This window comes from Bacillus sp. OK048, from assembly GCF_900103525.1.
GTDB lineage: Bacteria > Bacillota > Bacilli > Bacillales > Cytobacillaceae > Neobacillus.
In genome coordinates, this window is record NZ_FNHN01000009.1 from 173,015 (window position 1) to 230,685 (window position 57,671).

49 protein-coding genes and 1 pseudogene (1 of these 50 cut by a window edge) are annotated in these 57,671 nt (G+C 38.6%); 35 read left to right on the forward strand and 15 right to left on the reverse strand.

Going from position 1 to position 57,671, the window contains the following annotated elements:
- Positions 1–1,743 (reverse strand): ABC transporter ATP-binding protein, encoded by a 1,743-nt coding sequence (locus tag BLR86_RS17400; RefSeq protein ID WP_090764180.1) that lies wholly within the window; start codon positions 1,741–1,743, stop codon positions 1–3.
- An 85-nt stretch (positions 1,744–1,828) separates the two neighbouring features.
- Between BLR86_RS17400 and BLR86_RS17405 the strand changes: the two genes are divergently transcribed.
- The 7 genes from BLR86_RS17405 to BLR86_RS17435 all read left to right on the forward strand — a co-directional run bounded on the left by BLR86_RS17405 (position 1,829) and on the right by BLR86_RS17435 (position 8,901).
- A complete protein-coding gene (locus BLR86_RS17405; RefSeq protein WP_254782363.1) occupies positions 1,829–2,230 on the forward strand; it encodes a DMT family transporter in 402 nt (133 codons plus the stop codon).
- Positions 2,230–2,544: a DMT family transporter gene (locus BLR86_RS17410; protein WP_090764183.1), complete on the forward strand. Its 315-nt coding sequence runs from the start codon at positions 2,230–2,232 to the stop codon at positions 2,542–2,544. Before BLR86_RS17405 ends, BLR86_RS17410 begins: the two co-directional genes overlap by 1 nt.
- A 607-nt stretch (positions 2,545–3,151) precedes the next feature.
- On the forward strand, positions 3,152–4,102 hold the full coding sequence (locus BLR86_RS17415) for an ABC transporter permease (RefSeq protein ID WP_090764185.1): 951 nt from the start codon (positions 3,152–3,154) through the stop codon (positions 4,100–4,102).
- Positions 4,095–5,045 (forward strand): iron chelate uptake ABC transporter family permease subunit, encoded by a 951-nt coding sequence (locus BLR86_RS17420; protein ID WP_090764188.1) that lies wholly within the window; start codon positions 4,095–4,097, stop codon positions 5,043–5,045. The genes BLR86_RS17415 and BLR86_RS17420 overlap by 8 nt, the downstream gene beginning before the upstream one ends.
- Positions 5,042–5,803: an iron ABC transporter ATP-binding protein gene (locus BLR86_RS17425; RefSeq protein WP_090764191.1), complete on the forward strand. Its 762-nt coding sequence runs from the start codon at positions 5,042–5,044 to the stop codon at positions 5,801–5,803. Before BLR86_RS17420 ends, BLR86_RS17425 begins: the two co-directional genes overlap by 4 nt.
- A gap of 19 nt (positions 5,804–5,822) precedes the next feature.
- Entirely contained in the window at positions 5,823–6,773 is a 951-nt protein-coding gene (locus tag BLR86_RS17430) for a siderophore ABC transporter substrate-binding protein (RefSeq protein ID WP_090764195.1), read from the forward strand.
- Between the two features lie 796 nt (positions 6,774–7,569).
- Positions 7,570–8,901: an alkaline phosphatase gene (locus tag BLR86_RS17435; RefSeq protein ID WP_090764198.1), complete on the forward strand. Its 1,332-nt coding sequence runs from the start codon at positions 7,570–7,572 to the stop codon at positions 8,899–8,901.
- 314 nt (positions 8,902–9,215) lie between these two features.
- Here BLR86_RS17435 and BLR86_RS17440 read toward each other — a convergent pair whose 3' ends face one another.
- From BLR86_RS17440 to BLR86_RS17455, 4 genes are all read right to left on the reverse strand, one after another.
- Positions 9,216–10,358 (reverse strand): glycosyltransferase family 4 protein, encoded by a 1,143-nt coding sequence (locus tag BLR86_RS17440; RefSeq protein ID WP_090764203.1) that lies wholly within the window; start codon positions 10,356–10,358, stop codon positions 9,216–9,218.
- 34 nt (positions 10,359–10,392) lie between these two features.
- A complete protein-coding gene (locus BLR86_RS17445; protein ID WP_090764206.1) occupies positions 10,393–10,920 on the reverse strand; it encodes a phosphatase PAP2 family protein in 528 nt (175 codons plus the stop codon).
- 18 nt (positions 10,921–10,938) lie between these two features.
- Entirely contained in the window at positions 10,939–12,267 is a 1,329-nt protein-coding gene (locus BLR86_RS17450) for a UDP-glucose dehydrogenase family protein (RefSeq protein WP_090764209.1), read from the reverse strand.
- 164 nt (positions 12,268–12,431) lie between these two features.
- A complete protein-coding gene (locus BLR86_RS17455) occupies positions 12,432–12,968 on the reverse strand; it encodes a ribonuclease H-like YkuK family protein (protein WP_090764212.1) in 537 nt (178 codons plus the stop codon).
- Between the two features lie 313 nt (positions 12,969–13,281).
- On the opposite strand from BLR86_RS17455, the gene BLR86_RS17460 reads away from it, so the two are divergent.
- The gene (locus BLR86_RS17460) at positions 13,282–14,376 is read left to right on the forward strand and encodes an amidohydrolase (protein WP_090764215.1); all 1,095 of its coding nucleotides are present in this window, start codon (positions 13,282–13,284) and stop codon (positions 14,374–14,376) included.
- 97 nt (positions 14,377–14,473) lie between these two features.
- Here BLR86_RS17460 and BLR86_RS17465 read toward each other — a convergent pair whose 3' ends face one another.
- The 5 genes from BLR86_RS17465 to BLR86_RS17485 all read right to left on the reverse strand — a co-directional run bounded on the left by BLR86_RS17465 (position 14,474) and on the right by BLR86_RS17485 (position 18,990).
- Complete coding sequence (locus tag BLR86_RS17465; RefSeq protein ID WP_090764221.1) at positions 14,474–14,974, reverse strand: DinB family protein; 501 nt, start codon at positions 14,972–14,974, stop codon at positions 14,474–14,476.
- A 135-nt stretch (positions 14,975–15,109) separates the two neighbouring features.
- Positions 15,110–15,979, reverse strand: coding sequence for a hypothetical protein (locus BLR86_RS17470; RefSeq protein ID WP_090764225.1), 870 nt, complete (start codon positions 15,977–15,979; stop codon positions 15,110–15,112).
- Positions 15,980–16,387: 408 nt separating this feature from the next.
- Positions 16,388–17,035: a TetR/AcrR family transcriptional regulator gene (locus BLR86_RS17475; RefSeq protein ID WP_090764228.1), complete on the reverse strand. Its 648-nt coding sequence runs from the start codon at positions 17,033–17,035 to the stop codon at positions 16,388–16,390.
- 135 nt (positions 17,036–17,170) lie between these two features.
- Positions 17,171–18,271 (reverse strand): ABC transporter permease, encoded by a 1,101-nt coding sequence (locus BLR86_RS17480; RefSeq protein ID WP_090764231.1) that lies wholly within the window; start codon positions 18,269–18,271, stop codon positions 17,171–17,173.
- Complete coding sequence (locus tag BLR86_RS17485) at positions 18,268–18,990, reverse strand: ABC transporter ATP-binding protein (protein WP_090764234.1); 723 nt, start codon at positions 18,988–18,990, stop codon at positions 18,268–18,270. Before BLR86_RS17485 ends, BLR86_RS17480 begins: the two co-directional genes overlap by 4 nt.
- A 141-nt stretch (positions 18,991–19,131) precedes the next feature.
- Between BLR86_RS17485 and BLR86_RS17490 the strand changes: the two genes are divergently transcribed.
- From BLR86_RS17490 to BLR86_RS17585, 20 genes are all read left to right on the forward strand, one after another.
- A complete protein-coding gene (locus BLR86_RS17490; protein WP_090764238.1) occupies positions 19,132–19,704 on the forward strand; it encodes a TetR/AcrR family transcriptional regulator in 573 nt (190 codons plus the stop codon).
- Positions 19,705–19,814: 110 nt separating this feature from the next.
- Complete coding sequence (locus BLR86_RS17495; RefSeq protein WP_090764241.1) at positions 19,815–21,923, forward strand: MMPL family transporter; 2,109 nt, start codon at positions 19,815–19,817, stop codon at positions 21,921–21,923.
- Between the two features lie 142 nt (positions 21,924–22,065).
- On the forward strand, positions 22,066–23,691 hold the full coding sequence (locus BLR86_RS17500; protein ID WP_090764244.1) for an ATP-binding protein: 1,626 nt from the start codon (positions 22,066–22,068) through the stop codon (positions 23,689–23,691).
- 421 nt (positions 23,692–24,112) lie between these two features.
- Positions 24,113–24,772 (forward strand): acetate CoA-transferase subunit alpha, encoded by a 660-nt coding sequence (gene atoD / locus BLR86_RS17505; protein WP_090764247.1) that lies wholly within the window; start codon positions 24,113–24,115, stop codon positions 24,770–24,772.
- A complete protein-coding gene (locus BLR86_RS17510; RefSeq protein ID WP_302847230.1) occupies positions 24,772–25,419 on the forward strand; it encodes a 3-oxoacid CoA-transferase subunit B in 648 nt (215 codons plus the stop codon). Before atoD ends, BLR86_RS17510 begins: the two co-directional genes overlap by 1 nt.
- A 60-nt stretch (positions 25,420–25,479) precedes the next feature.
- A complete protein-coding gene (locus tag BLR86_RS17515; RefSeq protein WP_090764250.1) occupies positions 25,480–26,667 on the forward strand; it encodes an acetyl-CoA C-acetyltransferase in 1,188 nt (395 codons plus the stop codon).
- A gap of 313 nt (positions 26,668–26,980) precedes the next feature.
- Entirely contained in the window at positions 26,981–28,417 is a 1,437-nt protein-coding gene (locus BLR86_RS17520; RefSeq protein WP_090764252.1) for a GntP family permease, read from the forward strand.
- A gap of 55 nt (positions 28,418–28,472) precedes the next feature.
- Positions 28,473–29,249, forward strand: a complete 777-nt coding sequence (locus tag BLR86_RS17525) for a 3-hydroxybutyrate dehydrogenase (protein WP_090764255.1) — start codon at positions 28,473–28,475, stop codon at positions 29,247–29,249.
- A 107-nt stretch (positions 29,250–29,356) separates the two neighbouring features.
- Complete coding sequence (locus BLR86_RS17530) at positions 29,357–30,775, forward strand: sigma-54 interaction domain-containing protein (RefSeq protein ID WP_090764258.1); 1,419 nt, start codon at positions 29,357–29,359, stop codon at positions 30,773–30,775.
- 167 nt (positions 30,776–30,942) lie between these two features.
- Positions 30,943–31,575, forward strand: coding sequence for a YesL family protein (locus BLR86_RS17535; protein WP_090764261.1), 633 nt, complete (start codon positions 30,943–30,945; stop codon positions 31,573–31,575).
- 141 nt (positions 31,576–31,716) lie between these two features.
- Complete coding sequence (locus BLR86_RS17540; protein ID WP_090764263.1) at positions 31,717–33,069, forward strand: ABC transporter substrate-binding protein; 1,353 nt, start codon at positions 31,717–31,719, stop codon at positions 33,067–33,069.
- 94 nt (positions 33,070–33,163) lie between these two features.
- On the forward strand, positions 33,164–34,993 hold the full coding sequence (locus tag BLR86_RS17545) for a sensor histidine kinase (RefSeq protein ID WP_139185638.1): 1,830 nt from the start codon (positions 33,164–33,166) through the stop codon (positions 34,991–34,993).
- The gene (locus BLR86_RS17550; RefSeq protein ID WP_090764268.1) at positions 34,971–36,584 is read left to right on the forward strand and encodes a response regulator transcription factor; all 1,614 of its coding nucleotides are present in this window, start codon (positions 34,971–34,973) and stop codon (positions 36,582–36,584) included. The genes BLR86_RS17545 and BLR86_RS17550 overlap by 23 nt, the downstream gene beginning before the upstream one ends.
- Before the next feature lie 169 nt (positions 36,585–36,753).
- Positions 36,754–37,698: a carbohydrate ABC transporter permease gene (locus BLR86_RS17555; RefSeq protein WP_090764271.1), complete on the forward strand. Its 945-nt coding sequence runs from the start codon at positions 36,754–36,756 to the stop codon at positions 37,696–37,698.
- A 57-nt stretch (positions 37,699–37,755) separates the two neighbouring features.
- The gene (locus tag BLR86_RS17560) at positions 37,756–38,544 is read left to right on the forward strand and encodes a carbohydrate ABC transporter permease (RefSeq protein WP_175492943.1); all 789 of its coding nucleotides are present in this window, start codon (positions 37,756–37,758) and stop codon (positions 38,542–38,544) included.
- 14 nt (positions 38,545–38,558) lie between these two features.
- Positions 38,559–40,385 carry a heparinase II/III family protein gene (locus tag BLR86_RS17565; protein WP_090764277.1) on the forward strand — a complete coding sequence of 609 codons (1,827 nt, stop codon included), beginning with the start codon at positions 38,559–38,561 and terminating at the stop codon, positions 40,383–40,385.
- Between the two features lie 15 nt (positions 40,386–40,400).
- Positions 40,401–41,525 (forward strand): glycoside hydrolase family 88 protein, encoded by a 1,125-nt coding sequence (locus BLR86_RS17570; RefSeq protein ID WP_090764280.1) that lies wholly within the window; start codon positions 40,401–40,403, stop codon positions 41,523–41,525.
- 16 nt (positions 41,526–41,541) lie between these two features.
- On the forward strand, positions 41,542–43,407 hold the full coding sequence (locus tag BLR86_RS17575) for a DUF2264 domain-containing protein (RefSeq protein ID WP_090764282.1): 1,866 nt from the start codon (positions 41,542–41,544) through the stop codon (positions 43,405–43,407).
- A 157-nt stretch (positions 43,408–43,564) separates the two neighbouring features.
- Positions 43,565–46,591 carry a beta-galactosidase, LacZ type gene (locus BLR86_RS17580; protein ID WP_090764285.1) on the forward strand — a complete coding sequence of 1,009 codons (3,027 nt, stop codon included), beginning with the start codon at positions 43,565–43,567 and terminating at the stop codon, positions 46,589–46,591.
- 182 nt (positions 46,592–46,773) lie between these two features.
- On the forward strand, positions 46,774–47,532 hold the full coding sequence (locus BLR86_RS17585; protein ID WP_090764288.1) for an NRDE family protein: 759 nt from the start codon (positions 46,774–46,776) through the stop codon (positions 47,530–47,532).
- A gap of 75 nt (positions 47,533–47,607) precedes the next feature.
- Here the strand turns inward: BLR86_RS17585 and BLR86_RS17590 are convergent, their stop codons facing one another.
- Entirely contained in the window at positions 47,608–47,784 is a 177-nt protein-coding gene (locus tag BLR86_RS17590; RefSeq protein ID WP_090764291.1) for a DUF3934 domain-containing protein, read from the reverse strand.
- Between the two features lie 55 nt (positions 47,785–47,839).
- Positions 47,840–48,082: a hypothetical protein gene (locus tag BLR86_RS17595; RefSeq protein WP_090764296.1), complete on the reverse strand. Its 243-nt coding sequence runs from the start codon at positions 48,080–48,082 to the stop codon at positions 47,840–47,842.
- A gap of 177 nt (positions 48,083–48,259) precedes the next feature.
- Here BLR86_RS17595 and BLR86_RS17600 point away from each other — a divergent pair, with 177 nt between their 5' ends.
- The gene (locus BLR86_RS17600) at positions 48,260–49,492 is read left to right on the forward strand and encodes a Zn-dependent hydrolase (RefSeq protein WP_090764299.1); all 1,233 of its coding nucleotides are present in this window, start codon (positions 48,260–48,262) and stop codon (positions 49,490–49,492) included.
- A 35-nt stretch (positions 49,493–49,527) separates the two neighbouring features.
- Here BLR86_RS17600 and BLR86_RS25725 read toward each other — a convergent pair whose 3' ends face one another.
- Positions 49,528–49,830: a hypothetical protein gene (locus tag BLR86_RS25725; protein WP_139185640.1), complete on the reverse strand. Its 303-nt coding sequence runs from the start codon at positions 49,828–49,830 to the stop codon at positions 49,528–49,530.
- Positions 49,831–49,955: 125 nt separating this feature from the next.
- Between BLR86_RS25725 and BLR86_RS17605 the strand changes: the two genes are divergently transcribed.
- The 3 genes from BLR86_RS17605 (at position 49,956) to BLR86_RS17615 (ending at position 51,333) form a co-directional block, all read left to right on the forward strand.
- Entirely contained in the window at positions 49,956–50,165 is a 210-nt protein-coding gene (locus BLR86_RS17605; protein WP_090764302.1) for a DUF1657 domain-containing protein, read from the forward strand.
- Positions 50,166–50,332: 167 nt separating this feature from the next.
- Positions 50,333–51,040, forward strand: coding sequence for a DUF421 domain-containing protein (locus tag BLR86_RS17610; protein ID WP_090764305.1), 708 nt, complete (start codon positions 50,333–50,335; stop codon positions 51,038–51,040).
- Positions 51,041–51,126: 86 nt separating this feature from the next.
- Positions 51,127–51,333 (forward strand): DUF1657 domain-containing protein, encoded by a 207-nt coding sequence (locus BLR86_RS17615; RefSeq protein WP_090764308.1) that lies wholly within the window; start codon positions 51,127–51,129, stop codon positions 51,331–51,333.
- A 95-nt stretch (positions 51,334–51,428) separates the two neighbouring features.
- Here the strand turns inward: BLR86_RS17615 and BLR86_RS17620 are convergent.
- Positions 51,429–51,554 (reverse strand): annotated as a pseudogene (locus tag BLR86_RS17620) (helix-turn-helix domain-containing protein); the annotation flags it as partial.
- Positions 51,555–51,726: 172 nt separating this feature from the next.
- On the opposite strand from BLR86_RS17620, the gene BLR86_RS17625 reads away from it, so the two are divergent.
- Entirely contained in the window at positions 51,727–52,935 is a 1,209-nt protein-coding gene (locus tag BLR86_RS17625; protein ID WP_090764311.1) for a helix-turn-helix transcriptional regulator, read from the forward strand.
- Positions 52,936–53,126: 191 nt separating this feature from the next.
- Positions 53,127–55,244: a glycoside hydrolase family 3 protein gene (locus tag BLR86_RS17630; protein ID WP_254782364.1), complete on the forward strand. Its 2,118-nt coding sequence runs from the start codon at positions 53,127–53,129 to the stop codon at positions 55,242–55,244.
- Between the two features lie 176 nt (positions 55,245–55,420).
- Here the strand turns inward: BLR86_RS17630 and BLR86_RS17635 are convergent, their stop codons facing one another.
- Complete coding sequence (locus tag BLR86_RS17635) at positions 55,421–55,729, reverse strand: YciI family protein (protein ID WP_090764314.1); 309 nt, start codon at positions 55,727–55,729, stop codon at positions 55,421–55,423.
- A gap of 534 nt (positions 55,730–56,263) precedes the next feature.
- On the opposite strand from BLR86_RS17635, the gene BLR86_RS17640 reads away from it, so the two are divergent.
- Positions 56,264–57,671 carry the 5' portion of a PstS family phosphate ABC transporter substrate-binding protein gene (locus BLR86_RS17640; RefSeq protein ID WP_090764317.1) on the forward strand. 35 nt of this gene lie beyond the right edge of the window, so only the first 1,408 of its 1,443 coding nucleotides appear in the window; it begins with the start codon at positions 56,264–56,266; the stop codon falls past the right edge of the window.

The window sequence follows — 57,671 nt, forward strand, 5'->3', positions numbered from 1 at the left end:
TTACTCACCGCTCGTTAATTGCTGCTCTGCGAATTCACGGTATAGGTCATGTGAGTGCGTTAATTCGTGATGGGTTCCGATTCCAGTGACTTTCCCTTTTTCGATAAAAATGATTCTGTCTGCATCGACAATGGTAGATAAGCGGTGGGCGATCACAAAGGTTGTTCTGCCTTCCATTAATCGGGACAATGCTTGCTGGACAATCCCTTCTGATTGGCTATCCAAGCTCGCGGTTGCTTCATCCATCATTAAAATTTTTGGATCCCGTAAAAAAGCCCGTGCAATCGCAATCCGCTGTCTTTGCCCGCCAGAAAGTTTTACCCCGCGCTCACCGACCTCGGTATCCAATCCATCCGAAAAGGAACGAATAAATTCATCTGCATAGGCCATTTCCGCTACTTTCCAAAGACGTTCGTCGGAAATTGCTTCTCTATTTGGTAAACCATAGCATAAATTTTCACGAATCGTCCCCGCCATCATCGCACTTTCCTGTGAAACATAACCAATTTGATTACGCCACGTTTGAATGGATAAATCAGTAATTGGAGTATCACCAACGATAATTTGGCCTGTGGTGGGCTCGTAAAAGCGTTCAAGTAATCCGAACATTGTTGTTTTCCCGCCACCGCTAGGACCGGCAAAAGCAATCATTTCACCAGGCTGTGCTTCAAATGAGACATTTTCAAGGACAGGTTCATCCTCACTATAGGCAAAGGAAACGTTCTGTACATAAATCGGTTTGTTGGTAATATCCACTTCCAGCCCTTCCTGACCCTCTTCCAGAGGTAGTTCTAAAATATCAATAATCCTCTCGGTTGCACCTTTTGCCTTTTGTAGCTGAGTAAAAAACATCGCAAAGGAAGTGATTGGAAAAATAATTTGGAAAAGGTAAAGCAAAAAGGCAACAAGTGAACCAGTGGACATCGTTCCGTTAGCGACGCGCATTCCACCGTAACCGATAATCATCACAATCACAATCATGACGACCAGGTACATGGTTGGAGCAATTAAAGCCGTTATTCGTGCCTCTTTTAATCCGAAGCCTAGCAATTTGCTGATACCTGCTAACCCTTTGGTTTCTTCATACTGTTCAGCTGTGGATGCCTTCATTAAGCGAATTTCACTAAGTGTTTGTTGGATGTGCCCAGTAAAAGTGGCAGTCTCATCTTGTAAGCCACGCGAGATTTTCGCCATCTTTCTTCCAAGCGGCATCATAATAATTAAGGTAAGTGGAACAGATATTAACATTAATAAAGTCATTTTCCAATCCATGATCAGGAGAATGATCACGGCACCAATGATGGAAATAATCCCCGAAATGAATTGCGGAAAGTGGTTTGAGATTAAATCGCGGACCACACTAGTATCATTAACGATTCGACTGACTGTTTCGCCACTTGATTGTTTATCAAAATAGCTTACTGGCAAACGGAGCAATTTTACCCACATGCGTTCCCGAAGCCGAGCGACAATTTTTTGACCAACAAAACTTAGCAGATAAATAGAAACACCGCTAATGATCGCTTGAAAAATAAAGGCCACCCCAATGCCAATGATAAGGGGGACGCTTAAGGAGGACACTGAGAATCCATCCACTAAGTTTTTCGTTAGCACTGGAACTAGGAGACCAGCGAGTGTTGTAATTAAACTTGCTGCTAATCCAATACTTAATGCAAGCTTAGGAATTTTAGTTGATAATATCAGGGTGACAAAAGGTTTGAGACCATCTTGATTATTGTTCACTATATGTACTCCGATCGTAGAAATTAGAAAGGTTTTCAATAAGCATGATACGTTCAAATGGAAGTATATGCAAATGTTTTGTAAGATGGAAAAAGGTAAAGAAAGAGAGGGATTATTTTGTATGATGAATGAATCAAAAGTAATACCTAAATCAAAAGCGACGAGTGAATCACGTGCGTGGCTGTACGTTATACTTTCAGGATTTTTTGAAATCGTCTGGGCAAGTGGATTTAAATATGAAGAAGTCCCTAGAATCGTTGTTCTAGTAGCCATTTTACTAAGTTTTGATTTAATTATTAGGGCAACTAAAATGATTCCAGTTGGAACAGTTTACGCAGTATTTGCGGGAATTGGTACGATAGGAACCGTTATTGTTGAAGTTATTTTTGAAAATGGATCTGTCAGTTTGGTAAGGATTGCTCTTATTTTATTACTATTGGCATGCATCATTGGCCTGAAATTAACAAATAAGGATGGTGAGAGTTAATGGATTGGCTGTTGCTTGTATTTGGTGGATTTTTTGAAGTCGTAGGAGTTATTGGCATTAAAAGAACCGCAGAAAAAAATAATGTAGTAAATAATTTAATTTTAATTGGTGGCTTTATTATGAGCTTTCTGTTGCTCGTTCGGGCAATGGAAACGATTCCGCTCTCAACTGCCTATGCGGTTTGGACAGGGATTGGAACCGTTGGAGCGGCAGTTGTCGGGATGGTATTCTTTAAGGAATCAAAGAGCTGGGTTAGGATTGCCTGTATACTGGGGATTATTTTTTCAGTGGTTGGTTTAAAGCTTGTTCATTAAAAAAACATCTCTCGAACCTTTGAGAGATGTTTTTCTTTTATAAAGTAGAGAGCTTTTCAAGCTCAGCAAATACAGCTTCATAATCTTCTATTTTATCTGCTTTAAAGGTGGTGCACATCATTTTACTTAATAGAAATAGCCTGGCTGTCAAATTGGGTCCAGCTGGCTACAAATTTTTCAAAATTGGCTGATCTATTTTGGTCACGATAAAAGGGGGCGTTGAAATAAACGTTGTTTTCAGCCGCGGGGAAGTTCAGGAAATTGTTGGATAGCTGGCTTTCAACAAGGGACAAAAAATTATTTACCAGGTTAACACCATCTTTATGTCACAAAATCGTCGGTTATTAGTGAAAATAATTCTCAATTAACTGTTGACTTGAATTTTAGCACTGTTTATAATCAGGTGTATAGACGTTGATAATGATTTTCAGTGTCATTTATTTTTGATTTTGAGTGAAAACGATTCTCAATGATATTTTTGTTAAAAAAGATAATCATGATCAATGAGATTTCCTTTTACTTTTAAGTGATATTTTTTTGGTCTGTTGTGATAATGATTATCATTTACATAAAGAATAATAGAAAAATTGAAATGTTGGGGACAGTGATGAAGAAAAGATATTTACTACTAGCATTAATAGTTTTATCTGCCGGCTCTTTGTTTGTTGGAGTGAGTAGTATATCACCAATGGACTTGCTGGATGTTCAATCAGAGGAAACACAAATTTTCCTTATTAGCAGACTTCCAAGATTGGTTGCTATTTTACTAGCAGGAGCAGGGATGAGTATTGCGGGGTTGATTATGCAGCAGCTTAGCAGGAACAAATTTGTATCACCGACCACTGCTGGAACGCTGGATGCAACTCGGCTAGGTATCCTTGTCTCGATGCTTTTGTTTGCAAATGCCACCATGCTTGAAAAAATGGCAGTTGCCTTTGCTTTCGCGCTTGCTGGTACATTTGTATTTATGAAAATTCTTGACCGAATTAAGTTTAAGGACGCCATTTTCATTCCGCTGGTTGGTTTGATGTTCGGTAATATTTTATCCTCGGTGACGACTTTTTTCGCATACCGAGCCGACGTCATCCAAAATATGTCTGCTTGGCTTCAGGGTGATTTTTCGATGATTATGAAGGGGAGATATGAACTTCTTTACATTAGCCTTCCCATCTTAATCATAGCCTACTTTTACGCGAACCGTTTTACGGTAGCTGGTATGGGCGAGGATTTTTCAAAAAACCTCGGGCTTGCTTATCGACGTGTTGTCAATATTGGTCTTATCCTGGTAGCTTTGGTAACGACCACTGTAGTCCTAACCGTTGGGATTATCCCGTTTCTAGGGTTGATTATTCCTAATATTATATCGATTTTTAAAGGTGATCATTTGCAAAAAACATTGCCGCATACGGCCCTTCTTGGAGCCATCTTTCTTCTGATTTGTGACATTTTGGGCCGTGTGCTCATTTATCCCTATGAGATTTCGATCAGTCTCATGGTTGGCGTAATCGGAAGCGGAATTTTCTTATACTTATTGTTCCGGAGGAAAGCTTATGCGTAACTCAGTGAAATTGGTTATCCTCGCATTGATCGCTGCGGGTGTTTGTGCCATCTATTTATTTCATGAATTAAACGGAAGCTTTGGGTATGCACTTCCAAAAAGAACGATTAAAGTGTTAGCGATGGTGTTAACTGGTGTGACGATTGCCTACGCGACCGTTGTTTTTCAGACCATTACTCATAATAAAATTTTAACGCCAAGCATTATGGGGTTGGATTCACTTTATCTGCTCATGCAGACATTGATTATCTTCTTTTTAGGTTCCGGCCACATGATTATGGTCAATAAACAGGTGAATTTTATACTGTCCGTTGTGGTCATGATCATATTTGCCCTTCTTTTATACCAGTTTTTATTTAAAAAGGGCAATCAGCCTATCTACTTTTTACTACTTGTCGGAATCATTGTTGGAACATTTTTCTCAAGTATTTCAACGTTTTTCCAAGTATTGATTGACCCGAATGAATTTCAGATTGTTCAAGACAAAATGTTTGCGAGCTTCAATAATATCAATTCAGACTTAGTCTGGCTGGCGATTATCATCGTGGCACTTGTGATGATTTATGCATGGCGTTTTTTACCGTATTTGGATGTCTTGTCCTTAGGTCGTGATACAGCGATTAATTTAGGGGTTCCGTATGATTCGATCGTAAAAAAAATGCTTGTGATTGTGGCAGTCTTTATATCCATTTCGACTGCTTTAGTAGGACCGATTACCTTTTTTGGCTTAATTGTTGCCAATTTATCCTATCAATTTTTCAAAACATATAAACATACTACACTGATAACAGGCGCCATCTTCATGAGTATCATCGCACTTGTTGGCGGGCAATGGGTAGTCGAACGGGTCTTTACTTTTTCAACAACATTAAGTGTCATTATTAACTTTATTGGTGGAGTGTACTTCATCTACTTACTGCTAAAGGAGAGGAAAGCTGCATGATAAGTGTAAGGGCTTTGTCAAAGTATTATGGGAAAAAGTCCGTGGTTGAGGATGTAACCGTTGATATCCAGCCTCGGAAAATAACAAGTTTTATCGGACCAAATGGTGCAGGTAAATCAACCTTGCTTTCCATGGTAAGCCGACTGCTTGATTCAGATACTGGTGAAGTGCTGATTGACAAATCTGATGTGAAAAAGATGAAGTCTAATGACTTTGCTAAAAAGGTGTCGATTTTAAAACAGTCTAACTACATGAATGTTCGTCTTTCGATTCGCGAACTTGTTTCCTTTGGAAGGTTTCCCTATTCAAAGGGCAGGCTGACCGAGGAAGATGAGCGGATTGTCAACCAATCACTTGAATATATGCACCTGACCGATATGCAGGATCGCTTTTTAGATGAATTATCTGGTGGTCAAAGACAGCGTGCCTTTATCGCGATGGTCATTGCACAGGATACCGAATACATTTTGCTTGATGAACCATTGAACAATTTAGATATGAAGCATTCTGTTCAAATAATGAAAATTCTGCGCCGTCTTGTGGATGAGCTTGGAAAAACGGTGGTCATCGTGCTCCATGATATTAACTTTGCGTCCGTTTATTCCGACCGAATTGTCGCGATGAAGGACGGCAAGGTCGTGAAAGATGGACGTACCGATGAGATTATCCAATCAGCTGCATTAAAAGAGATTTACGATATGGATATTCCCATTCAGCAAATGGGTGGCTGCCGAATTTGTGTATATTTTAGTTCATAATAAAGGGAGAGATACGTGTATGAAAAAGTGGAGTTTTTTAGTTGTTATGGTTGCAATGATTTTAATGTTAGCAGCTTGTGGCGTGGCAAAGGAAGAAAGTAAGCCAGAATCAACGGGTTCAAAAACAGCAGCAGAAGAGAAATTGACGATTGAACACAAGTATGGAGAGGCAGTAATCGATAAAAATCCAGAAAAAGTGGTTGTATTTGATTTTGGAATTCTAGATACATTAGATGAATTAGGTGTGGAAGTAACAGGTGTTCCACAAACAACTGTACCAGCCTATTTAGAAAAATATGCTGATAAAAAGTATACAAATGTCGGCAGCTTGAAAGAGCCAGATTTTGAAGCGATTCATGCTATGCAGCCAGATGTTATTTTTATTTCGACTCGCCAAGCTGAATTATATGAGCAATTCGCAGAAATTGCTCCAACTGTGTATGTGGAATTAGATTACACCAAGTACATGGGATCCTTTGAAAAAAATATGAACCTTGTCGGTGAAATTTTTGATAAGAAAGCTGAAGTAGCAAGTGCTGTAGATGAGATCAAGGCAAGCGTGGCGGAGTTAAATAAAAAAGCTTCTGCACTTGATAAAAAAGCGTTAATCGTCTTAGCAAATGAAGGAAAAGTGAGTGCATATGGGCCAAGCTCTCGTTTTGGCGTGATTCATGATGTGTTTGGTTTCGGAGCAGCGGATGAGAAAATTGAAGTATCAACGCATGGCCAAAGTATTACCATGGAATACATCATGGAAACAAATCCAGACGTATTGTTCGTCATCGATCGTAACAAAGCGGTAGGCGGCGAAGCGGGTGCAGAAAAAGTAATCGAAAATGAACTTGTTAAAAAGACTACAGCTTTTAAAGATAATAAAATTATCTATCTTGATCCAGACGCTTGGTACTTAAGCGGCGGCGGATTACAATCTGTAAAAATGATGGCTGAAGAAATCAAAGCCGCATTATAAGTTGTTGAAATCTGGGGGAAATTTTTAGAGTTGTAATTGAAAGAGAAGGCTGACACCGAGGGGGCATTTGGAATGACCTTTGGCGTCAGCCTTTTTATGGTATGTTTTTTAATTCCACATTATTTTTTTCAGCGAGCTCGTTTAGTTTATTATTGTATTCTTCGAATTGGCTGCGACCATTTATCGAATTTGTTTCAAAAACAATTAAATGCCTAACAATCTTCATGCCAGTCCATCATTAGATATAGAGACAAGATTAATATGGATAGGGATGGGTTGAATTGGCAAAGAGGAACAGAGGGAAAACGGTAAACTACCTGCCATCAAGAGGCCGCGGGACATGTCCATTATGTAGTAGAACAAGAATAAAGTTGTTATATCCATATAAGACAGAAACCACCCAAACGGTTAAGGTCTGTAAAAACTGCCGGATAAAGAAGTACTAAATTAAAGTTCCTAGGGATGTTTTTTTCCATAGGGACTTTTATTTGGTTTCTTTAGAGGGATTTTTAATTATGGAAAAAAACTGAACAAGCCTGTTCCGCTATGGACCAGGCTTTGTTTATAGTTAATTTCGTTCCATTTTTTGAAGACTGTCTTTAAGTACCTGTTCATCAATCCCATTGACCAAATAATATTTCTCTTTATAAATAGCATGGATGATTTTTTTAATCGTCTCTATGCCATATTCATTCCCTTGTAGACTTTTTGGATGTGGTAGGAATGGATAATTTCACCTTCTTATATTCATAATAAATACATTTGATTCAGAAAAATTGAGGGGGTCACTTTGTTCATGAAACGGCATGGTAAGTGGATTTTTCCAGTTGTTATCGGTTTTTTATTAATAGGAACAACCTTTACGAGTAGAAATGAAGCAAACGCTAAAAGCGGAGTTATTAGAAATATTATTTTTCTAATAGGTGATGGTATGGGTGTTTCCTTCACATCAGGCTATCGCTACTATAAAAATGATCCAGCGACTATTGAACTTGAACCAACAGAATTTGGACCATACCTTGTTGGGCAGCAGACCACATTTCCGAACGATCCGAAATATAACGTCACGGATTCTGCGGCTGCAGCCACAGCCATGGCAACGGGTGTGAAAACCTATAATGGGGCAATTGGCGTTGACAAAGACCACTCTAAATTGAAATCAGTCCTCGAAACAGCGAAGGATAAAGGGAAAGGAACTGGGCTTGTTGCAACAGCACCAATTACACATGGTACACCTGCGGCGTTTGGTGCCCATGTTACCCAGCGGGAAAGCATGGCTGCGATTGCTGATGAGTATTATCAGGATTTAGTAAGCGGCGAGCATAAAATTGATGTAATGCTTGGCGGAGGGTCAGACTGGTTTATCCGCAAAGATAGGAACTTAGTGGAAGAGTTTGTTAAAGACGGATTCAGCTATGTAACCAACCTTGAAGAGTTGAAAAATGACCGAGATCCCCAGGTATTAGGGCTATTTGCGAAAGATGGTCTGCCGAAAATGATTGATCGTACAAAGAACGTTCCTTCCTTGGCAGACATGACCACTTCTGCAATAGAGCGTTTAAATATGAATGATAAAGGGTTCTTTCTAATGGTGGAGGGAAGTCAAATTGATTGGGAAGCACATGACAACGATATTGTCGGTGCTATGAGTGAGATGGAAGACTTTGAGAAGGCGTTTAAAGTGGCCATTGACTTTGCAAAAAAGGACGGCCATACATTAGTGATCGCAACGGCTGATCATTCAACAGGTGGATTCACAATAGGGGCTGGAGGACAATATAATTGGTTTAGCTCTGTAATCAAAGCAGTAAAACGTTCACCTGATTATATGGCAATGGAAATCGTTAAGGGGGCAGATGTCAAAGAAACCTTAACAAAATACATCGACCTTTCTTTAACACAAGATGAAATTAAATCAGTAGAAATAGCGGCAAGAACAAAAAAGGCAAAAAACATTGACACGGCCATCGAAGAAATCATTAACCGCCGTTCCTTCACAGGCTGGACAACGGATGGACACACAGGCGAAGACGTAAACGTCTATGCCTATGGTCCAGGAAGCGCGCGCTTCAAAGGACAAATCGACAACACCGACCATGCGAAAATCATCTTTGATATCCTGCGATAATGAGGTGATGATGTGGTGTCTGATGCGGTGCCTGTCACCGCTCGTGGACACTGTCTTTCTGTGGTGACAGGCACCGCCCGTGGACAGTGTCCACCCCAGGCGGACAGTTATTTGTAATTCTCTTTTAAGGTTTGCTTATTTCTTCACATTCGAGTGCTCTTTTTTATTAAAACCAATTTTATAATGGTCTCGACTTTCCGGAAATAACGAGGTTAGTCGCCAGTTTTTACAAAACCAGAACTTCCTTAGTATAAGAAGAGACCAGAGCCCCTGTGTATTAGAAGTAAACACACAAGGGCTCTGGTCATATTTTTTTAAGCATAAACTTTTTTTGTAGGTTCTTCGATAACAGTAAAATATTGATCAAGTAAATGTTCGAATATCTGATCCCACTTTTGTGTAAGGGCATACTTCCTAGCATTTAACGCCATCTGTTCCCGTTTTGGGTCATTATTTAACAACTGAACAATACGTTGGGCGAAATCGTCTGCATTTCCTGGCTCGCACAAATATCCGGTATTGCCAGTAGAAATAATATTTTTTACACCGCCAGAGTTTGCCCCTATAACCGGTGTTCCGCTTGCTAGAGCTTCAAGCACTACATTTCCAAAGGTTTCAGTTGGCGATGGAAAAACAAATATGTCTGTAGCAGAATAAACTTCAGCTAAACCTGCCCCTTTCAAATAGCCTGTAAAGGTCATATTTGGCTTAGCGTCCCTTTTGAGCTCATCAAGCAAAGGGCCATCTCCAGCAATTAACCAATGAATATGTTTATTTATTTCAGGCGGTAACGAGTCAGTAATTGTCATGAGCGTTTTTAGATCCTTTTCGGGTGCCAGCCTGCCGACGTAGGTAAGGATAAACTTATTAGAAATTCCATATCGACTGCTTACGATTGTTTTCTCATAATTTGGATGATAAAGCTGGCAATCTACTCCTCTTGGCCAAATCTCCAGATTAGAAAAACCGCGGCTGTTCAGTTTTTCAAATGTGTCAATTGAAGGAACGAAGAGTTTTTGAAATGGACGATGAAACCATTTCATGTATTTCCATATCGGTTTAGACAGGAATTGCAGGTCATAATAATGTAAATAGTCATTGAAATCGGTATGATAGGAACCGACCATTGGAATATTATACTTTTTTGCATAATAAACACCAGAAAGGCCAACGGTAAACGGTGTTGCGACATGAATCAAATCTGGAGAGAATTGCTCTATTTCTGACTTGATTTGTAGTAAATTTGGGATAGCAAATCGGCATTCAGGGTAAAGGAAAAATGATAGACTTTTAAACCTGTGAATATGATTTGAAACATAGTCATTCGATACAGAATGAGGAGCAAAAACTTTATAGGAAATACATTGTTTATCAAGATAATCTGTAAATCTTTTTAGAGTTTGAGCCACCCCATTTACATCCGGATAAAAGGTATCGGTGAAAATAGCAATTTTCATATAAACCCCTCCTGAATCTGATTCTGAATCATTTTTAAGATATCAAATAAAAACAGAGACTGCCGAACCACGCGCCGAGTATTCCTCCTGCGATGACGTCAGAAGGATAATGAAGCCCTAAATAGATTCTCGATATTCCTACACATAATCCTATAGGTAATAGAATAATTGCCAGGAAGGGTTTAAGAATGATAAATGGAACTATGACTGAGAAAACGGCTGTGGTATGGCCTGATGGAAAAGAATGATCTTGCAATGGATTAGGTAAAATTTTAGTTGCTTTAAATAGCAGATAAGGCCTTTTTCGCGGAAAAAGCTTCTTTACCAGCTGAACGGGTATATGACTTAGACCTAAGGCAGCAGCACTTGAAATGGCAGCCAGTCTTGTTTGATTTGAAGACAAAATCATGAGTAATAGAGCCGTTACACTTATATTTATGGCTCCACCGATATGAGTAATAGTACGAAAAAAGAGATTCATAAACTTTTTATCAAAATGGCTATTAATCTCTTGAAATACTTTGCATTCAAGGTGATAAAAGGATTGGATTAATCTCATCATGATGGTGTCTCCTTCTTTTTAAAGGCGTTGAGCAGTCTTAAGATTTAAACTGGCGGGTCTTCCAATCGATACATAGTTTATCGGATGCTGCTGAATTTCTTTAAGGGAATAGCAATTTCGTCCATCTAGGACGACGGCTTCCTTCATGCAGGTAGTATACGTTTCCAATGGTAGATGCTTAATTTGTTCCCACTCTGTTGCGATAACTGCAAAGTCTGCGTCCTTTAGCGCTTGGCGAATGTCCGTAGTGTATTCAATGGAATTTCCTAACAGTTTATGTGTATTTGGAATGGCAATCGGATCATATGCTGTGACGATTGCCCCTTCTTCAAGTAATTCCTTAATAATTGTTATGGAAGCAGCTTCACGAATATCATCGGTTTCTGGTTTAAAAGCGAGTCCAAGTAATGCCGCTTTTTTTCCTTTTAATGAACCGATGGTCTCCTTCGCCTTTTTAACTAAAAGGGAGTGCTGGTGTTGATTTACCCTAATCACGGACTCTAGCAATTCAAAGGGATGTTTAACATTGCCTGCAAGCTGAACCAAAGCTATTGTGTCTTTCGGAAAACATGAACCGCCATAGCCAATCCCTGCATGGAGAAAGGACTGCCCAATTCGTTTATCCTTGCCAATTCCGAATGCGACCTCATCAATGTTAGCGCCAACCTTTTCACAGAGGATGGCAATTTCATTGATAAAACTTATTTTCGTAGCAAGAAACGCATTGGATGCATATTTAATCATTTCTGCACTTCGAATATCCGTTATAATGATTGGAATTTTTAACGGCTGATAGAGCTGTTCTATTTTCAAAGCTGCATCAGGATTATCAGTGCCAATTATGATACGATCTCCTAAATAGTAATCCATAATGGCCGATCCTTCGCGGAGAAATTCAGGGTTGGACACTACATCAACCTTAAGGTGACGAGGCTTACTGTGTTGGAAAATCTGCTTGATTACATTGTTGGTGCCAACAGGGACAGTACTTTTTGTACAGACGATTACGTTATTTTCGATATTGTCGGCAATGGTGTAGGTCACAGCATAAATATATGATAAGTCCACAGAACCATCTTTTTTTGCAGGTGTTCCAACGGCTATAAAAACTATCTCAGCATCTGAATAGGCAAGCTTCGGATTAGTCGTAAAGTGGAGTTGTCCGTTGGAGAGTGTTTTTTCTAATAAAGGTTCCAATCCAGGTTCAAAGAATGGGGAATGTCCCTTTTCGAGCATTTCTATTTTCTCTTTTTGTGTGTCAATACAGGTTACTTGATGACCTGCATCGGCCAGACAAACGGCTGTTATTAGCCCGACATTTCCTGCACCTGCAACTGTAATCTTCATCGTATCCCTCCAAATTCATTGTGTTACCTTTATCTTATCTGAAATATTCGAATTCTTTCTAAACCGGGTGTTAAAAGAATGTAAAGACTTTGTATAGTTTGAAGAAAAAAATAAAGACCTGAGCCCTGACGCGTATTTTGGTGAACGCAGCATGGCTCAGGTCCCTATTTTGTATACCGATTGGCATAGCTTGAAGCAACAAAGGCATTTGGTTTAATTTTAGGTTCAACCCCCATAGATTCCATGCGGGCTACCATTTCATTAACAAACTCGCTGGTTTTATTACGTTTCCCAGCCCCGATGTCAATATGTCCTTCCATAATGAAAGTGGCTCCTTGATAGACAAAAGGAAGCACAATATTGATTAACCGACTCTTTCTATCCTCTGTAAATAATGAAACAATGTCCTCTGTTAGGGATAACTCAAAAGAAATCCGCTCATGAAGCTGTGTCATTTTTCTTGGGATTACGATTTTCCTAATACAAGCCCAAACACCTTTCCCTTTATTTTGAATGACAATTCCAGTAATAAATACAGTTTGACTTTTATGAACCTGCGAATCTGTTCCAACCATCAGGCGGTAATTACCGCTTGGTGCTAAGTTCATGAATTTTACAATGTGTTCAAATACCTGCTCAAATGACATACTTTTTTCGCGGAGATTTTGAAAAGAATAATCAAAGACCTGATAATTCTTCATTTTCAACACCACATCTTTTCTTTCGTAATTTTAATTACCCTTACAACTCTTAATATTATTTTATGGAATAGAAATTATTCTTGTGCACCTTAAAGAGTCAACAAGGAAACAAAGTTGTCCAACACGAGTTGAACTAAGTCAAATACGACCTTTTGCCTAACATCACAATAAAAGGTAAATTTTTCGTAAATGCATAAAAACAGCACTGACTGTCCACCTGGGGTGGAAAGTGTCTTTTTGTGGTGACAGGCACCACCATATGATGTACTATTTGTATATTAATTTTTTTGAGGGATAGGGGGCTTTTGTGTTGATGGAGGTTTTTGAGAAGGAGATTTTGGCATGGTTTGATCATTTTCATGCGATTCCGGAGGTTAGTTGGAAAGAGTTTACTACTACGCAGTCTATCGCAAGTATATTAGATGATTTAGGTGTTACTTACCGTACTTTTTCAGATGTTACTGGCGTTATCGCAGAAATAGGCGAAGGTGATGAAGTGATTGCGGTACGAGCAGAAATCGATGCATTATGGCAGGAAGTTGATGGAGTTTGGCAGGGAAACCACTCCTGTGGTCACGATGCCATTATTTCGATGGTACTTGGAGCGCTCCTATATTTGAAAGATAAACCACTCACAAAGAAAATACGCTTTATATTTCAACCGGCTGAGGAAAAGGGGAACGGATCCTTAGCCATGATTGAGCGCGGAGCGATTGAAAACGTGAGCCATCTTTTCGGAATTCATCTTCGTCCGATAGAGGAGCTTCCCATGGGTAAAGTGTCAGCTTCTATTCATCACGGAGCGGCAATCTTCTTAGAAGGAAAAGTCCTCGGTGAGGACGCTCACGGGGCTAGACCCCATCAAGGGAAAAACGCAATCGATGTGATTTTCGGGATCCAGCAATTCATTAAATCTATTTACCTATCGCCATTTGAAGTCTATTCTGCGAAACTTACTAAAATAAACGCTGGAGGCGAAAGCTTAAACATCATTCCAGGCTCAGCAGAATTTGCTATCGATGTCCGTGCTCAAAAAAATGAAGTGCTGGAAAAGCTTAAAGACAAAATCGATACCGGCTTAACAGGTTTAAGTAATCTATATGGTGTAGATATTGAATGGAAATGGAGTGATTTTACTCCTGGAGCAGAGGTGTCTGCAGAGGCTGAAGCCATTGCGGAGGAAGCTATTCGGACTATTGTCGGTGATGAGGGGCTCGCATTGCCAGTAATCACTTCTGGCAGTGATGATTTCCATTTTTATACGATTAAAAATCCAAACTTAAAAGCATCGATGATTGGGGTAGGAGCAGATCTTCAACCAGGCTTACATCACCCCAAAATGACCTTTAATAAATCTGCACTAGATGTAGGTGCCCAAATCCTTGCGGAAACATTGTTAAGAGCTTAAAAGAAGGAGCACAGCAGCAGCAGCTGTAAGCTCCTTCTTTTTTTAATGTTAAAATATGGATATACATCAATGTATAAATGGTGACAGGCACCGCTTTTTATAATGAAGATTTTAGCTCTTTAATTTGCTCGATATGCCGCTCTTCATGAAGATAGATCAAGTCCACCCATTGATTTAAGGGCAAATAACCAAAAAGAGGATGTTTGGTAGATTTTTCTGCTAGGACCGACTTGTCTTCAATTTGATTATAAAATTCCAAAAATATGTTTCTTGAATGATTTAATCGTTCTTTAATCTGTTGTAACTCCCATGGGCCATCTTCAGGAACAACGATATCGGGTGCTTTTATCTTCTGTGTGCGGACAGCTGTAACCTGAATTGGTTTCGGATCAGCCTTTTTTCCATTCACTTTATTATGTCCGTAAATGATTGCCTGCGTGAAGACACTCTCTGTTAAATACAAATGGTGGCAAACCTGACCAATACTCCAGGTATCGGAATCAGGCTTTTTGTTTAGAATCTCATAGCTAATTGACCCAATTTCCTTTAATAACCGATCTCTAGTCGTTACTAAATTTTCCATCACAGAAGTGCTCATTTTTACATCCCCCTTTAAAAACATTCCATATAGCTTATATTCTCGGTGATGAAAAAATATTCCAAGAATAGGTGCCTGTCACCGCTCGTGGACACTGTCCACCCCAGGCGGACAATATCCGCAAAAACGCCTGACTCAATTTAATGGGTCAGGCGTTTTTTGTGGGCCGGTTGTTAAGTGTTTGCTAATGGTTACAGTACATTTTAATACGAAAACAGATAGTATGACATAATACCACGGGTCCCACCAGACTTGGATGTGGAGGATTCCTGTTTTTTGTAATAGAAGGTTAACGGCGTAAATCAAAAGGGGTGTTAACACATATTTGAACCATTTTAGCTTCCAATGATGTTTGGCTATCCAAACATAGAAGAGACAGGCAAGTAAGTAATAGATAGCACCGAATGCTGTGGTATCTTTTGATGGCATATCAAACCAGCCTAGATCATAATATCGAATTGAAAAAAACATAACTGGCATAAATTGAAGGTTGGCTGAGATTGGACTAACACATAAAAATAGAACAATGTTGTGGAGCTTTCCTTGTAATGGTCGGGAAAGCAATTGGTAGAATAATTTTGCTAATGGAAAATAAACAAGAAGAAGTCCAGGTGCCGTGTAACCAATCCTCCACCAATTATGGGTATATATATTTAATTTCAAAAAGGTCCATTCTATAACTGCAAAAAGGCTAACAAAAAATATGATCCATAGCCAATTCTTCCTTAGCGCAGCTATAAAAGTTGCTACAACAGGTAAAGCCAATGCATTTGAGGCAATAGCTCCCATGTTACTGTCATAAAACGAATCGTGTTTAATAAGTTTTGGATAATACTGATAGCTATGCCCAATGTTGTAAATCACAGTTTCTACAATATAGCCAAAACCAACCATTGCGAAAAAAAGTAATAAGATCCGGTTACTTTTTGTTTTAAGGTACACATAAATTAACAGAAGAATACTTAAAGCAGCTAACCCTAAATACCAAAATGAGTTAAATTCCATATCCATGCTCCTTCTGTTTTATTGTTAGCAGGTAGTATTCATCAAAGAAGGGATATTATTCAAATTACACTAATTAATCGCTTGATTAAATCGGCTGGTAAACTAATCAAACGATTGATTGGAAGGGTCTAAATCCTTGGTAGTATTGGGTTTGTTTGAAATTGGGCATCTATGAGGAAAACTAATTAATCGCTTGATTAAATCGGCTGGTAAACTAATCAAACGATTGATTAGAAGGGTCTAATGTCTTGGTAGTACTGGGTTTGTTTGAAATTGGGCATCTAAGAGGAAAACTAATTAATCGTTTGATTAGATCGGCCAATAAACCAATCAAACGATTGTTTAAATTAAAAATGAAGAAAAAATAATCCCCTTCAATCATTTTGATTAAAAGGGATTTCCTTGCAATTATTCCTTTTTTCCAACTCCATGCATAATAAATTGAATCGTCTGTTCAATTTCAAGCTCATCATCCCATTCCAATTGAGGGAATAGGATATAACGGGAAATTAAAAAGCCAAGGATATTGGTAATCGTTAATCTTGCAATACTTGCCGGAGGCATATCTATTAATAATCCTTTTTCCTGATACTCCACGATTACTTTTTCTACTCGATTAAAGATATTTTTTACAACGAGGTCAAGAAATTGCTCGCGTAGCTCCGGCTGGAAAGGGATTTCTTGAAGCATGATTTTTACTACAGGGAGCATTCGGATGAGAAGATCCCTTCTATTTTCTATCGTAGCTCGCAGAAACTCCTCAACTGTTTCATAATCCTGTTCGAGCACTTTATTAAAATCCTTAACAACTAAAGGGGCTATGAACTTAGTCATCAGCGGGGCAACAATGGAAACTAACAATTCCTTTTTGGTTTTATAGTGCCGAAAAATCGTTCCTTCCGCGACTCCTGCCTTTTTAGCAATTTCACTAGTAGAGGAAGCCGCATAACCTTTTTCTGAAAAAGTCTCAATAGAGGCCACAATGATTTTCTTTTGTTTATCTGTTAATTTTTCTTCAGCAAATAATTGTTGTAGCATTAATTCGTCTTCAGTCATCGGTAACTCCTTTTTACTCGCGGAATAACAGAATTTACTCGCGAAAAAATAGTGTTTACTCGCGGGTTTTATTATTTTACTCGCCAGAAGGCTGTATTTACTCGCCAAGAGCGAATAGTTTGTGGGCATTGCTACTTAAATTTTTCGATATTTCTTCAATGCTACGATATTTAAAACAATAAAGACCAAGGCAAACCCCAATAGTACAAAGAGGTCATTACGTATATCACTTAATCCTAAACCCTTATACATGACATCCACTAAGGCGCTGCCTCCATAATACATCGGCATACATTTCGCAAGAATCTGCATCCAGCCAGCCATGGATTCAAATGGGAAAATACCTGCAAAAAAGACCTGTGGAATAATCGCAATCGGTATAAATTGCATCATTTGGAACTCTGAATTTGCGAAGGCTGATAATAGTATTCCAAGTGACAAGGCAACCAGAGCTAGGGTTAAATTGATGATGACCACATTCCAGAATGAACCGACAAGTGTAATATCTAACACTTTAACAGCATACGTAACCACAATAATTGTTTGGATAACTGCGAATAGCCCATATCCAAATAAATAACCAAAAACAATTTCTCTTCGTAGAATCGGTGTTGCCAATAAACGTTCAAGGGTCCCTGTGGTACGCTCTCGCAATAAAGCAATTCCAGAAATTAAGAACACGAAAAAGAAAACAAAGAATCCAACTAGTATGGGGCTTAACTGATCAAAAAAGATGGTACTTTTGTTGCCATATAGATAGGAAGTAGAAATTTCAGGTGCTTTTACTTGCTCCATTTTTACAGGAATTCCTGGCAGCTGTTTCTGAATGGTTTCCATAAATGTAGACAAATTTGCAGCTTGTTCTTTAGCCTTTTCAGCTGCAATTGCTTGTTGAACTTTGACCTGTAAAGCCTTTGCTGTATTTGGCTGGTCGTTTGTAAGCGTCAAGGAAAAATCTTGCCCAGTAAAATCAAGAATTCCATCCAAGTCTTTTTCAATGAGAATTTCCTTCGTATTTTCTTCAACTTTTAAAATAGCGATGTCGTTATCCTTTAATCTGTCCACAAGTTTATCATCTACTTGTATCACACCAAGTCTTGGTTCGATAGTATTACCAGCAAGCAGGTAATTGAGGAGAGTAAGAATCAATAACGGTGCCACCATCATCAAAGCAAGCGCCCTTTTATCACGTAACATTTGATGACATATCCTTTTAACCATTGCCAGTATGCTCATCGCTGTTTACCTCCTGCTTTTAAAAATACTTCTTCTAAACTTGTTATCCCATACTGATTTTTCAACTCAGCAGGAGACCCACTTGTAATGATTTCACCATCACGGACCATCGCTAGTCGGTCACATTTTTCGGCTTCGTCCATTACATGTGTAGTGACTAAAATGGTTTTGCCTGCATTTTTTAAGCGATATAATTCAGCCCAGATTGACTGCCTTAACTCTGGGTCAATCCCAACGGTAGGTTCATCGAGAATCAGAATTTCAGGATCTTGGATCAAGGCGACGGCAAGGGATAACCGGCGTTTCATCCCACCAGAGTAATTTTCAACTTTCTTTTTTAAATCAGCCGTTAAATTTACTAAATCTGCTGCATAGGCAATCCGTTCTTTTTGTGCATGTTTATTAAGCTTAAATAGGGAAGCAAAAAAAGCTAGATTTTCTTCTCCTGTTAAATCGGAATATAAGGCGTCTGCCTGGGCCATATAGCCGATTCTCTGCAAAAGTTTTAAATTAGGAACAGCAGTATTCAAAACCTGGACATCACCGTGGTCGGGAGAATCCATGCCCACGATTATTTTTACCAAGGTAGTTTTGCCGGATCCAGACGGACCGATTAACCCATAAATACTTCCTGACTCCACGTTCAAGCTAATCTGATTTAGGACCAACTTTTTTCCAAAGCTTTTGCTCACATCATTGATAACTATTGTTGAAGACATCCTAATCATCCCTCTCTAAAATGAGTGATTACTCACTCTTATTATAACAGTAAAATCATTCAGTAAATAGACGGTATAAAGGATTTTTCTAAAAATCAGTATGGTATACTATCCTCATATAGTTACTTTGGGGGTGAAGAAGTGGCACGAGAACGGAAGTTTAATACAGTGGAGTTATTTCATGAGTCAAAGCAGTTACTTCTCCAGCATGGATATGACGGATTCACTTTTAGCATGTTAGCCGATCGGATGGAGGTATCAAGGGCGGCTTTATATAAATACTACGACAATAAGGAAGAATTAATTACGGATTTTATGATTTATGAAATGGAAGAATTCTTACATGAATTAATGGAAATGGAAAAACATGATGGGTTTGAAAAGCAGTTCGATTTTCTAATGGATCTTATTTTTAAGAAAACGGAAGTACATCATCTTATTAAGGCTGCGCAGCAAGTTTTATCTCTCGCGGAGTTGTCGTTTAAAAACAAAGATAAGTTGGAAAAGCTGCCATTAGAAATGTACAAGTTTTTACAAAACTTTATCCAATTAGGTAAAAATGAAGAAAAATTAAAACTCCATCTTCCCGATAGTCTAATTATTGGATTAATTCTTCAAACAGTTGCGATTCCTAATCATTTTGGGGTTCCGCACGAAGAATGGCTTAATTCAATTAAGGAAATCATTGGTCAAGGAATGTTAATGAAAAGATAATTGACACAAGTGTAACTTTGAAAGATAATGTAAAGTGTAATTGTGCTAATTATTTTTTTCATCAAAGTTACAGGTTCGTCACTTATACGATTAAGAAGGAGAGCGGAGAAATGAATTCATTTTTGCGGCCCATAACCGACCGAGTAACCTCGAAAAAGGGAATGTGGATAACGTTAGGAATTTGGCTGTTAGTAACGATATTGCTGTCAGCCCTAGCACCAAGTGCGAAAGAATATGAGGTATCAAGCATAAACTCCATTCCTGAAGATGCAAAATCTATCATTGCTGAAAATAAGGTTGATAACTATTTTAAAAATAATGAAGGAATTCCAGCTATATTGGTTTTTCAATCTGATAAGGGTCAAGTAGAATTATCAGAGCTCCAACCATTATTTGAAAAAATCGATCAGGTTGAAGGGATAAAAGAATATGTTCCATTAACAACCATGCCGCCACAAGCGACAGTAAATTTCTTTTCAGAGGATAAAAGTACATTAATTCTACCCCTAACCTTTGAATCTTCTTTAGAGTCGAAGGAATTGCGAACCCAGCAGGAGAAAATTAGTGAAATTGTTAGCAAGGATACTGAATTGACATTGTATATTACCGGTCCTGCAGGTATTGCGGTAGATTCACTCAATCTCTTTTCACGTGCTGACCTTGTTTTATTATTTTCTACTGTCGGATTGATCTTAGTACTGTTAATTGTCATTTACCGTTCACCATTATTAGCCTTCATTCCATTAATAGCAGCAGCATTTGTATATCAAGTAGTGAATCAGGTTCTAGGCTTGATGGGGATGGCTGGATTAGTAATAAGTAATCAAACATTTTCGATTATGACGATTCTTTTGTTTGCAGCCGTTATTGATTATTCCTTATTTGTCTTCTCACGTTACCGTGAAGAATTGAAAAAGGCTGAAAGCAAATTTGATGCGATGAAACAAGCGATGAGAGAAACCGGAGTGCCAGTTTTCTTCTCTGGGGGAACTGTACTAGCAGCGATGTTAGTCCTGTTTTTTGCAGAGTTTGGTGATTATCGGAATTTCGCACCAGTTTTTGCTGCAGCCATGCTCATTATTATGTTTGCATCGATTACCCTTGTACCGGCTTTGTTTGCATTGTTCGGAAGAAAAGCTTTCTGGCCCAAGGTTCCAAGAGTCGGTGAGGCAGCGGTTAAATCCAATTCAATATGGAGCAAAATTGGTAAATTTGTCGTAAAAAAACCTGTGTTATCAGTTTTCGTTATCGGTATCATCCTTCTAGCTTCTGCTCTTAACATGCTAAATTTGAAATACGAATTCGATACTATGAAGTCCTTTCCAGCGGATATGCCTTCAAGACTAGGGTATGAAATCCTTGAAGAAAAATTTGAAAAAGGTGATTTAGCTGCAACGACGGTATTATTTGAAGCAAAAGAAGAAGTGACCGTTGAGCAGCAGGCAAAATTGCTTGAAATACTTGCAGATCAAGAGTTAGTAAGTAATGTTCGTCCGAATGGGACTACATCAGATCAAAAGGTTGTCCAGTATAGCCTCACCTTTAAGGAAAGCCCATATGCGGTCGAGACCATGGATGCACTAGAGAAGATACGAGACAATAGTGATAAACTGGTGGCAGACAGCAATCTAGACGGTGAGCTTTATTTTGCAGGGGAAACGGCAAAAAAAGTGGATGACCGTGCAGCAAACAATCGAGATTTAGTAGTGATTGTCTTGCTTGAATCACTGTTAATTTTTATCATGTTGATTGTCATGACAAAATCATTTAAAATGCCAATTTATATGATGGGGACGATTCTAATTTCGTTCTTGGCTGCCGTTGGTTTAGGCATGTTTTTAAGCAGTCTGTTTTTCGATATTGATACGATTAGCAATCGGGTTCCTCTTTACTCATTTGTCTTCTTAGTAGCACTGGGTATTGATTACAATATCATTCTAATATCTAGATTTATGGAAGAGCGGAAAAAACATTCTGTAAAAAAGGCGGTGGAAATTGCTGTTGCCAATACGGGCGGCGTAATTTCTTCAGCAGGGATCATTTTAGCAGCAACCTTTGCAGTACTAATGACCCAGCCTATTCAACTATTATTTGTATTTGGTTTCATTGTTGCAGTCGGTATTTTATTAGATACATTCTTAATCCGTGGAATCTTATTACCAGCATTAATTGTTTTGTTTGAAAAAGAAAAACCAGCAGTAGAAAAAGGCGTTCAATAATAAAAAGAGGCACCAAAAACACAAATTTGGTGCCTCTTTTTTGGATTTTACTTCCATTTAAAATAATTTATTTCATATGGTATTCGTATATATTCTAGTTTATGATAGAGGGAAAAGTACGTTCTTTTAGGTGGGAGTTCATTTGTTTCTATTAGATTATATTGTAAATCTCTCCATTTTTTCTTTATTAGTTAGTACTCCGCTTGTCATTCGTTCCTTCATTAATTATAGACCCATCAAACATGTCCGTTTTTGGGTAGGTGTTTATGGGGGGATTGTTTCAATTATTCTCGTAATGCTAGCAATCCATGAGCAAGGATTTTCATACGATATTCGATATGCTCCAGTCATTCTGGTTTTTGCCTATCTAGGACCGATTGCAGGTATCATTACCGGAGCGTTTGGGTTATTTGCACGTTTGGTATCAAGTGGTCATTGGGATATTGCCATCATCGGTTGGGTAGTCATGATGATAGGTTTTACCACCATATCCTATTATAGTAAAAGGTTAACAGCATTAAAAAAATCAATTCTTTTATTTGGCACATATGCCATTATTTATGTCATAACCATACCGATTATTTTTAACGTATTTAGAGATAATCTATTCTTTCATTTTCAATATATCCTATTCGTGATGTTAGGCGTTATTTTAGGCCTTTTATTGATAGAGTCCTATGTAAAGCTTCATAGATTAAATAATCGATTGTCGGATATGTATAGGATGGTTGAAGCGAGTGAATCTAAATACAGGCTTATCGCAGAAAACACCTCTGATTTAATTATGGTAATGGACAAAGAACATTCCCTTACTTATTTTTCTCCTTCACATGAAGTTGTTTTAGGGTATCAATCCTTTGAACTGGAAGAGGTTAAATTATGTACGTTCATTCATCCTAATGATGTTGAACTGTTTAGGAGTACGTTAGCAGGGATGTTTGAAAATAAAGAATCTAAAGCAATTGAATTCCGTCTACGCCACAAAAACGGTGACTATATTGAATTTGAATCTCGCTGCAAGCCAGTAAGAGGACAAAATGATGAAATTGAACATATTGTGATTATCAGTCGTGATATTTCAGAGCGTAAAAAGGCAGAAGAAATCCTCTTGCAATCTGAGAAGCTTTCCATTGTTGGCGAGTTGGCGGCAGGAGTGGCACATGAAATTCGCAACCCGCTCACCACAATCAAAGGATTTGTTCAACTGTATAAATGGGAAAATGGAGCAGAAGAAATCAATGACCTAATCCTAAGTGAGCTTGGACGGATTGAAACCATTACGAGTGAAATGCTTACTTTAGGAAAACCACAGGCAGTCCAACTACATCGGACGAATCTTAGAGAACTGGTCAAGAATACGCTTGAACTCCTTTCTCCGCAAGCACATATGGTAAATATTCAATTTAAACTTATTGTAGAGGAATCGTCATTTTTTATAACGGGAGAAAAGAATCAATTAAAGCAGGTATTGCTTAATGTTTTAAAGAATGCAATCGAGGCAATGCCTGAAGGGGGAGATATTCACATAAATCTCCAAAAAGGAGCAGAAGCAGAATGTGTCCTTTCTATTAAGGATGAAGGAAGCGGAATTCCAGAAGAGCTACTGCCTCGGTTGGGTGAACCTTTTTATAGTTTGAAAGAAAAGGGAACCGGACTTGGACTAATGATTTGTAATAAAATAATTAAGCAGCATCATGGCACGATTACCTATCAAAGTAAAGCCCAACAGGGGACCTTAGTGGAAATTAGGTTACCATTGGCTAATTAAATAAAGGCTCTGTTATAAATGAATGTTGATTTCACGCTGTTCGAGAAATAAGCGGAGAATTTCCGTTTATATTGGGAAATACCCATATTTCCTTTAAAATAAGCGGAGTTTTTCCGGTTATCCGATCCAATTCGATGGATTTTTTCTTATTTAGAGCAGTTAAGCGGAAAACTTCCGCTTATATCTGCTTCTAAAGCCTCCACGAAAGATAATAACCGGAAATTCTCCGACTATGATTTCTTATAACTACATGAACATCAACAATGAAATATAATAGAGCCTAATTATAAATAAAGAGAGGAACACTTTCCAGTTTAAGGAGAGTGTTCCTTTTTTAATATACCTTTCTAGTTGGCACGCTTCTTGCATATTAAATAGGTGTGAGCGATAAACTCACTTATTATTCAGGAGGTGCTATTACGTGAATAAAATTATTTCAATGGATGAAGTTGCTTCGTTTTTTAAAGATGACATGACGGTTATGGCAGGAGGATTTATGGGGGTTGGTACGCCAGAATGCCTTGTATCTGCTCTTTTAGATTCAGACGTCAAAGATATAACATTGATTGCAAATGATACCGCTTTCATAGAAAGTGGAGTAGGTCCTTTAATAGTAAATCATCGCGTGAAGAAAGTGATTGCTTCTCATATTGGTACAAATCCGGAAACTGGACGGCAAATGATTGCAGGTGAAATGGAAGTAGAACTTGTTCCTCAGGGGACACTCGCTGAAAGAGTTCGTGCAGGTGGGGCTGGTCTTGGTGGAATTCTTACTCCAACGGGCGTGGGAACAGTGGTAGAAGAAGGAAAGGAAAAGTTGACCCTAGATGGGCGTGAATATTTACTTGAAAAGCCACTTCGTGCAGAAGTTGCACTGCTTAAGGCTTATAAAGCGGACAAATCTGGTAACTTGGTTTATCATCGCTCGGCTCGTAATTTTAATCCATTCATGGCACTGGCAGCGGATCTTGTCATCGTTCAAGTAGAGCAATTAGTGGAAGTGGGAGAAATTGATCCCGATGACGTTATGACACCGGGAATCCTTGTGGATAAAATTTATGTTCAGGGAGGTAGAAATTAATGTTACAAACATTAGTGAATCCAAAACAAATCATCGCTGCACGTGTGGCAAAGGAAATGAGAGACGGAGATGTAGTAAACCTGGGAATTGGCTTACCAACGATGGTGCCAAATTATCTCCCTGATACCGTAAATGTTATTCTCCAATCTGAAAATGGTTATGTTGGGCTTGGTCCATTGGAAGGAGATATTGATCCAGATTTGGTCAATGCCGGTGGTCAGCCTTCGGGAATTCTTCCTGGCGGTGCATTTTTTGACAGCGTATTCTCTTTTGAATTAATCCGCGGCGGACATGTAGATGTAACCGTACTTGGAGGGCTTGAAGTCGATGCGAAAGGAAACCTTGCAAACTGGATGGTTCCAGGAAAAATGGTTCCAGGCATGGGCGGTGCCATGGATTTAGTAACAGGAGCAAAGAAGGTAATCGTCGCAATGGAACATACAGCAAAGAATGGGTCCTCTAAAATCCTTGAAGAATGCCGCTTGCCGCTCACAGGAAAAGGCGTGGTTGACCTGATTGTAACGGAACTAGCAGTCTTCCGTGTTACAGAAGAAGGACTGATCCTCGAAGAACTTCAAGAGGGTGTAGACCTTGAGACCGTTAAGGAAAAAACAGAGGCTTCATTTAAAATTAGCTCGGCTATTTAACTATTAGCCTAGTGAATAAATAGAAGAATAACAAAATTTTAAGCACAGGAGGATAAAGGAATGCGTGAAGTAGTGATTGTAAGTGCTGTTCGTACAGCGATTGGGAATTTTATGGGGACATTAAGTGATACGCCAGCAACGGAGTTAGGTGCAATTGTGATCAAAGAAGCGCTAAATCGAGCGGGAGTGAAGGGAGAACAAGTGGATGAAGTCATTATGGGCAACGTCCTTCAGGCTGGAATTGGTCAAGGTCCTGCCCGTCAGGCTGCGATAAAAGCAGGTCTTCCAAATGAAGTATCGTCGATGGCGATTAACAAACTCTGTGGTTCAGGGCTAAAGGCTGTACACTTGGCTGCGCAGGCAATCCAAACGGGTGAAGCAGAAATTGTTGTTGCAGGCGGCATGGAAAACATGAGCCTCTCTCCATATCTACTGCCAAAAGGACGCACAGGATACCGGATGGGTGATGGAAAAGTAATCGACAGCATGATTCAAGATGGATTGCAATGTGCCATAAATTCTTATCATATGGGTGTTACAGCAGAGAATATTGCCGAGCAATATGGAATAACAAGAGATGAACAAGATGAATTTGCGGCATGGAGCCAGCAGAAGGCTGAGAATGCCATTAAAGAAGGAAAGTTCAAGGAAGAAATCGTTCCTGTTGAAATCCCGCAACGTAAAGGTGATCCGATTATATTCGATACCGACGAGTTTCCAAGAGCCGGAGTAACAGCAGAAAAGCTAGGAAAACTGAAACCGGCATTTAAAAAAGACGGAACCGTTACAGCTGCGAACGCCTCAGGTATCAATGATGGGGCAGCTGCACTAGTATTAATGAGCAGGGAGAAAGCAACGGAACTTGGTATTAAACCTATGGCGGTAATCCGTGCGAATGGAACAGCAGGAGTAGATCCGAAAATAATGGGTATTGGTCCTGTTCCGGCTTCCAAAAAGGCATTGCAAAAATCAGGACTTTCCATGGAAGAAATCGACTTAGTTGAGGCAAATGAAGCATTTGCAGCGCAATCTCTTGCGGTGGGACGTGACCTTGAGATTCCAAATGAGAAACTGAATGTAAATGGCGGAGCAGTAGCATTGGGACATCCAATCGGTGCAAGCGGTGCCCGTGTTCTAGTTACTTTACTGCATGAAATGAAACGTCAAGGGTCCCGTTATGGATTGGCTGCTTTATGTATTGGCGGCGGTCAGGGTATTGCAACGTTAGTTGAAATGGACAAAAATTAAATTTTCGCAGTCCGTTATATTGAAATAACGCATTCCGCAGAAACGGAAAATTCCGGTTTTGCGGAATGGAAAAATCCTAAAATTCCGGATAAACGGAAAATGAAAAACAGAATGTTTGCTAGTTTAATAATGTTTACCATCATGAAATTGGGTAAAAACCTTGTATAATAATAGTGAATTTTATTATTATTTCGACATTTAATTTTTTGGCATAAAAATTGCATTAATATAAATGTGAGCATTCAATGAAAACGCTTACTTGGGGAGTAAATGTTATTGATGCTTACACAAAAAAAGGTATAGGGGGATCTAAATGGATTTAATTTTTATTCTTTTGGCGCTCGGACTTCTAATGTTTGCCGCCTACCGTGGTTTTTCTGTCATTTTATTCGCACCGCTTTGTGCCATTTTAGCTGTTTTATTAATTGATCCAAGTCATGTATTACCGTTTTTCTCTGGCGTCTTTATGGAAAAAATGGTCGGGTTCATCAAAAACTACTTCCCAGTCTTCTTACTAGGAGCTATATTCGGGAAAGTAGTAGAAATGTCAGGAATTGCAGAATCCATTGCAAAGACGATTGTTCGTATTCTAGGTGCAAAACGTGCGATGTTAACAATTGTGTTGCTAGGTGCAATCTTAACATACAGCGGTGTTAGTTTATTCGTGGCTGTATTTGCAATCTATCCGTTTGCAGCACAAATGTTCAGAGAAGCTAATATTCCAAAGAGGCTTATCCCTGGTACGATTGCTCTTGGTGCATTCACATTTACGATGGACGCTTTACCGGGTACACCACAAATTCAGAACGTTATTCCAATTGCTTTCTTTAAAACAGACATTTATGCAGCACCAATTCTTGGTATCATTGGAGCCATCTTTGTATTAACTCTTGGATTATTTTATCTAGAGATGAGAAGGAAAAAGGCAGAGAAAGCAGGAGAAGGCTATTATGGCTTTGGTGCTGAGAATGCCGCTGCGTTAGCAAAAGAGATAAATGAAGAAAAAGCATCATCAGCTCCTGATATGGCAGCAAAACAAACTGTATTAAGACAAATTTTAGCTTTTGTTCCATTAATTCTAGTTGGTGTTACCAATAAAATTTTCATTACATTTATACCACAATGGTATCCAAATGGTTTTGATTTTAAAGCGATAGGATTATCATACACAATTGATGTTACTGCGAGTGCTGCAATCTGGGCGATTGAAATGGCATTAGTTGTCGGTATTGTTACTTCACTACTATATGACTGGAAACGAGTATCAAGTAAATTTAAAGAAGGTATCAACCAAAGTATTGGCGGTTCATTACTTGCAACCATGAATACGGGTGCTGAATATGGATTTGGCGGTGTTATTGCGGCACTTCCAGGATTTGCAAAAATTAGTGATGGAATTTCAACGACGTTTACCAATCCACTTGTCAATGGTGCAGTAACAACTAGTACACTTGCCGGTGTTACCGGTTCAGCATCAGGTGGAATGGGTATTGCCTTAGGAGCAATGGCTGATAAGTACAATCAGGCAATTGCAGCTGCTAATATTCCACCAGAAGTTATGCACCGTGTTGTTGCGATGGCATCAGGCGGTATGGATACACTTCCACACAATGGAGCGGTTATTACACTATTAGCTGTTACAGGGTTAACACACAAGCAATCTTATCGAGATATTTTTGCGATTACGATTATTAAAACAATCGCTGTTTTCGTTATCATCGGAGTTTATACACTTTTTGGACTGGTATAGAAGAAAACAAATTTTCATAGAGTGAAATATAGATAATAATTTTAGGAGGTTTACTATGTTAGTAGGAAAAGTAGCGTTTATCACAGGATCAGCAAGTGGAATCGGATTAGAAATCGCCAAGACTTTTGCGCAAGAAGGAGCAAAAGTGGTGATTTCCGATTTAAATAGAGAAAAAAGTGACATCGTTGCAGGTGAGCTAAGAGAGCAAGGCTATGAGGCATTTTCAGCTCCTTGTGATGTAACCGATGAGGAAGCTTTTAAAGGGGCTCTTGAATCCGCACATAGTAGATTTGGAAGAATTGATATTTTAGTTAATAACGCAGGACTTCAGTATGTATCTCCGATCGAGGAATTCCCTACTGAAAAGTTTGAGTTTTTAGTAAAAGTTATGCTGACTGCTCCGTTTATTGGAATTAAACATGTATTCCCTTACATGAAAGAACAAGGATTTGGAAGAGTCATCAATATGGCATCTATTAACGGTGTTATTGGTTTTGCTGGCAAGGCTGCATACAATAGTGCCAAGCACGGTGTCATTGGTTTAACAAAAGTAGCTGCGTTAGAAGGCGCTACACATGGGATTACTGTAAATGCCCTATGCCCTGGTTATGTTGATACACCACTTGTTAGAAATCAGCTTAAAGACTTGTCGATAACAAGGAATGTAAGCTTAGAGCGTGTAATTGATGACGTACTACTTTCACTTGTTCCACAAAAAAGGCTGTTGCAAGTATCAGAAATTGCTGACTATGCCGCGTTCTTAGCCAGTGATAAAGCTAAAGGAGTAACAGGTCAAGCAGTTATTCTCGATGGCGGGTACACGGTACAATAATAGTAATAGTCCTGATTGGATTTTCCGGTCAGGATTTTTTTATTTTTGGGTTACAGGCAATACCACTTTGTTATAATGGACGTATACAACTTACTAGGGTGATAGATATGAAACCAGGACTGAATAATATTCCGCATCATTGGATTGAGGAAATTGTTAATCTTGCAGGTGAGCGAATTGTCGTAGTCAATCGAGAGGGCGTCATCCTTTATATTAATTCAGCCTATTGTGAGTTTTTAGGGACGACTGTTGATCAGGCAATTGGCAGACCTGTTGAGGATGTTATTGAAAACTCACGCATGCATATTGTAGCCAAAACGGGACAAAAGGAGTTGGCTGCCCTTCATCCAATCAACGGAAGTGAAATGATTGCGAACCGCTACCCACTTATTATTGACGGCGAATTAGTAGGTGCTGTCGGTACCGTAATGTTTCGCAATCCAGAGGAATGGCGGCTGTACCAAAGTAAAATTCAACATCTTGTAGAAGAAATAAAATATTATAAAACGAAGGCTGAAAAAATTCAGAAAAGTAAATATTACTTTACGGATTTGATTGGAAAAAGTGTATCTTTCTCTGCAGTAAAAACGTTGGCTGAAAGAATTGCTGGAAGCCAGTCTGCGGTGTTAATACTTGGAGAATCAGGTACGGGTAAGGAATTGTTTGCTTCTGCCATTCACAATAACAGTTCGCGAGCATCTTTTCCTTATGTTCCAATCAACTGTGCATCCATACCAGAGCATTTACTGGAATCAGAATTATTTGGATATGACGATGGCGCCTTTACAGGTGCGAAAAAGGGCGGGAAAAAAGGACAGTTTCAACTGGCAAATCGGGGAACGATTTTTCTGGATGAAATCGGTGATATGCCGCTGGCGATGCAAAGTAAGCTTTTAAGAGTCTTGCAGGAGCATGAAATACTGCCAGTCGGCGGCCAAAAATCGATTGCTGTTGATGTCCGTATCATTGCAGCTACACATCGGGATTTAGAAAAAATGGTCGAGGAGGGAAAATTCCGCCAAGATTTATATTACCGGTTAAATGTAATTAAAGTAGAAATTCCTCCGCTTCGGGATCGTGTAGGGGATATCGAATTAATTTCAGTGAAATTACTCGAAAAATTGGAAAGAAAATTTTATCGTAAAGGGATACTATTATCTGACGAGGTAATTGAGCGACTGAATCAACACAAGTGGCAAGGAAATGTTCGGGAGCTAGAGAATGTGCTAGAAAGGTCTATAAATGTATTAGATGGAAATACAATTGAAATAGCACACTTGCCATTATATTTACGTGATCAAGAGACTGTAAGTATTCCTATTAAAGAAAGCGGTTGCACGGGAAAAGGAGCAAACACTGCGGCTATGCCTGTTCAGTCTTTAAAAGAAACACTTGCATACGTGGAAAAACAAGCAATTTTAAATGCCTTATCCGCCGCTAATGGGAATAAGCAGGAAGCTGCAAAGTTACTTGAAATAGGGAAAACTAGGTTTTACGAGAAATGTAAAATCTATGATATTAAATAGATTTGTAGGCAGTTTCCTTAATGGGAAACTGCCCTATTTAGTAACTCGATAGTAAGATGTAAAAAAATTCGCAAAAGTGGTCATAAAAGTGTTGAAACAAATCAAATTTATTCTATTAAAATGTAAGATAAGTTGTAAGTGAAATAAAAAGGGGGAGAATACAAGTTATGGAATCATCAGTATGGATGGGAAGATTCTACGGAATTTGCCAATGGATTGCCCGGCTTGCCTATGTTAATCTTCTATGGCTGCTTTTTACGGGTCTGGGTTTATTTGTTTTTGGGGCTGCCCCTGCTACAGTAGCGATGTTTACGATTATTCGAAAATGGCTAAGAGAAGAAAGTGATTTACCAATCTTGTCCTTTTTTTGGAAAACCTACAAAAAAGAGTTTTGGAAGGCAAACAGCTTAGGATTTATATTATTAGTAATTAGCATTGTTCTTTACTTAGATTGGCGCTTAATCATTTCTATTCAAGGGGTCTTCTATCCAATTTTGATGGGTTGTTTAATAGGAGTGGGTTTCCTTTTTCTTACTGTTATGATATTTATTTTTCCCGTTTATGTCCAATATGAATATAAAACTCTTCAATATATAAAAACAGCCTTTTTGCTAGGAGTTTCTTACCCGCTCTATACGATGGTGATGATTTCTACAGCCATTTGTATTTTTATAATCAGTGTTTTTTTCAATGGCATTGGACTTCTCTTCTTTGGAAGCGGTTTAAGTTTTATTTTAATGTATATATCGAATCTGCTTTTTAATAAAATTGCCAAACAATTTACTGTTGTTGCTTCTTAGGGACGTGTGAAACATGTAGTGGTAAAAATAGTATTATAAGGAGTAAATTTATTGGTATTAATATCAAATTTGAATTTGTTAAACTTTTAGTGTAAGGGTTTTCAAATATTTGATAGGTAAAAATATTGAGGGGGAAAAGCAATGAAGAGAAAACTTTGGTCGTTACTCATCTTTACTATGTTATTTAGTTTAGTCCTAGCGGGCTGTTCTAGCAGTGGCAGTAAGGAAAAAGCATCGTCAGAACCAAAAAAGGACGAAAAGGCAACAATCAAATTCCACACTCATGGAAACGAAGCATCCTATAACTGGAAAAGCACTATCGCAGCATTTGAAGAAAAACACCCTAACATCAAAGTAGATTTAGTCATCCTTAGTGAAAAGGGAGATTCACAGGAAGCACTTAAAAAGCTCGACCTAGCTGCAGCGTCAGGAGAACAATTGGATGTTCTGATGTTTAGTGACCCAGCAAGCTATGCACAGCGTGTAAGCATGGGAATGGTTGCACCGATTGATGAGTATATTAAAAAAGATGGTTATAAGGTTACAGAAGAATACAAAGTTGATACTCAAATTGATGGAAAATATTATGCACTGCCTGGTAAATTTAATCCATGGTATGTTCTAATCAATAAAGACCATTTAACAACAGCTGGTCTTGAGGTACCAAAAGATTGGACATGGGATGAATATACAAAGTATGCTAAAGCTATGACAACAAAAGATCACTATGGAACATACTTCCACGGTCCACAGGGTGGAGGCTGGATGGAGTTTATGAAGCTGGCACTTGCAAGTGAGGCTGATAATACTGAATTCACTACTGCAGATGGCAAATCAAATATTGAAAATCCTTTATTTAAAAAGACACTTGAACTAAGAATTCAGATGGAAAAAGAAGATAAATCAGCCGTTCCATACACAGATATTTTATCTCAAAAACTTCATTATCGTAACCAGTTCTTTGGTCAGGATGCAAGCTCAATCCTTATCGGCAGCTGGATGAATACTGAACTTGGCGGTACGGACCAATTCCCATTAGAATTTGATGTAGCGGTTGCTCCATATCCAAAAAATAATAGCGGCGATAAAGGTGGTTATACTCCAGTAACAACAGACTATATGTCGGTTGCGGGAACTTCTGAGAATAAAGAAGCAGCATATGAGTTCATTCGCTGGTATACAACAGAAGGGCAAATTGTCCAAGGGAAGAGTATCCCATCTTGGAGTAAAGTAAGTGAAGGTGAACTAACTGGTATCATTGACAAGATTCTTAGTGGAACAAAGAACCCTGAAAAGGTTGATAAAGAATCATTAATCAATGTACTATCAAATGCAAAATCATCAAAAATCATTTCACCAGTTGCCTATCAATCCGAGCTTTACAAGGTTATCAATGAGGAATATGAAAAGCTAATCTTTGGAGAGCAAGATATTGATGCAACCATTAAATCTTCTCAAAAAAGAGCGCAGGAAATTATTGACAGCAACAAATAGTATAGACATTATCACAGAATAATAGAATAATGGATAAAAAAGGGGGTTGTAATTGCTTACAACCCCATCTTTCTATTGGAAGGGTGGTTTGCATATGAAAGGAAGTAAACCGCGTAAATGGGGGCCTCGTTCTTTCCGCTCTAAATTGATTTTCATTTCGATCATTTGCTTAATCATTCCTGCTGTGATCTCATTATCAATCTATAACTATTTAACAAAAGATATGCTAAAGGATCAGGCACTGTCAAATGCAAACAGAGAGCTTACGATAGCAAATGAATATGTAGAGAAGCTATTAGAAGATATGCTCTACATTACCAACTTTGTTCAACTCGATGCGGAAATGAATACGATTTTAAAAGAAAAGGCTCAAAATCAGATAGAAAATGAAACCGATTACAAAAGTTACATGAATGATAGTAAAATCAATAAAACGATTGAAAATATTACGCTTGTTGGAGAAAAGTCATATGTTACCATCCTTTTAAAGAATGGGAAATCGTACAAAAATTACACCAACTATGATTATGACCCTAGTGGCTTAGTCCATAAGGATTGGTTAAAAAAATTGAATACATTACAAGGTTATGAATCCGCTTGGATTGAAAGCATGCCAACCGTGTTTAAGTCGGAGAAAGAGAATAACCCTTATCAAATATCAGTTGCTAGAACGTTAAGAGATGGGAACTTAGGGATTTATGGCTACGTGATCGTAACCATTATGGAAAATGAACTAAATCAAATATTTGGGAACACGCATGGACATGAGGAGATGATGATTATCAATTCATCAAATCAAATCCTTTCACACCGTAACCATTTAAAGATCGGTGAACATTTCCAATATAGCGAGCAGTTGAAGGAGAATAATTCTTCAAATATTTTCCAAATATCCAATGAAGATTATTTGATTGCCGAACACGATATCTCATTTACGGGGTGGAAGCTTGTATCCCTAGTTCCGTATAAACAAGCTGTAAATCAAATTAATTCAATATTTAGTAAGGTTTTTACGGTACAGCTTGTATCATTTACCATTTTCCTTATTTTTATGGCATCCTTATTAAGAACCATTACGAAACCGATTGTCCATTTAGGGAAGATAGCAGAAGCAGTTAAAAGAGGGAATCTAGCGATTCGTTCCCGTCTGCGGAGCAGGGATGAGGTGGGCAGACTGTCTGAATCCTTCAATCATATGCTCGATCGTGTCAACGAGATGATTTATGAAATTACAGATACACAGGAACGAAAAAGAAAAGCAGAGCTTGATATGCTTCAAGCCCAAATAAATCCTCATTTCCTTTTTAATGTTCTTAATTCCATCCGTATGAAGGTATTGGGAAAAGGAGATCAAGAAAGTGCAAATATGATTAGTTCTTTGTCAAAGTTATTGAGAATGACCATTGATAAGAACAAAGAAACGATTACTTTTCGTGAAGAAATCCAAATTGTTTTAGATTATATAAACATCATGAATATGAGGCAAAAAGAACAAGTAAAGGTAGAAATAGATGTCCATGAGGAAGCAAATACACTGATGATTCCACGCTTTATTTTGCAGCCAATTATCGAAAATTCAATTATCCATGGTCTCAATAAACGTGCAGGAACGATAGTAGTCAGTACTGAACGGAGAGAAAATCAACTAGTCATTATCATCGAAGATAATGGCCAGGGAATGGATGAAGCGTCTTTGAGCCAACTAAAAAGGAAGATCAATCATTCGAATTGTACAGAAAATAGTCATGAAACACATAACAAAGGGTTCTCTTCTTTAGGATTATCCAATGTGTATGAACGAATGTTTATAACTTTTGGTAAGTCTTTTACAATGGATATAAAAAGTTTGCCAGGAGCAGGGACAAAAGTGATCTTGACTATTCAAAAAGGGGGCAATTCTGATGTACAAAGTAATGCTAGTTGACGATGATTATCCAGTATTACAGCTGTTATCTGAAACAATAGAGTGGGAACAGCTCGGTGTATCACTTCAAAGTACACACGAAAATGGTGCCAGTGCCTATGAAAAAGCGATGAGTGAAATGCCTGATATCTTAATTACCGATATCGGTATGCCCAAAATGAATGGAATTGAACTAACGAAAAAGCTAAAAAGTCAAAATCCAAATTTAAAGGTAGCTATTTTATCCTGCCACTCTGATTTTAAACATGCCCATCAGGCATTAAAGCTGCAAGTTCAGGATTACTTAGTTAAAGATACCTTTGAACTAGAAGATTTAACACAATTGATTAAGAAGTTTAAAGATACTTTAGATGAACAAAATAATAAAATATTTAAGCACCTTCAGATACAGAATATGCTTGATAGAAATAAAGAAAGTGTGAAAGAGAGATTCATAAAGAAAACAATCGAACATCCCGATATTATCGAGAAAAATTGGCTGGATGAGGCAAAAACACTAGGTCTTCATCTGGATCAAAATGGATATATCGGTTCCATGGCGATAATTCACAATTTCAGCAGCGTAAAAGAACAATTTCTTTCAGAGGATACGTTAAATTTTGCGATTAATAATGTCGTGACAGAAGCAATAGAACGCTGCTATCCAGGTGCCGTACATTTTCAGCTAGGAGTAAGAGAACTATTTGTTTTCTTCCCTTGTTCTTTAATGTTAAAAAAGAATGCGCTTACCGAAGCGAATGAAAGCATGAAAAGGATTCAACATGCTTTGAAAAAATCATTGAACGTATCACTATCGTTCATTACAGGTGATGGTTGCACGAATATGCGTGAGTTTAAGCAGGAATTATTAAATTTGTTGGATTGCAGCCACCAGAGTTTTTATCTGAAGCCAGGTACAATCATCGAACGGAAGATGCCACAGGAGGCACCAACCGAGGATCTTTTTTCTAAGTATGATGAAGCTGCCACAGAGTTGCGTGAGCTAATTATGCTCAAAGACGAGAACAAAATTAATGATTATGTGATCAAATGGACGACTTTCCTTGAAGAAAATCAATTCTCACCGGAGCTGGTAAAGGATTGGGTGCTAAAACTGCTATTAGATTTAAGGGCAAAGCTGCACGCATTACAGTTATTTCGGTCGCAGCAGACCATTGATTACATGCACAATGATATATTTGAAATTCAGTTTTTGCATGAACTGAAAACATGGCTGATGAATTATTTCAAATCAATCCTCTCTTTTGTTAAAGAAATATATGGGCAAACAAAACGGAAGGAAATTCTTGATGCATTTAAATATGTAACGATGAATATCGAAAGGAAAATAACCCTTGATGAGGTTTCGAGCCATTTATACTTAAATCCCAGCTATTTCAGTCGCTTGTTTAAGAAAGAGGCGGGCGAAACTTTTGTAGAGTACGTTACAAAAATGAAAATAACTCGGGCAAAAGAACTGCTCGAACAAACAGCGGACTCTGTAGGGAAAATATGTGAGCGATTAGGCTATGATAATCAAAGCTACTTTATTAAGATATTTAGAAATTATGTTGGGGTTACGCCAATTGAGTATAGAGGCGGAAAGGTGTAAGAATTGTTGATTAAGAGTGATATAAATCAAGTCCAGACCACTAGGGTGCTGGGCTTTTTTCTTGCCTATTAAGAAGTCAAAATTGTAGGAATATAGAACAAAATACCGTTACTAGGGAAGTCTATCATTATTTTATAATAAAAATATACTAAAAATTGAGGTGAATCAAATGAGTGTAAAAACAGAACTCACCACACCCGTAAAGGTTGTAAACAAAGAAAAGAACAAAAAAGTCGTCAAGGAAAAAAGTGAAAACTTAGTAGGATTGTTTTTTGTATCTCCAATGCTCATTGGTGTTACCATCCTTGTTTTACTCCCTATCTTTGCAACATTTGCTCTAAGTTTTGCAGATTGGAGTTTCATTACCCCTCTTTCTCAGCTGAAGTGGGTTGGCTTTGACAACTTCACTAGATTGTTTGAAGATGGAACCTTTTTGAAGTCACTTCGCAATAACGCAATATTCGTCCTCACAGTACCAATTTGTATGATCATTTCACTTCTTTTGGCGATTACGATTGACAGAAATGTTTACCTAAAAGGTTTTTTCAAAGTAGCATTTTTCATGCCATATATCTCAAGTGTTGTTGCGATAGCTGTTGTTTGGCAGGTATTATTTCATCCATCGGCAGGTCCGATAAATCAAGTGCTAATGTCATTAGGTATTGAAAACCCGCCATTGTGGATTGCAGATCCGAATTTCGCACTGATATCCATTATGATTATTCAAATATGGATTTCAATAGGATTTAACATGATTATCTATTTAGCAGGATTGCAATCGATTCCAAGGGATTTATATGAAGCGGCCGATATTGATGGGGCAAATGCATGGGTGAAGTTTAAACACATTACGTTGCCAATGATTTCTCCTACTTCATTCTTCTTATTTATAACTGGAATCATTTCTACCTTTAAAGTGTTTGACTTAGTTGCCGTATTAACAAAAGGTGGACCATTAAACTCTACCTCGATGATTGTTTGGAACCTTTATGATACCGCTTTCGTTAATCTGAAGATTGGCTATGCATCTGCAATGGCTGTCGTCCTATTCTTGGTTGTCTTCGGAATTACCGTTTTCCAATGGCTTGGACAGAAAAAATGGGTGAATTATTAAGGAGGGTTAGCAGTGGCAAAATCAATAGATATTAGAAAAAGTATTATTACAGTAATCATGCTCGTCTGTAGCATATTGTTCCTTTTACCATTTGTGTGGATGCTTTCAACATCTTTTAAAATAGAAGCTGATGTGTTTAAATTCCCAATCCAGTGGATTCCAGAAAGATGGAATGGCTTTGACAACTATAAGGAAGTTTGGTTTGGGGACTATCCTTTCTATATTTATTATTGGAATACGATAAAAGTTTCCGTGATTACGACAGCTGTTTCAGTTGTGGTCTCATCACTGGCTGCATATGGATTTTCAAAAGTTAAATTTCCATTTGGGAATTTCCTGTTTATTATCGTACTTGCTACTTATATGGTACCACCACAGGCGATTCTAGTTCCTCAATTCATTTTATTTCGAAAGATTGGTTTATTCGATAGCCATTTTGGACTGATTTTGTTAGGAAGCTTTAGTGTTTTAGGTACCTTTATGCTGCGTCAATTTTTCATGAGCATTCACAATGATTTAATAGAAGCCGCAAAAATTGATGGTGCAGGACACTGGAGGATATTCTGGTCCATCGCCTTGCCAATCGTAAAACCGGCGATTGCCACATATGGGATTCTTAGATTTATCTGGACATGGAATGACTATCAAAATCCACTCATATTCTTACGTACAGATCATTTATTAACCATTCAAATCGCTATGCAGAAATTCACGACCATTAATGGGGAGTTCTATTCCTTGATTATGGCGGCTGCAGTATCTGCGATTCTTCCTTTAGTCATTGTATTTATTATCGGACAAAAACAGGTAATTGAAGGAATTGCATTAGGAGGAGTAAAAGGCTAAGGAGGTCGAAGTCATTGATTTCAACTGAATTAAAGAATTTGCTAGTTTCACATTCCCCATTATTATTTTCAACCACAAAAGAAAAAGAAGATTGGTGGAGAAACGCAAGGAATAATCCTGAATTTATACCGCTCCTTGATGAGGTAAGAAATGAGGGTAGTCGGCTATTACAGGAAAAGGAACAAGAGTTGACCTACTCCTTGTTCAGGCTATTTACTGAAAATGGTTCGAGGCAGGAATTCGAAAAGGTCTATTTCCAAAAAAGACACCGTCTTACTACCTTTACCTTAATGGTGTTGCTTGAACCGATGAATAAGGAATACGTAACAGCACTAGAAAATACGATTTGGTCGGTTTGTAATGAGTATTCCTGGTGCTTGCCTGCCCATTTAAAAAACAGTTCAGAAACTTCCACAACTATCGGGCTATCATTGGGGGAGCACTCTGTAGAAAACTATTCGATTGACTTATTTGCAGCTGAGACGGCTTTTTCCTTATCCGAGATAGTAATGCTCACGGGGAATGTTTTAGATCGGTTGATTTGTAAAATTATTTATGTAGAGGTGTATAAGCGAATATTTCTTCCATTTAAAACAACGAAATATGAATGGGAAACACAAGAGCATAACTGGGCTGCTGTTTGTGCTGGTTCGATTGGTTCGGCGGCAATACATTTAATCGAAGATCCCAATGAACTAGCAACGATACTGGAGCGAGTACTTCCAGCCATGGAGTGTTATCTAAAGGGCTTCAGTGATGATGGAGTATGTCTAGAAGGCTACGGATATTGGCAATATGGTTTTGGCTACTACGTTTATTTTGCAGATTTATTAAAAAAGAAAACAGATGGCCAATTGGATTTATTTGATGATGAGAAAGTACATCAAATTGCTTTGTTTCAACAAAGGTGTTTTCTGAATCAGAATCATGTGGTCAACTTTTCGGACGCAAATCCAACCGCATCAGTATTTTTAGGATTAAGTCACTATTTAAGCAAGGTTTACCATGACTTTGAACCCCCAGAAAGAAAGCTGCGTGCTAAATTTACGGAAGACCATTGTGGTAGATGGGCACCAGCGATTCGAAACCTTCTATGGTTTGATGAGGCAATTCCAGAAAAATCATGGGGTAACGGAACCAACTATTATAAGGAATCACAATGGTTTATTTCAAGACACCAGACAGAATTAGGCAGTTTTTCTTTCGCAGCCAAAGGCGGCAATAATAACGAACCACATAATCATAATGATATTGGCCATTTTATCCTACAAAGGGATAATGAGGTTTTCTTTAAGGATTTAGGAAGTGGTTTATATACAAAAGATTATTTTAGTGAGGAACGTTATACGTATTTATGTAATGGATCACAGGGGCATTCTGTTCCCATTATTAATCATCAGTTTCAAGATGAAGGAGCGTCTAGGTTTGCTAGAATTCCCCAAGCAGATATAGGCAACGATGTGGAAATCTTTGAGCTCGATATAGCTAGAGCTTATGATTTAGAGCCGTTGCAAAAATTAACTCGAAGGTTTACCTGGGTTAAAAAAGATTTGCCTAAGCTAGTAGTAGAGGATACCTATTCTTTTACAGAACAGCCAGTTTCCATAGTAGAAAGATTGATTATTCCTTCTTTGAGGATTACGGAAGCAGAAGATGAAGTAATCCTGGAAGGGAAGCAGAGATTGAGAATCCTATATGATAGCAGGGTGCTTTACTTGGAAGTTAAGAGGTTAAATTTTATCAATCATTCCGGGAATATGGAGGAAAACCTTGCGCTCGACTTTACCGTGTTAAATCCCGTGAAAGAGTGTAATGTTCAATTCATATTCCAATTTGAATAGGCAGGGTGAAAAACAATGACAGAACAACTGCTATGGGTTAATGAAGCTTGGCAGAAAGTGACTGAAAAAGTTGACAGAACAAGTAAAAGAATTGGAGCCAATTTCCCGCACGCAAGTGAAAACAAACAATATGTTCTTGCAGAACCATATTGGTGGACTGCCGGTTTTTGGCCAGGATTACTATGGCTTTTATATAGAGACCAAAAAAATGAAGAACTAAAGCAAATTGCAGAAGAGTGCGAAGAAAAACTTGATGCTGTTCAACATGAGTATTACCGTCTTGATCATGATATGGGCTTTATGTGGACACTTACAAGCGTAGCCCGTTATAAACTTTTAGGGGAAGAGAATTCAAAGAGACGTGCTTTAGTAGCAGCGAATCTATTAATGGGAAGATTTAATGTAAATGGCAACTTTCTACGTGCGTGGAACCCGTGGACGGAAGGAGAGGACAATAGCGGCGTAGCCATTATCGACTGTATGATGAACCTGCCGCTTCTATATTGGGCCTCCGAAGAAACAGGTGACCCTAGATTCCAGAGCGTTGCCAAAAAGCATGCTGATATGGTTTTAAACCATTTTGTTCGGAGTGATGGCGCGGTCCACCATATTGTCCGCTTTGATCCTGAAAGCGGTGAAAGAATTGAAGCGATGGGTGGCCAGGGATATGGTCCAGATTCAGCTTGGTCAAGAGGAAATGCATGGGCTATTTATGGTTTAACATTGTCCTATGAATATACAGGAGAAGCAAAGTATTTGGAGGCCGCGAAAAGGGTCGCACATTTCTTTATCTCCCATTTGCCAGAGGATTACGTTCCTAATTGGGATTTCCTCCTCCCCGAGGATGTCGATACGCCAAGGGATTCCTCTGCAGGTGCCATCGCCGCAAGTGGTCTCCTTTTATTGGCAGAAAAGGTGAGTGCACCAGAATCACCAATCTATCATAGAGCAGGGGAGAAAATACTCGAATCCCTTTTCAGAAATTATGGCGATTGGGAAGGGGTGGAAGAGGGATTGATTCTACATGGAACAAGCCATTTCCCTGAACAGAAGTTTTTGGATAACCCGCTAATTTATGGAGACTATTATTTTGTTGAAGGACTTGCTAGATTAAAAGGTTACAAGGAACTATTTTGGTAGAAGGCTGGTATCGTGTATGCTAAAAATTGATCTACCAATCCAGAAAAATCCGCTTCAGTCCCGAGAGAATATGGTCGAAGCAGTAAAGCAAATCGTAAATCCGTTGAAGCCGTATTATAGCAAGGGGAAGGCTAAGCTTGAATTAGGAAGCACAGGCACCAGTTACTCTGATGATATTGCGGGACTGGAAGGATTCTCCCGAGTGCTTTGGGGGATTGTCCCTCTGCTTGCTGGCGGTAAAAGCTCTGAAGTTTGGGACTTGTGTTTGCAAGGAATTAAAAACGGCACCAACCCTGCTCATGAAGAATATTGGGGAGAAATTACTGACTTTGATCAGCGTGCCGTCGAAATGGCTGCCTATGGTTATGCACTTGCACTCATGCCGAATAAAGTTTGGGGTCCCTTGACAGACCAAGAGAAGGAAAACCTATTTGCTTGGCTGAATCAAATTAATCATGTCAGCGTATATGATTGTAATTGGCTGTTTTTCCCTGTGTTGGTTAACCTCGGTTTTAAAGCAGTAGGAGTGCCTTATGACCAGGAAGTAATAAGGAAGAATCTTGATCGAATCGATGATTTCTATTTAGAGGAAGGTTGGTATGCAGACGGAATAAGTGCTCACTGTGACTATTATGTTCCCTTTGCCATCCATTTTTACAGTTTGCTCTATGCAAAACTAATGGATAAAGAAGATCCTGAAAGAGCAAAAAAGTATAAAAGTAGGGCTGCCACGTTTGCAAAGGATTTTATCTATTGGTTTTCAAAGGATGGTTCCGCTCTTCCCTATGGCAGAAGTTTAACGTACAGATTTTCACAATCCGCATTTTGGAGTGCGCTCGTATATGCTGGAGTTGAGCCATTTTCTCTAGGAGAGATGAAGGGGCTCATACTGCGGAACCTTCGCTGGTGGTTTAAGCAGCCAATCTTTGACTCAAATGGACTGCTGACAATAGGTTATAGTTATTCAAATTTGGTTATGGCAGAAAACTATAATGCACCAGGTTCACCTTATTGGGCACTAAAAACTTTCCTGATTCTAGCACTGCCAGAGAATCATCCATTTTGGCTGGCAGAAGAAAAGCAGCTGCCAGTTTTGAAGGAGAAGGTTGTACAAAATTCTCCGCGATTTATCATCTGCCGGCAGGAAAAACAAGATCATACGGTTGTCTTTAACGCGGGATATAAGCACACGAATGAACACCCGCATGTAGCGGCTAAATATGAAAAATTTGTATACTCTAACATGTTTGGATTTAGCGTGCAAAAGGGAGATTGGGGACTTGCCCAAGGTGCGTTTGATTCAATGTTAGCTGTTAGTGAAGGGGACAATGTTTATCGCGGAAAAAGAACATGTGTTGACTATGCGGTTTCTGAAAATGTCGTTTATACCAAATGGAAGCCATTTGGTGATGTCGAAATTAAAACATGGCTAGTTGCTGGGGCGCCATGGCATATTCGTATTCATTGTATCAAGACTAGTAGAAACATAGATTATGCTGAAGGTGGATTTGCGCTAGGGCTTGAAAACCATGCATATATACCGCAAAAGCCAGAGGTACTTCTAAACCAGCAAGATAGTTTGGTTAAATTTCCTTGGGGAGTGAGCGGGATTCAAAAAATATATGGTAATGGTCAAGCAGAGTTGATCTACCCAAATGCAAATACTAATCTCCTTAATCCAAGGACCGTTATCCCAACAGTGAAAGGCAGCCTAAAGCCTGGAAAACGCTGGCTTATAAATGCTGTGTTCGGAGAACCAGGAAGTGACCATGTGATAAATCACTGGGATAAGGTACCAGAGGTTGTGTTGGTTAATGATGAGATTATTGTTAGACAGGGCGGAGAGAAAGTTGTTATTCAAAAAGGTGTGGGAACATCCTAACTATACATTATGGATATTAATAGACACCACTATTATTAAGTAATGGTGGTGCCTATTTTTTTTTCAGTGTTAAGCTTCAATTAGTAATAACTTCGCAGCACTATGGGTTCTGTAGGTAGTAGATTTTAGATTAATGTAGATAGGAAGTGTGAAGGATATGACAACGATTCCAGGCTTAAATTGGCTTACAGATGTTAGTAAATTTGCAGTAAACCGTCTTCCAGCCCACTCAGACCATATGTACTTTGAAACGTTGACGGAGGCACGGAGCACAGTTCCAATGAAAATGCGTCATGAATTAAATGGAAACTGGAAGTTTTACTATAGTATTAATCCAAACCACAGACCAGTAAACTTTTTCGAGAAAGATTATCCTTGCGCTGGCTGGGGGGATATCAAGGTACCAGGACATATTCAACTACAAGGCTATGGGCAGCTCCAATATGTAAACACGATGTACCCTTGGGATGGTCATCATGAACTTCGTCCGCCAGCAATTTCAACTGACCATAATCCAGTCGGAAGCTATGTGAAATATTTCAATGTGCCAGCTAATATGCAAAATAAGCTGGTTTATATTTCTTTTCAAGGTGTAGAATCAGCCTTTTATGTATGGTTAAATGGTGAGTTCGTAGGTTACAGTGAGGACTCCTTTACACCTGCAGAGTTTGACCTTTCTCCTTATTTAATTGATGGTGAGAACAAGCTGGCAGTCGAGGTTTATCAACGGAGTACTGGCGGTTGGCTTGAAGATCAGGATTTTTGGAGATTCTTTGGAATTTTCCGTGATGTCTATCTTTATACTGTTCCAGAAATTCATGTCGCCGACCTTCATGTTCGTCCAGAATTGGATTCAACTTTTACAAAAGGGACATTTGCTGTCAATTTAAAGCTTCAAGGTTCAGCTCCTTCCAAGATCACAGCAGAATTGGTTGATAGAAAAGGTACTCTTATTCAAACTGGAAAAGCGGAGAACATTGATGGCAAATGGTCGATTACCATGCCTGTCAAGCAACCTGCGCTTTGGAGTGCAGAAAATCCCTATTTGTACAAATTATTTATTCAAATCTATAACGAATCTGGCAATTTAGTAGAGGTTGTTCCTCAGAAGATTGGTTTTAGAAGATTTGAACTTGTGAATAAAATAATGCTCCTTAATGGGAAGCGGATTGTATTTAAGGGAGTGAACCGTCATGAATTCAATCCACGCCGTGGAAGGGCGATTACAAAAGAAGACATGCTCTGGGATATAAAAACTCTGAAACGTCACAACATCAATGCAGTTCGTACATCTCATTATCCGAACCAAAGCTTATGGTACGAGCTATGTGATGAATATGGAGTATATGTAATCGATGAGATGAATCTTGAAACCCATGGCTCATGGCAAAAGATGGGCAAGGTTGAGCCTTCGTGGAATATTCCGGGTAATCTGCCGGAATGGGAACCGATTGTCATGGACCGTGCCATCTCTATGGTTGAACGGGATAAGAATCACCCATCCATCTTGATTTGGTCCTGTGGGAACGAATCATACGCTGGTGAAGTCATTTTGAATGTCACTAAATATTTCAAAAGGGTTGACCCAAGCAGACTTGTACACTACGAAGGAGTATTTCATAACCGCGATTATAACGATACGAGTGATATGGAAAGCCGCATGTATGCGAAGCCAGCCGACATTAAGAAATATTTAAATGAAAATCCGGAAAAGCCATATATTAGCTGCGAATACATGCATGCAATGGGGAATTCACTTGGTGGCATGTACAAATACACCGATTTAGAGCAAAAGTATCCAATGTACCAGGGCGGGTTTATTTGGGATTATATTGATCAATCAATATATAATAAGGATCGTTACGGAAATGAATTCCTTGCCTATGGCGGCGATTTTGGTGATCGTCCAACCGATTACGGGTTCTGTACAAATGGAATTGTCTATGCCAACCGAGAGCTTTCACCTAAAATGCAGGAAGTGAAATTTTTATATCAAGATTTTAAACTAGTACCAGATCAGACAGGTGTTACCATTAAAAATGAAAGTCTATTCTCCAATACGGCTGATTATGAGTTGGTATATGCATTATTCCTGGAAGGCAGGGAATTGTACCGAGGTAGGTTGCATGCTACGGTTGAACCGCAAAGTGAAGACCGTTTTGAATTTGCATTACCTGCAGAGTTCACGGCAGAATCAGGTGAGTATTGCGTGCAAACATCACTGTTATTGAGTGAAAGTACTCAATGGGCAGAAAAAGGATATGAGATTGCATATGGTCAATTTGTTTATCAAGTGGGTACAAAGAAATTAGCACCAGTAAATGGCTTTTTACGCGTTGCCTATGGGGATGTGAATATTGGCGTTCACGGCCGGGACTTCACTGTGATGTTCTCAAAGGGTGCAGGAAGTTTAGTTTCTCTTAATTATGCAGGTAAGGAGATGGTTTCATTGCCTCCAACGCCATTGTTCTGGAGAGCAAGTACTGACAATGATCGAGGTTTTTCTCAAGGTTTTGATTCGGGTCTTTGGTATGCAGCGAGCTTGGCTAGAAAGTGTGTAAATATTGAAGTCGAAGAAAAAGAAAGTCATGTGAGTGTAGGATTTACCTATAAATTCTCAATCAATCATGAAATTGAAGTTAAGAGTGTTTACAGTGTTTATCCAAATGGAAGTGTCCGGGTTAAATCTGCTTATAAAGGGGCAGAAAATTTGCCGAAGTTTCCGATATTTGCGGTGTCCTTCAAGGTGCCAGCTGATTATGATCAACTGGAATGGTATGCAATGGGTCCGGAAGAAAACTATTCTGACCGCGCTATGGGTGCTAAGCTAGGTATCTTTAAAAATCAAGTTAGTGATAATCTATCAGATTATGTCATGCCGCAGGAATCTGGTAATAGAACTGGTGTCCGCCGCGTTAACGTGACAAACTGCAACGATCAGGGAATTAGGATATCATCGGTAACAGCACCACTGGAATGTAACTTTAGTCCCTATACAGCATTCGAGCTTGAGAATGCACAGCATGTGTATGAGCTGCCACCTATTCATTATACGGTTATAACGGTTGCCGGTAAGCAGATGGGTGTTGGAGGGGACGACAGCTGGGGAGCTCCTGTTCACGACGAGCACCTGATCAAGGCTGATCAGGACTTGGAGTTTGAGTTTTTGATTCAAAGGGTTTAATCGATATACGTGTAACGTTGCAATTTATCTATGAAAAACTTTACTTGAAAAAAGTAAGGAAGATGAAATAAGACATAATGGCAATGGGCATTTCAAAAAGGGAATGCCTCTTTATTATTATAAATGGAAATTTATTGATAAAATGAGGATTATCGAGTCTTTAAAGAAGGGCGTGATTGTCTATGTGTTTAGTATTGTTCGCATACAAAGTTCATCCAAAATATAAGCTAATCGTTGCGGCGAATCGAGATGAATTTTACCAAAGGCCGACTGCCCCTGCGCATTTTTGGGAGGATGACTCTAATATCCTGGCTGGACGTGATTTAGAAAAAATGGGTACGTGGATGGGTGTTACCAAGAAGGGACGTTTTGCAGCTTTAACCAATTATCGGGATCCGTCTGAAGTTTCGGAGGGTAAACGTTCTCGAGGGGAACTGGTAGCAAATGCACTTCAGTACAACGGTGATATAAAGGAATACATGCAGAGTTTAGGGAAAAATAATGATTGGTATCCTGGATATAATTTGTTAGCAGGGGATGAAGACAAACTGTACTATTATTCGAACGTTGGAAAAGAGCTGCTAGAGGTAACACCAGGTATTTATGGCGTTAGCAATCATTTATTAAATACTGAATGGCCAAAAGTGCAAATGGGCAAAGCAGGACTAAGCGAAATCCTAAATAAGAATCATGAGAGTGTTGTAGAACCACTGTTCACACTCCTTCAAAAATCAGAACAGGCCGAAGATGCGAGACTACCGAAAACAGGGGTTTCCTTAGATTTGGAAAGAATACTTTCGCCAATGTTTATCAAGAGTGAGAATTATGGAACTAGGAGCTCCACTGTGTTAGTAGAATCAGAATGTGAAATTCATTATGTAGAACGTGTTTTCTCGAATAATGAAGTAAAGGATCAAAACTATACAATAAAATGGGCCTAAAAAACTAATCAAACGTTTGATTAAAGAATTATTGCTAAACTAATCAAACGTTTGATTAAAGAATTTCATTAGGGCCTAGGCAGTACCAGGGTCGCCTTTTTCTCCATCTGTTGTCTTTGCAGGCACCTTATTCTTAGTCCCTTTGCTGACGTAAGGTTTAGCATTTGCTTTTTTAGCACCAACCTGCCAACGATTCCAGCCTTTTTTACCTGTTCCTCTTCCTATTCCACTTTTTGCTTTTGCTTTCGGCATATTATCACTCCATCATGCTTGAAGACAGGGCTGCTGGTTATTCTTCTGTGAAAGGTTATTGAATCTCTTTTCCGAAAAAGCCCAATGCATATTTAATGCCCTCTTCAATTTCATTTGTATCATAACCTTGTAAATCATCGTGGGTAATTTCTAAAGTTGTTCTTGATAATGAATATCCACTGTCTAAATTAATATCTAGCAGGACTTCAAACCCAGTTGCTGTGTTCTTAATTTTAATAATATCATAATCAAGAATAGGTGCTCCCGTTTCGTATTCTAATGGTTCTAACTCTGACATATCCACACCTCCATAGTAACACTAGCTCACATTCGTTCATAGGTTTTGCAAAAATTAAGTAATATAAACATTTAGCTTATTCTTCAAAAAGCCACTTGTGAGGAATTATAATAACTGAATATTTACATAAATATAAAACAAGACTCCAAGATTAACCAATTAAAAGGAGTGATGTGAATGAAGCGGCAAAAACTTTTAGTTAATGGTGAAAGATTAAAGAATGAATTGGAACGGTTCGCAAAATTTGGCAAGACAGAGAACAATGGTGTAACCAGGCTGGCATTATCAGAGGAAGATCGAGTAGCTAGAGATTTCTTTCGTACCTGCTGTGAAGAGTTAGGATTGGCGGTTAAGGTTGATGATATGGGCTGTATGTATGCGACATTAGAGGGTGTTGAGGATAAACCGCCAATCTTGATAGGTTCTCATTTGGATTCTGTTAAAAAAGGCGGCAGGTTTGATGGGGTGCTTGGTGTTTTAGCTGGTTTAGAAGTAGTTCGAACACTTGTTGAAAATAATATAAAACCTAAAATACCCATCACACTTGTTAATTTTACCAATGAAGAAGGGGCTAGATTTGAGCCTTCAATGATGGCATCAGGAGTACTTTCCGGTAAATTTGACAAGAATACAATGTTGAAAAAGAAGGATTCAGCTGGAATAACATTCGAGGAAGCACTTAAATCGATTGGTTATGAAGGGGAGGTAGAGAATCGATTAACAGAGGGAACTGCTTTTTTGGAATTGCATATTGAACAAGGTCCAATCCTTGAAAAAGAAGCTCTTTCAATTGGCGTAGTTGAATGTGTGGTCGGTATGGCGTGTTTCGATATTGAAATAACAGGAGAATCAGATCATGCCGGAACAACCCCGATGAATATGAGAAAAGATGCTCTTTTTGCAGCCAATAACTTAATTAATGAAATTCGCAAGGTACTAGGCTCGCTAGATGAAGAATTAGTATTTACGATAGGCAGGGTAAATGTGTATCCGAGCATTCATACCGTTATTCCGAATAAGGTTGTATTTTCTCTTGAAGCAAGACACAAAGATCCGAATATCGTAAGTACCTTTAAGGAATTCGTTGTAGGACTGCCAGACTTAGGTTTAAATGAGGGCTGTGAGGTTAAAATAACGAAATTATGGGAGCGCGATACCGTTTGGTTTGATACAACTATTGTTACCCAAGTAGAAGAATCGGCACAGTCATTGGGATATACAAATAAAAGAATGGTCTCGGGTGCAGGACACGACGCACAATTTATTGCCAGCCTCGTTCCAACTGCCATGCTGTTTGTTCCAAGTATGAATGGAAAAAGTCATTGCGAAGAAGAACTGACAACATGGGAAGAGTGTGAAAAAGGCGTAAACGTTCTATTAGACACCGTTTTAGCATTGTTATCGAAGTAAAATAGAGGAGAGACACCTAGATTAGGTGTTTCTGACTAGGCTGTCTCGAAAGTCATTAGATGACCATTTTCGTGATTTCTCCAAGAGTTGTGGTCATCATCGATGGTATGATGACCATTTTCATGATTTCTCCAAGAGTTGTGGTCTTCATCGGGGTTATGATGACGATTTTTACGATTTTCCCATGAACTTTGGTCATCATTTATCAATCTTGAGTGAATCATTGTTGCATAGTTCGGATCGACAGGTCTACGGAAACTAGATTTCTCCGTTAATACAGCGAAGATTGACTGAATATCGATAGGTGAAAAGACAGCTCCAAACGGATGAGAACTCATTTATTAGCGCTTAAAAGCTTTGACCCCGTTGAACTCATAATTAGGATATTAATTAAATTGTAAAATGAACGAGAATTTTTTTAGCTTTTATGAGCAACTTAAATAATGAAAAGGGGTGAAGGCAAATGACAGTACAAACGCAAATGCAAACAGCCATTGCTTCAGCACAAAGTGTAGAGGCCAGCTTGGCACAATTTGCTTTAGAAACGGAGAACCAACAGGCACAACAAATGTTTCAACAATTAGCCCAGCAACAAAAAAACATTGTCACACAATTGGAAGGTCGTTATCAGCAGGTCATAAAAGAAGAACCGCAATTTAACCAAGGGCAATAATTGTCGTGTAGTCTAGAACCTTAACCCAGGATAAGCTTTATCTTGGGTTAAAGTTCTATCAAACAAAGAAGGGAATGCATCTTGAAGGTAGTAGCTCAGATTAGGAGTAGCTAACAATAATTCACCTTTTGCAAAAGAAAAAGTAAGTAAGAGAGGAATTTTCAAAAATGGATTTCGAATTTTGGACTGGAGCAAAAGACTTATCTATCTGGGGCTTTTTAATACGCGCGCTCATAGTCTATCTTTATAGTTTTATCGTCATCAAAGTGCTTGGTCAACGCTCGATTGGAACGATTAATCCCTTGGATTTTTTATTCGGGATTATCATCGGAGATGTCATTGGGAATCCCTTATCTTCGGGGGAAGAGCCTTTAGCGGGCCCACTTGCCGCGGCTACTTGTATAGCTGTATTACATTTAGGATTATCTTATATTGCCCTAAAAACTCCATATTTTCGGCGTATTATAGAGGATGAACCGCTCATTCTCGTTAAAAATGGACGAATATTGAAAGAACAATTAAGAAAAACAAAATTAACGGTTGAATCTTTACTAATGGATTTAAGGTTAAGAGGTACATCAGATTTAAATCAAATTGATTATGCTGTTTTGGAATCAAACGGACAAATAAGTGTTATTAGAAAAAGTAACGATGATCCGATAACGCCTAAGGACTTAAATTTACCTCCACTACCTCCAAAAGGCTATCCCAAAGTCCTAATTTTGGATGGGAGAGTGGTGCAAAAAAATTTAGAAAAGGTAGGAACGATGAGCTGGTTGAAGGAGAAAACAGCCGAAATGGGCTTTAATAATACGGATGAAATCTTTTTACTAACTATAGATGAAGGCGGGCAATTTTATTATAGTAAAATGTAAGTTTTCTTTAACCCCAATCTCGTGCAAATTCGATGGAATTATCTCTCTGTCGGAGTACGTTAAATGATGGAAAGGGGTGAGTTTGGATGACTGTGCAAACACAAATGCAAAAAGCGATTGCTTCGGCTCAAAGTGTTGAGGCTAGCTTAATGCAATTTTCTATCGAAACGCAAAACCAACAAACAAAACAGATGTTTCAACAATTAGCTCAGCAACAGAAAAATATTATTACCCTGCTTGAAGGACGCTACCACCAAATTTTACAAGAAGAGCCACAATTTAATCAACGGTAATAATCATCGTAGAGGATATACCTTTAACCCAAGATAAGCTCAATCTTGGGTTTTCCCAAGTTCTGTGACAAGTTAGTAAAGGGCGATTACTTTGTTCTCCAGCCTTCTTTATCGCTGTTTCGATATGAATGAGGAAGTTTACCTGAACGAATCCATCGTTTAATTGTCTCTTCGTGTTTTCCCACAAGTTTTGCTACTTCTTTTACTGTGTATTCTTTCACTGATTTACCTAAATAAACCACTAAATTAATAGTGATGTACCTTTAAAAATATAATGTGCAACATTAAAGACAGGTTATTGATTTTAAGAACTTAATGTTCCATCACTTGTCTTTAATATTACAAAGTAGCTGTTTTTTGTTTTATACTAAAATGGTTTAAAGAATCTAAAGGATGATGCAAGTGGATGAACTGCTAAGTAAATGCTGGCTTATTAAGAACGCTTTTCATATCGATGTACAAGTTTTCGATGAGCACCTGCATACGATTTACCACCTTTCTAATGATAGTGAACCGCTTATTTTGGTGGAAGCTCGAAAAGCAATGTATTCAGACCTTCAAAAAGCATTAGAAAAGGCAAATAAACATAGTTTTTGTTTGCATACAGACAGTTTCCAACTATCTTTTATGGCAGTGGCTATGCACCATAATAATAGATATCATGGAATGGTTTTGGTTGGACCTTTCTTGAATGAGCGGGTCACAGACCATTTTATTTGGAAGGTTTTGAAAGACAATCGTTTAGAAAATAATTGGTTTAACCCGTTGGAGAAGTTTTTTAAATCATTAACTTATTTAGGGCAGTCATATTTAGCAATCAGTGATTTGTTAGTGAATATAGTTGTTAACCCGCGTGTTGACTCCCAACTGATTAGTCTAAATAATAGCAATAAACCATTCGAACCCGTTGTTCAGCCGCAGGATTATACACAGAGTGGTTTGGATGTAAAACTTAGGTACGATGCAGAAAAGAGGTTTTTATATTTTATCGAAACAGGGGATAAAGAAAATGCCATGAAAGCATTCCTCGAATTTGCGGGTGATTTTTCCTATCGAGTTCCAGGTAATCCTTTGCGTGCCAAAAAAAACCTTTCCTTTTCAAGTAACACGATGTCTAGGCAGGCGGCTGCTAGGGGTGGGGTTGAACCTCAATATTTACATGCGATTTCGGAAAAATTTGCTCTTGAAATTGAGGCGGCAGTGGCAATGTCTGAATTAGATAAGTTGGAATTCATTATGATCGAAGAATATTGTGAAGCGGTTCAAAATTTCACTGTAAAAGGGCACAGCCCGGTTGTGAGGAAAGCGTTAATGCATATAAACCTCTATTTTAAGGAATCCATCACAGTGCAATCAATAGCAGAAGAAATTGGTTTTAATCGTAATTACCTTGCGAAAAAGTTTAAAGAAGAAATGAAAATAGGTTTGACTGATTATATTCATAAAAAGAGGATCGATGAAGCCATTTTTCTTCTTGAGCAAGGGCAGTTATCGATTACTGATATTGGAATACAAGTCGGTTTTAGCAGCTATAATTATTTTTGTAAAGTATTTAAGGATGTAAAAGGAAGAACAGCTAGTGAATATAAAAGCAACAAATAATCAAAAAGGGGCACATGAATGTTTCATGGCCTCTTTTTTTGCTGTAAAAAAATATTTAAGGGTAGGACTTATTTTTATATAAAAGTTAGCATTTTTTGGTGTGAAAGCGGATTCGAATTGGTACGATGAATCTATATTAACTACCCGGGACATCCTAAAAGGTGGACCGAATAAGTTTAGGAGGCATTAAATTGGAACGTAAACAGCCGAATTTAGAAGTTAGAGTCAAGAATATTATTGAAGTTGATGGATTGAAATTTAAAGATTTAAATAATAGCGGAAAACTAGAACCTTACAAGGATTGGCGTTTAAGTCCGGAAGAACGCGCAGAAAACCTCGTTTCTTTAATGAACCTTGATGAAAAAGTCGGCATGATGCTCATCAATACGCGTAAAATGGGTCTTTCTCAAGAAGATAAGAGTAAGACAAGTCATGATGGTGTGCTTGATGAAGCCATTGTTGAAAAAGGCGAAAGCATTTTTGCAACTTCAAAGGTCTATGGAACGACCCATACAATTGAAAATAGGCATTTGCGTCACTTCATTCATAGAGACAATTTTAGTCCAGCCGAAATGGCAGAGTGGATTAATACCATGAATGAATTATGTGAAGGAACCCGCCTTGGTATTCCTTGTTTAATCGCATCCAATTCACGAAATGAAAATGGTGAATCCATTTTCGGTATGAACGATGCAGTTGGGATTTTTTCTACATGGCCAGGTACTTTAGGGCTTGCTGCTGCAGCAAAAGGCGATATCAAAAATGGCGGCGATGCCTCATTGATTAGTCAATTTGCTAAAATTGCACGTGATGAATGGGATGCTGTTGGAATCAGAAAAGGCTATATGTATATGGCGGATACGGCAACAGATCCTAGATGGCAGCGGACATATGGTACGTTTGGTGAAGATCCTGAATTTATTTCTGATGCGATTGGCCGCATTATTGACGAATTCCAAGGAAAAGAACTTGGAAAGCATAGCATTGCGATGACAACCAAGCATTTTCCTGGCGGCGGTGCAAGGGAAAATGGATTCGACCCTCACTATGCAGAAGGAAAATGGAATCTATATCCAACTCCAGGTAGCTTAGAAGATTATCACTTACCACCATTTAGAGCAGCAGTCGAACATGGCACTTCTTCGATCATGCCATATTACTCAATTCCTCGTATCAATAAGAGTGCGGTGCAAGAATTCGAGGGTGAGGATATTCCATTTGAAGAAGTTGGATTTACGTTTAATCATTATTTCTTACAACATATCCTTAGAGACAAACTAGGATTCAAAGGCTATGTAAATAGTGATAGTGGAATTGTGAATAATATGGCCTGGGGCCAAGAAACGAAAACCGAGGCTGAGCGTTTTGCAAAAGCGATCAATGCTGGTACAGACCTTGTTGCCGATACAAATGATATTGAAAATCTTAAAAAAGCAATCGAAAGTGGCTGGATTAGTGAAAAGCGTATTAATGAAGCCAATGTACGCTTATTAGAAGAAATGTTTACGTTAGGACTATTCGATGATCGTACGTATGTTTCTCCTGAACAAGCTGCAGAAGTGGTTAATACTCCAGCTAACTGGGAAGCTGCTTATGAAGCTCATAAAAAATCTGTAACAGTTCTTAAAAATCAAAATCAAACATTACCTTTAACAGCTGAAAAGCTTAATGGTAAGAAAGTTTATGTTGAAACTTTCCATAAGGATCAAAAAGTAGCAGATACTTACACAGAACAAGCAAGGAAAGATTGGAAAGAACTTGGAACCATTACATTGACTGAAAATCATGAAGAAGCAGATGTTGCGATTTTGATTTTACAGCCAAAATCCGGCAACTATTTCCATGCGACACCAGGACTATTAGAACTTGAATTGGTCGAGAATAAAACAATAAAAGCTTTAGATGGTTCTGAGTATCAAGATACGACGTTAAGTGGTATGGATCATCTAAAGGAAGTGTGTGACAACATCCATAAACGTGATGGAAAAGTCATTATCAGCGTGAATATCACATTGCCGTGGATTCTTGAAAATGTGGAGCCTTTAGCTGATGCATTGATTGCTGGATACGATACCTTCTTTAAGCCGCAATTTGAGGTCATCACAGGCAAATTCCAACCAGTTGGAGTTTTACCGCTGACATTGCCAGCAAGTGAAGCAGTCATTGCGGTTGATGAAAATGGGGACTGTTTCTCACGAAATGATGTTCCAGGCTATGACAAAGACAAGTATATGCCTGAAGGAACTTCCTATGCTTATAAGGATAGCGATGGTAATGTCTATAAACTTGGTCATGGATTAACATATTAATATAACAGGAAAAAGCGTTAAACCTTGGTTGGTAAGGGTTTAGCGCTTTTTTTTTAAGAGGAGGAACTTTGCGAATGGTTTGACCTGTCATAGATCGGGAATCATCTGATGTAAGGTAAACATAGGCAAGGGTATTTAGTGCATGAAAAATAAATGACTAGGGGCAGCCTAGTCTATTACTTCCTAATTAATGCAACTCGGTATGGAAACAGCGCCGCCTCCATGATTCCTTCTTTTACAGCTGGATCATTTTCCATTAGTTCTCTTGCCTTTTCCTCAGAGTCTACTTCCAGGATAACAATTCCCATTCCAGTTGGATCCATATTTAAGGTTCTGCCAGCTAAAATTAGTTTTCCATCATGCAGCAAGCCTTGTAAAACTTCAAAATGGTGCTGGACAATCGCTTCTTCTCTTTCTGTCCAATTGGCTTCATCTAATAATTCAGGAATCAGGTTAAGTTTGTATAAAAATTGTAATTTATCCATGTGTAAAAACCTCCTATAGTAATTGTTTGTTGATAGGTTAAGGTAATTAATCTATGTATGGGGATCTGTAAATTTGGTTAATTCTAGTTGCTTTAATATCTCTATTTTATTATTCGCATAAATATATTGGAAATCCTCCTTTGTGAAAAACTGGATGCAACAGTGGATGCAAAAGTGAAATTATATGCAGAATCCAATATGAAGGACAAAGCTTAATAAAACTGAGGGGGAAATGTCCTTCATAACGCCGATGAAGGACAAAGCATAATAAAACTGGTGAAGAAATGTCCTTCATAGGGTCGATGAAGGACAAAGCATAATAAAACTGGTGAAGAAATGTCCTTCACAACGCCGATGAAGGACAAAGCTTAATAAAACTAATGAGGATATGTCCTTCACTAAAAAGGAACCCCCCTACAAAATCCCTCTCTCATTCTTGTAAGTCCATTATCCAAACCTGTAAATGAACATATTGTAAAAAAATAGAATAAAGTGTAAAATTACACTAAAGTGCTATTTTTAGGGGGGATTTCAATGGGGTATAAAATGCTTTACGTGTTTTTGTATTTTGGTGTAGTTCCACTTGTTATTTCATTCATCACAATAGCTATTCCAGCAAGTAATTTTTTGATTACTACTATTCTGCCGCTTTTCATTGGCGGCTGTATTGCTGGTGGGATTGCTAGTAGAACCCTGCTCAAATCTGATGATAAAAGGGGGCTTAGTCTACTATTCTTACTTCCGCTCGCTTATACGGCGGTCACTTGGGCAATTTTTATGCTAATTAACGGGGGGTTTTACGGAGCGAATTCATGGTGGATTTATGGTGTTTTACATATAGCGATGGCACCGATCTTTTTTATTACGATGCTGATGGGCGAGGGAAGATTGTTCCTTTGGGCACCTTTAGCATATGAACTAGCGTTTGTGTTTAGTATCATCCTAGCAATCTTACTAAAAAGAGAATGGCTGACTTTTAATAAAAAGCAAGTGTTGACGGTGATGACCGTATTTGTCCTAGCAATGGGTACGGGTTACGCTGTTCAATGGCAACGGAGTAAGACGGTACTGCCATCCTATGGCTTTGAGTATGGAGGAGGCTACTCTTCAACAGATTTATCACCATATGAAGTTATGAATCCAGATAATAAACTACCAACGCTTGAAACGCCTTCTGTTTTTACCATTAAGGACCCTAATGAAATGCCTATCTTAGATGGTGCAGAAGCCGCTTTTCCGGTTTATTCCGCTTTTGCTTATGCTACCTACGAAAATATCAATAAAGTCCAGGAAACACAGGATATTATCAGCTTCACCAATACAATTTATTCCTATGAACGACTTCTATCTGGTGAAGTGGACATCTATTTCGGTGCAGAACCATCGAAGGAGCAGCAGGAAATGGCAACAAGTCAAGGGCAGGAATTGGTTATGACGCCAATTGGAAAGGAGGCATTTGTCTTTTTTGTTAACCCGGATAATAAAGTGGATAGTTTAGACGTCTCCGAAATCCAGAGCATTTATTCTGGAAAAATAAAAAACTGGTCGGAGCTTGGTGGGAAAAACGAAAGAATAATAGCCTTTCAACGCCCGAAAAATTCAGGCAGCCAAACGCTGCTAGAAAAGATCATGGGTGAAGCGCCAATCATGGAGCCTTTAAAGGAAGATGTTCCAGAAGGGATGGGCGGGATTATTGAACAAGTTGCGGACTACCGGAATTACGATAATTCAATCGGATTTTCCTTCCGTTTTTTTGCAACAGGAATGAGGAATAATCCGGATATTAAACTTCTTGCCATCGATGGAATCGAACCATCTCCAGAGAATATTGCCAGCAGAAAATATCCTTTCACCGCTAACCTTTATGCGATATCCTTAAAGAATAACACCAAGCCCTCGGTTGAACCCTTTTTGGAGTGGATGAAAGGGTCACAGGGGCAAG

Bases quoted from the DNA above. Each gene is read 5' to 3' on its own strand.
- BLR86_RS17415 (WP_090764185.1), top strand. From the start codon at position 3,152: ATGAAGAAAAGATATTTACTACTAGCATTAATAGTTTTATCTGCCGGC.
- BLR86_RS17480 (WP_090764231.1), bottom strand. From the start codon at position 18,271: ATGAGCATACTGGCAATGGTTAAAAGGATATGTCATCAAATGTTACGT.
- BLR86_RS17525 (WP_090764255.1), top strand. From the start codon at position 28,473: ATGTTAGTAGGAAAAGTAGCGTTTATCACAGGATCAGCAAGTGGAATC.
- BLR86_RS17430 (WP_090764195.1), top strand. From the start codon at position 5,823: ATGAAAAAGTGGAGTTTTTTAGTTGTTATGGTTGCAATGATTTTAATG.
- BLR86_RS17595 (WP_090764296.1), bottom strand. From the start codon at position 48,082: ATGTCAGAGTTAGAACCATTAGAATACGAAACGGGAGCACCTATTCTT.
- BLR86_RS17555 (WP_090764271.1), top strand. From the start codon at position 36,754: ATGAGTGTAAAAACAGAACTCACCACACCCGTAAAGGTTGTAAACAAA.
- BLR86_RS17510 (WP_302847230.1), top strand. From the start codon at position 24,772: ATGTTACAAACATTAGTGAATCCAAAACAAATCATCGCTGCACGTGTG.
- BLR86_RS17425 (WP_090764191.1), top strand. From the start codon at position 5,042: ATGATAAGTGTAAGGGCTTTGTCAAAGTATTATGGGAAAAAGTCCGTG.
- BLR86_RS17455 (WP_090764212.1), bottom strand. From the start codon at position 12,968: ATGAAGAATTATCAGGTCTTTGATTATTCTTTTCAAAATCTCCGCGAA.
- BLR86_RS17515 (WP_090764250.1), top strand. From the start codon at position 25,480: ATGCGTGAAGTAGTGATTGTAAGTGCTGTTCGTACAGCGATTGGGAAT.
- BLR86_RS17495 (WP_090764241.1), top strand. From the start codon at position 19,815: ATGAATTCATTTTTGCGGCCCATAACCGACCGAGTAACCTCGAAAAAG.
- BLR86_RS25725 (WP_139185640.1), bottom strand. From the start codon at position 49,830: ATGAGTTCTCATCCGTTTGGAGCTGTCTTTTCACCTATCGATATTCAG.
- BLR86_RS17600 (WP_090764299.1), top strand. From the start codon at position 48,260: ATGAAGCGGCAAAAACTTTTAGTTAATGGTGAAAGATTAAAGAATGAA.
- BLR86_RS17475 (WP_090764228.1), bottom strand. From the start codon at position 17,035: ATGACTGAAGACGAATTAATGCTACAACAATTATTTGCTGAAGAAAAA.
- BLR86_RS17440 (WP_090764203.1), bottom strand. From the start codon at position 10,358: ATGAAAATTGCTATTTTCACCGATACCTTTTATCCGGATGTAAATGGG.
- BLR86_RS17570 (WP_090764280.1), top strand. From the start codon at position 40,401: ATGACAGAACAACTGCTATGGGTTAATGAAGCTTGGCAGAAAGTGACT.
- BLR86_RS17615 (WP_090764308.1), top strand. From the start codon at position 51,127: ATGACTGTGCAAACACAAATGCAAAAAGCGATTGCTTCGGCTCAAAGT.
- BLR86_RS17460 (WP_090764215.1), top strand. From the start codon at position 13,282: ATGGAGGTTTTTGAGAAGGAGATTTTGGCATGGTTTGATCATTTTCAT.
- BLR86_RS17410 (WP_090764183.1), top strand. From the start codon at position 2,230: ATGGATTGGCTGTTGCTTGTATTTGGTGGATTTTTTGAAGTCGTAGGA.
- BLR86_RS17520 (WP_090764252.1), top strand. From the start codon at position 26,981: ATGGATTTAATTTTTATTCTTTTGGCGCTCGGACTTCTAATGTTTGCC.
- BLR86_RS17545 (WP_139185638.1), top strand. From the start codon at position 33,164: ATGAAAGGAAGTAAACCGCGTAAATGGGGGCCTCGTTCTTTCCGCTCT.
- BLR86_RS17465 (WP_090764221.1), bottom strand. From the start codon at position 14,974: ATGAGCACTTCTGTGATGGAAAATTTAGTAACGACTAGAGATCGGTTA.
- BLR86_RS17530 (WP_090764258.1), top strand. From the start codon at position 29,357: ATGAAACCAGGACTGAATAATATTCCGCATCATTGGATTGAGGAAATT.
- BLR86_RS17575 (WP_090764282.1), top strand. From the start codon at position 41,542: ATGCTAAAAATTGATCTACCAATCCAGAAAAATCCGCTTCAGTCCCGA.
- BLR86_RS17610 (WP_090764305.1), top strand. From the start codon at position 50,333: ATGGATTTCGAATTTTGGACTGGAGCAAAAGACTTATCTATCTGGGGC.
- BLR86_RS17560 (WP_175492943.1), top strand. From the start codon at position 37,756: ATGCTCGTCTGTAGCATATTGTTCCTTTTACCATTTGTGTGGATGCTT.
- BLR86_RS17635 (WP_090764314.1), bottom strand. From the start codon at position 55,729: ATGGATAAATTACAATTTTTATACAAACTTAACCTGATTCCTGAATTA.
- BLR86_RS17625 (WP_090764311.1), top strand. From the start codon at position 51,727: ATGATGCAAGTGGATGAACTGCTAAGTAAATGCTGGCTTATTAAGAAC.
- BLR86_RS17450 (WP_090764209.1), bottom strand. From the start codon at position 12,267: ATGAAGATTACAGTTGCAGGTGCAGGAAATGTCGGGCTAATAACAGCC.
- BLR86_RS17435 (WP_090764198.1), top strand. From the start codon at position 7,570: ATGAAACGGCATGGTAAGTGGATTTTTCCAGTTGTTATCGGTTTTTTA.
- BLR86_RS17550 (WP_090764268.1), top strand. From the start codon at position 34,971: ATGTACAAAGTAATGCTAGTTGACGATGATTATCCAGTATTACAGCTG.
- BLR86_RS17540 (WP_090764263.1), top strand. From the start codon at position 31,717: ATGAAGAGAAAACTTTGGTCGTTACTCATCTTTACTATGTTATTTAGT.
- BLR86_RS17405 (WP_254782363.1), top strand. From the start codon at position 1,829: ATGGAAAAAGGTAAAGAAAGAGAGGGATTATTTTGTATGATGAATGAA.
- BLR86_RS17420 (WP_090764188.1), top strand. From the start codon at position 4,095: ATGCGTAACTCAGTGAAATTGGTTATCCTCGCATTGATCGCTGCGGGT.
- BLR86_RS17445 (WP_090764206.1), bottom strand. From the start codon at position 10,920: ATGATGAGATTAATCCAATCCTTTTATCACCTTGAATGCAAAGTATTT.
- BLR86_RS17585 (WP_090764288.1), top strand. From the start codon at position 46,774: ATGTGTTTAGTATTGTTCGCATACAAAGTTCATCCAAAATATAAGCTA.
- BLR86_RS17470 (WP_090764225.1), bottom strand. From the start codon at position 15,979: ATGGAATTTAACTCATTTTGGTATTTAGGGTTAGCTGCTTTAAGTATT.
- BLR86_RS17590 (WP_090764291.1), bottom strand. From the start codon at position 47,784: ATGCCGAAAGCAAAAGCAAAAAGTGGAATAGGAAGAGGAACAGGTAAA.
- BLR86_RS17535 (WP_090764261.1), top strand. From the start codon at position 30,943: ATGGAATCATCAGTATGGATGGGAAGATTCTACGGAATTTGCCAATGG.
- BLR86_RS17485 (WP_090764234.1), bottom strand. From the start codon at position 18,990: ATGTCTTCAACAATAGTTATCAATGATGTGAGCAAAAGCTTTGGAAAA.
- BLR86_RS17605 (WP_090764302.1), top strand. From the start codon at position 49,956: ATGACAGTACAAACGCAAATGCAAACAGCCATTGCTTCAGCACAAAGT.
- BLR86_RS17580 (WP_090764285.1), top strand. From the start codon at position 43,565: ATGACAACGATTCCAGGCTTAAATTGGCTTACAGATGTTAGTAAATTT.